Genomic DNA, 56,787 nt, shown 5'->3' with positions numbered 1-56,787 from the left:
GGGCGTCCGCTGCGGCTCGGCGACGGCCCGTATCCGGGCGGACTCTATTTCGGCGCGGCGGCACGCTACAACGGTTTCTACACCTGCAATACGTGGACCGCTGACGCGCTGCGCGCCGCAGGGATCCCGCTATCGCGCCCGATTCTGTTTGCCGATGGCGTGATGCGTCAGGTGCGCCAAGTGCACGTCCGCGGCACTTCGTCCACGGGCGCCGCGCCCTAGCACGGACCCGGGCTGCAGATGGTGGTGGCGGTGCCTGGTGGCGGCGTTACCACGGTGGTGCGCTGCGGCGGATTCGGGTCGCTGCTGCTGAACGACACGCACCCCGCAAGGACCATCGGCAGCATCCACAGTAGAACAATTCTGGACATGGCTGGCTCCCCGTAGCGCGCATTTGCGCCACGTTCGCAGTATAGGCAGGCGCACTCGTGCCACGCCGTCGGCCGCCCTCCCATTGCATTGCCGGATAACGCCTACCCCCATGCTGCACTGCACGCGGCAGTCTTCAGTCACCCGTTTGAGAGTTGGAGTGCGCTTTGAACCCCGATACAGTGACGCGGCGTTGTCACCGCGGGGGAAGAGATCGACAAGATGCAGGCCACCTGGTTGTAGAGGACGCGCGTGCCGACGCACTCCGATATCCACATAACGAAGACAGGAGACATCATGCATCGCGCATTCCACAGCGCCGCCATCGCGCTGGCTGCCAGCACGCTTCTATACGGCTGCGGCGGCGGCGACGATCCACCGCCCGCCGCGTCCACCCCGCCCACCGTTCAGCCCGAGGATCTGCGGCCGCAAGACAGCCGCACCTTCACGGTCGATGCAACTGCGCTGGCCGCCAAACTCACGCCGCTGGCGGGCGCTCCGGCAGCAGACCGCTGGACCGGCGTGCTGGGCAAGGCCGGCTACATGATCGAGGTGCCAGCCGCCTGGAACGGCAAGCTCGTGATGTACGCGCACGGCTACGCCGGCACCGGATCGCAACTCGACGTCACGATTCCCGCCCTGCGCCGCCATCTGCTGGAAGCCGGCTATGCCTGGGCGGCATCGAGCTATTCGACCAACTATTACGACGTGCGCGCCGGCGTGGAAGACACCAATGCGCTGGCGCAGGCGTTCACCGACATCGCCAAGCAGAAAGGCCGCACACTGGCCGCGCCGACGCGCACCTACATCGTCGGCCACTCGATGGGCGGACATATCGCCGCAGCCGCCGTGGACGCCGAGAACATCCAGACCGCCGTGCACAAGGTGACGTACAACGGATCGGTGCCGATGTGCGGCGTGCTGGGCGACACCGAACTGTTCAACTATTTCGGCGGCTACCAGACGGCGGCGCAGCAACTGGCCGGCATGCCCGCAACATCGTGGCCAGTGAGCAACTGGGCACAGATTGCCGCGCCGCTGGTCGCCGCGCTGTTCACGACGTATCCCTCGGCCACCACGCCCGCGGGCGACAAGCTCAAGGCCGTGGTCAAGAACCTGACCGGTGGAGAACGGCCGCTGTTCGAGCTGGGCTTCGGCCAGAGCCCGGCCTCCAAGGGACTGCAGGATGCGGTGTGGAGCACATTCGGGCAGGACGGCACGGTCAACGGCGTGCTGACGCAGAACGTCGTCGACACCACGGGCTTCACCTACCAGTTCGACAACGACCCGGCGCAGTCCCCCGATGAGCAGGCCTTCAACGCGGCGATCTTCCGCGTGCGCGCCACACCAGACGCCAACCGCCTGCGCCGCGACGGCTTGCGCTGGATTCCGCAGAACGCCGCCAAGATCAGCGTTCCGGTGCTGACGCTGCACACGCTGGGCGACATGTACGTGCCGTTCAGCATGGAGCAGATCTACAAGCGCCGCGCCGATGCCAACGGCACGTCGAAGTGGCTGGTGCAACGCGCGATCCGCGGCATCAGCCATTGCGACTTCACGGTGGCCGAACAGGCAAAGGCGTTCGACGACATGGTGAGCTGGGAACAGGGCGGCCCCACACCCGCCGGCGATGACGTGCTGACCGCATCGGTGGTGGCCGCGCCCAACTACGGCTGCAAGTTCACCAACAACACCGTCGGCGCGGACGACGATGCAACCACCAAGGGCCTGCGTCAGGTCGTCATCCTGTCCGGAGCAGCCGCAGCCTGCGGGCCGTGATTGTGGAGAGGGGAGCGTGTTGATGGCGGCGCGCTGAAGGGGCGCGCTGATCGACATGCGGACGCGCGCTAAGTCCTTCATCGACCTTCACGCGCGGCCCCAGATGCGCGGCGATCGACACCTGGAAACTGCTTTTCGCGTCGCCCGGAGCGCACACCGGCCGTTCCAGATCGCTGCTAGCGCACTATCTTTGCTGGCGACATCGGATTTAGCGATTACAGTGCTACAGTGGTCGGGACCCTCTTACGGAGTTGCCATGAAACGCCCTTCCCTCGACACCACCGAGACCACGCCAGAGGGCCTCACGGCCCTGATGTACCACATCGCACACGGCGCCGCCCAGGGTCAGCTCGACCCGGAATTCGTTCGCAAGCTCAGCAAGCGCATCGACAAGGAACTCGATCTGCTTGATGCCGCGGAGCGCATCAGCGCGCCTGACAAGGAACGCCTGCACCATGCCGCGCAGATGCTGCACACCACCACCGATGCCGAAGAAGGCGCGCTGCTGACGCGCGCGCTGGAACGCCTGCGCAGCGGCGACGCCAGCAACGCCCAGCCCAACGCCTGAAGCCACCGCGCGCCCCGGCGCGCCATCCGGTTTTCCAATGCAGAACGCCCCTCGTCCCGCCAAGCCGGGTGAGGGGCGTTTTATTATCCGGCAGGTGCGGGGGGAAAGGCCCCGTCTGCCAGTGTCTCCTGCTTTAGAAGCGGTGACGGATGCCGACGATCGCGCCGGTCTGGTTGGCGCCGGCCACGGCCGTGCCCGAACCGTTCAGGCCCAGTGCCGACGTGCCCTTGTTACGCACGTAGCCCAGGTTCAGATAGGCGTCGGTACGCTTCGAGAACGAGTAGTCGGCCGACAGCACGAACATCCACGGATCGTTGTTGCTGTTGTGCGTATCGGTGTAGTAAGCCGCGCCGGTCAGCGACAGCGCAGGCGTCACGCGATACAGGCCACCCAGCCAATACACGTTGTTGCGCGTCGATGCGGTGGCTGCCGTGGCAACGCCGTCGTCGCGCATCCAGCGGTAGCCGGCAAACACCTTGGCCACGCCGAAGTCGTACGAACCGCCGAAGGCCAGACGCTTGACGGCGCGGTCGTCGGTGGCGGCGATATTGCCCTGGTACTGGTCGTACGCGGTGCCGATCGAGAAGGCGCCCGCGTTGTAGGCCAGGCCCGCGCCGAAGTTGCGGCCGATCTTGTAGTTGCCCGGCACTTCGGTGCTGCCGGCGACGGTCGAATCGCGGCCCGTGCTGTAGAACGTCGTGGCGGTCAGGCCACCGAACTTGCCGGTGTACTTGATGGCGTTGTCGGCACGGCCGTTGAAGCCCGAATCGACACTGTTCAGCGAGTACTTCGGACCGACGCCCATCGGGTCATAGGCGCCGAACAGGTCATACAGCGAGTTCTGCTGACGGCCCAGCGTCACTGCGCCGAACGTGCCCTGCAGACCGACGAAGGCCTGGCGGCCAAACAGGCGATTGCCCTGGCCCGAGTTGCCGGTATCGATGTCGAAGCCCGATTCCAGCGTGAAGATCGCCTTCAGGCCGGCGCCGAGGTCTTCGGTGCCGCGCAGGCCCCAGCGCGAGGTGGACATGTTGCCCGAACTTACACGGGCTACCGTGCCGCCGTTGCCGCCAGGCGTATGGGTGGCGAATTCGACGCCAGCATCGGCGATGCCGTACAGCGTCACGGTGGAGGCGGTTTGTGCCGACGCCACGCCGGAAATGGCGCAGGTACCCGCTGCCGCCAGGGCAAATAGAGCTTTCTTCACTGTAATTTCTCGTTTTGTTAAGACATTGAGATGCTTCCCCCGCCCCAATTCCGGAACTCGACGCTGCATGGCGTACTGTCATTTTCCGAAACGGTGACCGTTGAGCGCAGGCGAATTGTTTCAGTGAAATATGAAATCCATGTGTCGGCACGTCCGCAATGCCGGGCAGGCAGGCCCCACCTTGGTAGGGTCGTTGTAAAAATGCGGAATCGAATGCGGGTTTTCCCGATCCCGGTTTTGGTAGGATGCACACTTTTCTGTGAACGGCATTTGACAGGTCCGTGACGGCGCTGCACCGGACCTGCCCTGCCCGCATCAATGCGCCTGGATTACAAGACCGACCTCGCCCCACGGCTAGCCCTGCTGCGCCAGCATCTGCGCCGCCTGCCCCGCCCCAAGCGCCCAACCCGCCGCACGGCGCTGCTGGCGCTTGCCGCCGTGCCGGCGCTGTTCGCACTCTATGTGTTGCTGCTGATTCCGTTCACGCCTGGCATCAGCGACATCCGCAAAGCCAAGTCCGAACAGCCCGCGCAGGTGTTGTCGGCCGACGGCAAGGAACTGGCGGTCTACCGTTGGGCCAATCGCGACTGGGTGAAGCTGGCCGATATCTCGCCCAACGTGGTCAACGCACTGATCGCCACCGAGGATCACCGCTTTTACCAGCACTACGGGCTCGACTGGCGACGCACCGCCTCAGCGGCGCTCCATACGTTTTCGGGCGACCGCCAGGGCGGCTCCACCATCACCCAGCAACTGGCGCGCAACCGCTATCCGGACGAGATCGGCCGTGCGCCCACCATGACGCGCAAGCTCAAGGAGGCGATTACCGCGCTGAAGATCGAGGCGCTGTACTCGAAGGACGAAATCCTCGAAACATATCTCAATACGGTGCCGTTCCTGTACAACGCGTTCGGCATCGAGATGGCCGCGCGCACGTACTTCGACAAGTCCGCCGACAAGCTCGACGTGCTGGAAGCCGCCACGCTTATCGGCATGCTCAAGGGCAACAGCTACTACAACCCGGTGCTGAACCCGCAGCGCGCACTGGACCGCCGCAATATCGTGCTGGCGCAGATGGTCAAGTACGGCAAGCTCGATGCGGCGAAATTCGAGACGCTCAAAAAGCGCCCGCTGCGCATCGATTTCGAACGGCAGGTCGAGGCGCCGGGCCCCGCGCCGCATTTCGCGCAGCAACTGCGCAAGTGGCTGATCGCCTGGGCCGACCGCAACGACTACAACCTCTACACCGACGGCTTGGTGGTGCACACCACGATCGACTCGCGCCTGCAGGCGATGGCCACCCAGGCGCTGGCACGGCAGGGCAACCAGCTGCAGTCGATCGCCAACGCGGCATGGGCGCCGCGCGCGGGCTGGGCCGAAAGCCGCGCACTGGTGCAGGCTTTCGTGCGCGAGAGCGGCGAATTCCGCGCAGCCGTAGCCGCCGGACAGACTGAGGACGACGCGCTGTCGAAGCTGATGCGCGACAACACGTTCATGCAGAACCTGCGCCAGCAGAAGACCCGCGTGCAGGCCGGATTCATGGCGATGGATCCCACTTCGGGCGAGATCCGCGCGTGGGTGGGTAGCCGCGACTTCACCGTGGATGCCTTCGATCACGTGGCGCAGGCGCGCCGCCAACCGGGCTCCACGTTCAAGCCGTTTGTCTACGGCGCGGCGTTTGCGCAAGGCACGAGCCCGGACGAGACGTATATCGACCAGCCCGTGGAAATGAAGCTGCCAGGCGGCGAGATCTGGCGTCCCACGGACGAATCCCCGGCGACGGGGCGCGCACTGAGCCTGCGCGACGGCCTCGTGTATTCGAAGAACACCATCACCGCGCAACTGGTGCAGAACGTCGGCGTGGCCCGCGTGGCGCGGCTGGCACGCGCGATGGGCGTGCGCGACAGCAAGCTCGACGAAGTGCCGTCGCTGGCGCTGGGCACCAGCCCGGTCACGCTCAAGGAAATGGTCAGCGCCTACGGCACGATCGCCAACGGCGGCCAGTACATCGCGCCGTCCATGATCACGCGCATCGAGGATCGCGACGGCCGGGTGCTCGTGCAGTTCCGCCCCCCAACGCCGGAGCGCGCGCTGTCGGCCACCGCCAACGACACGCTGCTGGTCGTGATGCGCGATGTGATCGACCGCGGCACCGGCACGGCCATCCGCACGCGCTTCGGCATCCGCGCCGACGTCGCCGGCAAGACCGGCACCACGCAGGACAACGCGGATGGCTGGTTCATCCTGATGCATCCGCAACTGGTGGCCGGCGCATGGGTGGGCTTCAACGATGCGCGCGTGACGCTACGCAGCGACTACTGGGGACAAGGCGCGCACAGCGCGCTGCCCATCGTCGGCGATTTCTACCAGCGCGCAATCCGCGCCCGCATTGTCGATGGACGCGCGCGCTTTGCGGAGGTCGACGAAAAGAGCTGGTACTCGGGCATCACCGACACCGTGCGCGGCTGGTATCAGCGACTGGTGGCATCGGGCAAGCAGGAAGACGCCGCGCCTGCGCCGCGCCCGGCGCCCCGCCGTCCGGCACTGCCATCGACTGATACCGAAGCCCTGCCCCCCGCATCGTCGCCCGCACCCGCGCCCGACAACGGTATGGCCCTGGATCCCGGCGAAGTCGTGGAGGCGGCGCCGCCGGCAGCGGAGGCGGGATCGGGCGGCGCGTCGGCACCGGCACTTGCCGAACCGTCGTCCGCACCCACGCCCGCGTTCAGTGCCCCATCCGCGCCGACATCGGCATCCACCACCGGTGGCGCGGCGTCGGGCGTCGACGCTTCGCCGGTGCGCTGACTGCTCGGCAGCATGACACGCACGGACGCGACGCAAGCCGTCACGTCGCGGGCGTTGGCATCTGCCGCGGCTGCGCAGCGGCAAAAAAATCCAGCTAGTTGGCCAGCCGCAGCCGGCCGCGGTGCAGTGCGCGCAGCGATGCTTCGGAGAGAACGAGCGGTGGTTGCGAAGACGGGCGGGCCAGCAGGTAGCCTTGGGCAAAGTCGATACCGAGGTCGCGGCAGACGATCAGGTCGTCCTCGCGCTCGATACCTTCTGCGATCAGGCGCGTGCCTGCGCTCTGTGCGAGCTTGCAAACCGCCTGCAGCGCTTCGCGCTGGAAATCCGACGACGCCACGCCGTCGATGATCACGCGTGCAATCTTCACGTAGTCGGGCTGCAGTGCGATCCACTGCCCCAGGCTGGCGTGGCCGGTGCCGTAGTCGTCGAGTGCGAACTGCGAGCCGCGGCTGCGGATCGAAAACACCGCCTTGGCCAGCGATTCCAGCGCGCCCAGCGGCGCCTGTTCGGTCAGCTCCAGCACGATGCGGTCCGATGGCAGGCCCTGCTCCTGCAGGAATTGCCGCACGTCATCGCGACTATCCTCGATGGCGCGCAACGAATCGGCGCTGTAGTTCAGGAACAGCTTGCCGGGCAGGCCGGACTGCATGAACACCCGGATCGAGATACGCGCGGCCAGCCGTTCCAATGGCACCATCAGCCCGACGCGCATCGCTTCCGCAAACAACGCGATAGGGCTTTCCAGCGGCGTTCCCGCGGGGCCTCGGATCAGGGCCTCATAGCCGAACACCTCGCCCGTGCAGAGCGAGCCGATCGGCTGGAACACCGGCCGCAGCAGTTGTTGTTCGAGGCAATCGGCAATGGATGGCGTCAAGGGTCGCGACAAGGCTTGCACTCAAACTGGCTATGAATCGTGTACGGATCACGCTGTGGGCAAATGCCACTCCCACAGTGGATAACGACACCAACACCGCGTGACTTGAGCACCGCTGCGTACTGCTTTGGTAGGGCATCGCCCGTTGTCGCGTCCTCCCCTTACGGCGCCGGGGCCCGCCCTCACACCAGCCCGATGTCGCGCGGCTGGCTGCCGGGAAATACCTGCGCCACCTGGCTGCCGTCCAGCCCGTAGAGCCTGCGGAACACGCCGCCAAGCACCGCGCGGTAATCGTTCAGCACCGGGTAATCGCGGTTCTGATTGAGCGTGGACTGCGACACCGCCACCTGCTCGCCCACCATGCGGCCGCCGCGAACGTTGCCGCCCGCCACCCAGTACACCGTGCCATGTCCATGATCGGTGCCGCGCGTGCCGTTCTCGCGGAACGTGCGGCCGAATTCGGAAATCGCCACGACCGTCGTGTTGCGCCACGCCGGCCCCATCTGCTCGGCGAAGGCTGCGATGCCGCGTCCAAGATTGTCCAGAAGGTTGGCCAATTGACCCTGGGCGCCGCCCTGGTTGACGTGCGTGTCCCAGCCGCCGACGTCGATAAAGCCGATATTGAACCTGTCGCGCATCAGCCCGGCCATGCGCCGCGCCTCCTGCTCGAACCCGCGCGCGCTGAGCGCGCGACGGTTGGCCGCCTGCATCTCCTGCATACGCCCGGCCATGGAATCGCCGCCCGCGGACTGCATTGCGGCCTCATGCTGGCGCATCGCGTCGGCCTGCTCGGCAACCGTCTGGCGCAGATCGAAGCCTTCCGCGATCAGCGATTCAAAGCGCGTGCCCTTGTACATCTGCGCCAGCGCCTGCGTCTGGCGCGCGTCGAACGGCGTGCGACCGGTGCCCTTGAGCGACACGTTGGGCACGTTGGCTGCGCCTGACAGCACCATCGGCAGGCCATCGGTAAACGCCACCGGGGCCGCCTCGCCGCCCATCGCCTGCGTCAGCCGGTTCAGAAATCCTCCGCCGTGCGGCGCCCCGGCATGGCCATCGCCCGCCAGGCCTGCTTCGATGCCGTCCTGCGTCTCGAAATGGCTGCGCGACATGTCGCTGGTGCCGGCAAACGGGATGAACGCGAGCTGCTTCTGCTGCCACATCGGCAGCATGGTCGCGCCCAGCGCCGGATGCAGCGCCCAGCCATCGGCGCCCAGCGCAAGCGCGGCCGCCGGGTCCGGCGTGGCACCGTCCGCCACGGGGCGGCGAATGGCGATGTTGGGCCGCGCCGCGTAATAGAAATCGCTGGCCGACGGCACCAGCACATTGGCGGCATCATAGCCACCGCGCAGAAATACCAGCAGAAAGCGCGCGTCCGCCTGCGCGGGCAGCGCGAATACGCGCGACGTCACCGTCGGCAGCGTCATCGCCAGCCCCGCGCCAGTCATCGTCCTGAGCCAGTTACGTCGATTCATGTCTTGCTCCTTGGCAGGCATATCCGCCAATCTCGGTGATTGCGGCGATTGCGCCGATTGCGGCAGCGGCGGTAAAGACGGCAATGCCGTCGGTCAGCGCTGCATCCATTCGGGCGAACTCAGCAATACCGCGTTCCATTCCTGTTGCGATGCGGTCTGTGCCAGCGCTTGACGCGTGGCGGGACCAAGCGTGCCTTCCATGGTGTCGTAGAACATGCGGTTATTCGGCATCGGAAAGCCGCGTTGCTGCGTTGGCTGCCCATCGTCGCCCGCGAACAATCCTGCCGGCCCGTTGCCGATGGCCCGTGCAATCTCGAAGCGCTTGACCAGTTGGCCAGAACTGGCCCACGCGCTTTCCATCGACGGATACCCGTCCGGCGCAACATGGCCGTAAAGCGGCTCACCGAGCTGATTGAGCCAATTGATCACCGGACGCAGGTTGGACACCGTCCGTCCGTCATAGGCCAGCCGCATCGACGACACGACGAACACCATCGGATCCTTGAACTTGCGCGCCTCGCTGCCGGCTGCCGCATCGAACGTGCGGGACAGGAACAGCGTGGTCAGCACCGCCCCGATGTCGCCGTCGGTACGGGTGTACGTCGCGGCCATGCGGTCGATCAGGGACGCGGGCGGGTTGTCGGAAACGAAGTACGTGGCCAGTTTGGTCGACAGAAAGCGCGCCGTGGCGGGATCGCGCGCGAGGATGTCGACGGCCTGCTCCACTTCGGCAAAGCCGCGGGGCTGGATAACGTGGCCGAGGAGTGTCTTGGGCGCGAAGTCGTGGCGATTCGGATTGAATTCGAACAGACCGTTGCTGCGATACAGCGCCGCGCGCGGGCCGGCCAGCCTGGGCGGCTCGCCGCGCAGGTTCACGCCCACGCCGGTCAGCACCCGGGCCAGTTCCTGCACGTCCTGTTGCGTGTAGCGCGATCCGCTGGCGCCGCCCGAAACGCCCAGCGTGTGCAGCTCCATCAATTCGCGCGCGTAGTTTTCATTGACGCGATTGACCGCGCTTTGCGCGTTGTCCAGATACTCGAGCATGGCTGGCGACGTCACCGTGGCCATCAGCAGATCGCGGAATTTGCCCAGCGCATGCGGTCGTATCGCCTGTTCCTCGTAATCGGCCAAGCTGTAGCGCACCTGTCCTTTCGCCGCATAAACGTTGAAGTGGTTCATCCAGAACCATGTCATCTGCGCGCGCAGCTGGGCCGGGGAATACAGCGCGCGCAACAGGTGTCGGCGCGAGATATCGACAACCAGTTCGCGGCCCTGGCGGTTCAGCGCTTCGCGCGCCTGCTGCTTTGCAGCATCGTCGGGAAGAGCGTTGATACGCTGGCGTTCCTCGCGCAGTGCCTGCATGCGCTGTACCGCGTCGCCCTGACTGGCCGGCAGTGCGGCGATCATTGCGGCCAGCGGCGGCGGATCTGCCAGCGGCATCGCCAATTGCTCCTCCAGGTAGCGCTGCCGGCCGATTGCCTGCAACCGCTGTACGCTGGCCTGGTCCGCACCAAAGCTCACGGTATTGAGCCAGCGAAGATCGGCCGTGGACAGCCGGCCCGGCGCCGTCGTTTGCGGCGCTTGCGCGCAGGCGGACAGCAGCGCGGCGATAGTCAGCAGCCCGGCCAACGCCGGGCGCAGGAAAACGGCTTGCCGCCATCGCGCGTAAAACGGTCGTTCGTCCATGACATCCTTTGGCGTTGCATGCGGATGCCGGTTTGACGCACCACGCCACGGATGGTTGACCGTGTGCACGCCCACTCTGTTACCAAAACTTTCTGCGACGAGTGCACCGCCGGCGATCGCGCCGTGCAACGGAGTCGGCCAGCCGTGACATCCCTTCTTTTTTGCATACAAATTACGGATACAATAATCAGCCGCGGGATGCCGGTCCGGTCCCGTCTCAGCCAATTCACAGGAGACACCATGAGCAACCACACCGCGCCAGAGCAGACGCCATCCGCGCTGAATTCGCAGCAGATTCCCGCACTGGAGCCGATAGAGAACTATCTGGCCGGTCACCGCACCGGCAAGGCCGAATACATTCGGCAGGCCTTTCATGCCGATGCGCGGATCATTTCGTTCCGCGATGGCGCGCTGCATTCGTTGACCGTCGACGAATTCGCCAAGCGCTTTCAGGGCCAGCCGCAGCCCGACGAAGCGCAACGCAAGCGCCATATCGCCAGCTTCGATGTCGTGGGCAATGCCGCCACGGCAAAGGTCGTGCTCGATTACCCCGAGGTGGTCTTCACCGACTACATGAACCTGCTGCAGATCGACGGCGTCTGGAAGATCGCCAACAAGACCTTCAGCGCCGCGCCCAGGGCGGAAGCCAAGTAATGCGACATCGGGCCGCCTGCCGCGGCCCTCACCCCCTGTCATCGTCCGGTCACAAGCGCGCGTGAGAATGCGCCAACGATGACCGGCGCCGGAACATGCGCTGTATACGCCGTCAAATGCGGCGATGCAGCAAAAGAAATTCCTTGACGCCGGCTTTTTCGGCACTTCAATGAAAACGTTTTCATCTGAAATGCCCCGTCAGAGAGGAATGCATGCCCCCACACCGCCGCGCCGCATTGTCGCCCCGCCTGGCATCTGCCGAACCCGGGCACGGCGTGACGCTCGCCGATGTGGCGCTGGCGGCCAAGGTGTCGCTGGCGACGGCGTCACGCGTGTTCAGTCATCCGCAACTGGTGCGCGAAGCCACGGCACAACGCGTGCATGAAGCCGCGCGGCGGCTGTCGTTCCGTCCCAACCTGCTGGGCGCCAAGCTGCGCGCACAACAGACCCGCATCATCGGCGTGATGCTGCCCACGCTGGACAACGCCGTATTTGCCGAATGCTGGCGCGGCATCGAGGAAGCGTCGTTGGCGGCCGGTTATTCGCTGATGCTGGTGACCAGCAACTACGACCCCGCGCGCGAACGGGAGCGTGTCGAGTACCTGCTGCGCCATCGCGTCGACGGCCTGCTGCTGACCGTGGCCAATGCGGCGGACAGCATCGTGCTGGACCAGCTCGATCGCGAATCGGTGCCCTACGTGCTGGCGTACAACCAGATCAATGCAGAAGGTGCCGGCAACCACCGCCATTCGGTGTCGGTCGACAATCGCGCCAGCGCATGCGAAGGCGTGAACGCGCTGATTGCCGCGGGTCATCGCCGCATCGCGGTGGTGTCCGGCGCGTTCATGGCATCGGATCGCGCACGCCAGCGTTTTGCCGGCTACGAAGACGCCATGCGCGCGCACGGACTGCCCGTGCTCGACGCCGTCAACCTGCCATCGCACACGGCCAGCAACACCGCACAGATCCGTGCGCTGGTTGCGCAGGACAACGCGCCGACCGCATTTTTCTGCACCAACGACCTGCTGGCGATCGGCGTGATATCCGATCTCAAGCGGCTTGGCCTGCGCGTGCCGCAGGACGTATCGGTCCTCGGTTACGACGGCATTGCGCTGGGCACGCTGGTGGAGCCGCCTTTGGCCACCGTGGCGCAGCCCAATGCCGAGATCGGCACGCAAGCGATTGCACAGCTGCTTGCACGGCTTGCCGGCGCACCGTCGCCACAGGGCCACGCCACGCTGCTGCCGCACGCCTTGCGCATCGAAGGCACCGTGAGGCCGCCGCCGTGAAGCGCCGCCAGGATCATCACCAGCGCTCAACGCGCGTTCCTTTCGATGTTGCCGCAACCGTTCGTTAAGCCGTTCACCTTTTAGCCATTCACACCGTTCACACCGGTTCGATTCTTTCGACCTCAACCAGGGAGCCTTACATGTCGACGCAATCCTTCTGGCGCCGTCCGCTGCGCTGGCTGACCATCGCCGCTGCCGCGGGCGCGTTTTCGGCCGCTTTCAGCCAGGGCGTGGCCGCGCAAACCGCCATCTGCTACAACTGCCCGCCCGAATGGGCCGACTGGGCCGCGCAAATCCGCGCCATCAAGGAAAAGACCGGCGTCACCGTGCCGCTGGACAACAAGAATTCAGGCCAATCGCTGGCGCAACTGGTGGCCGAGAAAGCCGCACCGGTGGCCGACGTCACCTACCTTGGCGTGACCTTCGGCATCCAGGCAAAAGCCGACGGCGTGACGCAGCCCTACAAGCCGGCCAACTGGAACGACATCCCGGACGGTCTCAAGGACCCGCAGGGCAACTGGTTTGCAATCCATTCCGGCACGCTGGGCTTCATGGTCAATGTCGATGCGCTGCGCGGCAAGCCCGTGCCGCAGTCGTGGGCCGATCTGCTCAAGCCCGAATACAAGGGCCTGATCGGCTATCTCGATCCGGCCAGCGCGTTCGTCGGCTATGTCGGCGCGGTGGCGGTAAACCAGGCCATGGGCGGCACGCTCGACAACTTTGCACCGGCCTTCAAGTACTTCCGCGAGCTGCAGAAGAACCAGCCGATCGTGCCCAAGCAGACCGCCTATGCGCGAGTGCTGTCCGGTGAAATTCCGATCCTGCTCGACTACGACTTCAACGCCTATCGCGCCAAATACAAGGACCACGCGAACGTGGCCTTCGTGATTCCGAAGGAAGGCACGCTGGTGGTGCCCTACGTGATGAGCCTCGTCAACAATGCACCCCACGCCAACGAGGGCCGCAAGGTGCTCGATTTCGTACTGTCCGATCAGGGCCAAGCGCTGTGGGCCAACGCCTATCTGCGCCCGGTGCGTAACGTGCCGATGTCCAAGGAAGTGCAGTCGCGCTTTCTGCCGGCCACGGAATACACGCGCGCCAAACCGGTCGATTTCGGCAAGATGGCGCAGGTGCAGAAGAGCTTCAGCGATCAGTATCTGAAAGAAGTCCGCTAGCCGCGTTGCAGATCCGTCGCGCGCGCAAACACGCACGGCGCGGCGGATCGCCGGCAACGATGGCCACGCACGCCTTCATCGCCGGCTGTCATTTATCCCATTTTTATCGACCCACGCATCCGTCACTGCCATGGCCAAGCGAGCCCCACCGCTGTTCCTGTTTGCCCTGCCCGCGCTGCTTGTGTTCCTGGCGTTCTTTTGCCTGCCGATGGCGCGGCTGATCGAAGTAAGCCTGACCGGCAAGGACGGCGCGGGCGTGTACTGGACGGTGTTGACCAGCGCGCGCTATCTGCACAGCCTGGCGGTGACCGTGCTGCTGTCGGCCGCGGTCACGCTCGCCACGCTGGTGATTGCCGGGATCGCGGGCACCTTCCTGCAGCGCCATGCGGTGCCCGGCAAGCCGGTGCTGGTGGCGATGCTGACCTTTCCGCTGGCATTTCCGGGGGTGGTGATCGGCTTCATGGTGATCATGCTGGGCGGACGCAACGGGCTGCTGGCAAACATCGGCGACGCGCTGGCGGGCGAGCGGTGGACCTTTGCCTATGGCCTGACCGGATTGTTCGTCGGCTATCTCTATTTCTCGATTCCGCGCGTGATCCTGACCGTGATGGCCGCGGTGGAAAAACTCGACGCCTCGCTGGAAGAAGCGGCGCGCTCGCTCGGCGCAAGCCCCTGGCGCGTGGTGCGCGACGTGATGCTGCCCGCGCTGATGCCGGCCGTGCTGTCGAGCGGGGCGATCTGCTTTGCCACCAGCATGGGCGCGTTTGGCACCGCGTTCACGCTGGCCACGCAGCTCGATGTACTGCCGCTGACCATCTACAACGAATTCACCAACTACGCCAACTTCGGCATGGCCGCCGCGTTGTCGATCCTGCTTGGCGTGGTGACATGGGCATTGCTGGCGCTGGCGCGCTGGTATTCCGGCGACGCCGTCGCCGCCACGGCCTGAGGACTTTCGCATGAACGGATCCCAACCTCGCGCAGCGCTGCCCCGACGGACTGGCGGGTACTGGCTGCAACTGACGTTGACCCTGGCGGTATGCGTCTTCATGACCGTGCCTGTAGTGCTCTCCGTGCTGGCGGGACTGACCAACAACATCTTCGTCGGACTTTCGAGCGGCCTGACCACGCGCTGGCTTGTCGAAGTCTGGTCGCTCTATCGCAACACCATCTTCCTGTCGCTGGGCATCGCGCTGGCGTGCCTGGCCTGCACGCTGGTGCTGGGCGTGCCCGCCGCGTACTACATGGCCGTGCGTCGCAACCGGCTGACGCGCGTCATCGAGGAATTGCTGATGCTGCCCGTGGCGTTGCCGGGCCTGGCCACGGCGCTCGGTCTGATCCTGCTGTACGGCGGCTGGCAAGGCCTGCGCACGAGCTGGGTGTTCATCCTGATCGGGCACGTGCTGTTCACGCTGCCATTCATGGTGCGCGCGGTGCTGGCGATCCTGTCCGCCATCGACATCCACACGCTGGAAGACGCGGCGGCCAGCCTGGGCGCCACGCGCATGCAGCGCTTTTTCACCGTGGTGCTGCCCAACTGCCGCCAGGGCATCCTGGCCGGTGCGCTGATGGTGGTCACGCTGTCGGTGGGCGAATTCAACCTGACGTGGATGCTGCATACGCCCACCACGCAGACCTTGCCGGTAGGCCTGGCCGACAGTTATGCCTCAATGCGGCTCGAGATCGGCTCGGCCTACACCATCGTGTTCTTCGTGATGATCATCCCGCTGCTGGTATTCATGCAGGTGCTCAGCGCCCTCGGTGCGCGCACCCGGCGCCACGCGCCGCGCGCGCAAGCCACGCATGACGACGCAACCGCAGCCCTGCCCCACTCCGCCGAAACCCGCCATGCATGAACCGACCCCGATCCGCCTGCGCCAGTGCGGCAAGACCTTTGCCGACGGCACCACAGCGCTGCAACCGCTCGACCTCGATATCGGCGCCGCCGAAACGGTAGTGCTGCTGGGCCCATCGGGCTGCGGCAAGACCACCACGCTGCGCATCATCGCCGGCCTGGAGCAACCGGACGACGGCGGCGAAGTATGGTTTGGCGACACGCGCGTGACCGCGCAGCCGATCGAGCAGCGCGGCGTTGGCATGGTGTTTCAGAACTACGCGCTGTTCCCCAATATGAGCGTGGCCGAAAACATCGCCTACGGGCTGCGCGTGCGCCGCATCGATAGCGCCACGCGCAAGCGGCGCGTCGACGAGATGCTGGAGATGATGCATCTGCAGCCATTCGCCGACCGCCGTATCGATCAGCTCTCCGGCGGCCAGCGGCAACGCGTGGCCCTGGCGCGCGCCATCGCGGTGCAGCCGCGTGTGCTTCTGCTCGATGAACCGCTGACCGCGCTCGATGCAAAGCTGCGCGACGCACTGCGCGCCGACATCAACCAGTTGCTGCGCAGCCTGCATATCACCGCGGTGTACGTCACGCACGACCAGGCCGAAGCGATGGCGCTGGGCGACCGCATCATCGTGATGGACAAGGGCCGCATTGCGCAGGCCGGCACGCCGCAGGACATCTATCGCGCGCCCGCCAACGCCTTCGTGGCGGACTTCATCGGCACCATGAATCATCTGCCGGGCACCGCCGAAGCGGGACGCTGGCGCGTGCCGGGCGGCACGGTGCCGATGGGGCCGCCCGCCGACGCGCCGGTCTCGCCGTCGGTGCGCCTGATGTTCCGGCCGGAGGACGTGGCGCTGGTGCATGCCGATCACGCCCACGTGGAAGGCACGATCGTCACCGCGCTGTTCCTGGGCAACCACACGCGCCTGCTGGTGGAAGTTGGCGCGGCGAGGCCGCTGATCGTCGACACCGCGCGACGCGATGCATGGCAGCCCGGCGAGCGCGTGGGCCTGCGCATCGATACCGATAACCTGATCACTCTGGTGGAAGCCGCATGAACGCCGCAACCTCCGCGCCCTATCTGGTGGCGCAACTGACCGACCTGCATATCAAGGCGGGCGGCAAGATGTCGTATCGCATGGTCGATACCGCAGGCGCATTGCACACCGTCATCGACACGCTGCTGGCCGCGCCGCAGTTGCCGGACATCGTGGTCGTGACCGGCGATCTGGTCGACTTTGGCGACGAGCACGAGTATCGCTTCTTGCGCGATATCCTCCAGCGCCTGCCGATGCCGATCCGGCTGCTGCCCGGAAACCACGACCATCGCGCGTCACTGCGCCGCGTGTTTGCCGATCATGACTATCTGTTCGCCTATGGCGACGGCGATGAGGACGCGCCCACCCACTACGCGATGGACGCGGGCCCGCTGCGGCTGGTGGGATTCGACTGTACGATGCCGGGCCGGCCTGGCGGACGCGCGGAGCCCGACGGGCTTGCATGGCTCGACGCCGCGCTTGCCGCCGCACCGGCACAGCCGACGCTGGTGATGCTGCATCATCCGCCGTTCCACACCGGCATTGGCCATATGGATGCGCAAGGGCTGGAAAACGCCGCCGCGCTGGAAGCCGTCATTGCGCGGCACCCACAAGTGGAACGCGTGATCTGCGGACACCTGCACCGCCATATCACGCGACGCTTTGGCGGCACCATCGCCATGACCGCTCCGGGCCCCGCGCACCAGGTGGCGCTGGACCTGAGCCCGCAGGCCGAGTCGCGCTTTCGCCTGGAACCGCCTGGCTACCTGCTGCACTGGTGGCATTCCGTGCACGGGCTGGTCACGCATCTGGCGGCAAGCGGCGACTACGGTGCCCTGCATCCGTTCTTCGATGCCCACGGCAAGCTGATCGACTGAATCGTCCCGCACATCTTCGGCATTCGCATTGTCTGCCGTGTCATGCCAAAAGAAATTTTGAAATCCCGCAGCGAATATCCGCGGGATTTTTTTTATCTGCTTTCTCGATGCGAATCTATGCTTCATGGAATCCCATTACATGCCCGCCATCCATGAACGCCATCACCCTGCAAGGCCATCACACCTCGTCTCCCGAACTGGAACAATGGCTCGCCAGCCATATCGCCCTTGGCTTCCAGCCCGAATCGCTGGTGCAGACGATGCTGAAATCGGGGTACAACGAGATGTTTGCGCGCGGCATCGTCGCGGCGGCATTCCAGCACGCGGCAAGCGGCAACCATCCACCCGCAGTGCAGCGCGCCGTGGAAACCCACGCCGATTCGTCGGAGGCCGTGCAACTGTCGGACAACAACGTGTTCACGCATGAGGGACACGACATCTCTGTGCTGTTTTCACTTAAGGCGCCGCGCGTGGTGCTGCTGAAGAATCTGCTTGCGCCGCGCGAGTGCGATGCGCTGATCGCGCTGTCGCGCGACCGCCTGCGTCGCTCGCCCGTAGTGGACCCTGCCTCCGGATCGGAAAGCCTGGTGGACGCGCGCACCAGCATGGGCGCCATGTTCCAGTTGGGCGAACATGCGCTGCTCCAGCGCATCGAGGCGCGCATCGCCGCACTCACAGGCGTGCCGGCCGACCATGGCGAAGGGCTGCAGATTCTGCACTATCAGCCTGGCGGCGAGTACAAGCCGCACTTCGATTTTTTCTCCGCCACACAGGCAGGCGAAGCGCTGCAGTTGCGCACCGGCGGACAGCGCATCGCCACGCTGGTGATCTACCTGAACAATCCCGTGGCCGGCGGCGGCACCGGCTTTCCGCGCATCGGCCTGGAAATCGCACCGGTCAAGGGCAATGCGGTGCTGTTCAGTTACCTGCTTCCCGACGGCACGCTGGACGAGCGTACGCTGCATGCCGGGCTACCGGTGATCGAGGGAGAAAAGTGGATCGCCACCAAGTGGCTGCGCGAGCGCCCCTATTGCCCGTAACGGGGCGGGACGGGGAGCGCTTCACAATGCGCCGACGGCGCATTCTTTTAACTCGGGGATTTGCGATAACAACACCGCATGGCGGTTTCTACTCTGTGATGCAGACAAATAAGCTTGCCACGACGTGCCAGCCCTGTGGGGCGCCACCCGTCGTCGTCACCGAGTATGAAAATGAAGCCCCGTACCCTGTTCGGGACCCTGCGATTTGGCCTGCTGCTGGGCGCAATCGCAGTGGCCCTGCCCGCCGCCAGCCATACCAGACCGCTTACGCGGCAGCTCAGTGATTTCCGCGTGGAGAAACCGTCATGGTTTGGGACGGTGAATCGTCCGCGCGTCGCCCTGCCAACCAATGAGGTCGTATCGAACGCCATGGTGCTGATCGGCATTCCCTATCGCTGGGGCGGCAACACCCCCGAAAGCGGACTCGACTGCAGCGGCTTTGTGCGCTACGTCTACAACAGTACCCACGGCATCGAACTGCCGCGACGCGCCATCGACATGGTGCGCGCCGGCGAACTGGTCGCCGTAAATGATCTGCAGCCTGGCGATTTGGTGTTCTTCAAGACCAAGCCGCGCACCATTTCCCATGTCGGCATCTATATCGGCAACGACAGATTCGTGCACGCGCCTTCCACCGGACAATCCATCCGCGTGGACAGCATTCACGACACGTACTGGGGCCGCAAGTATGCGGGCGCCCGGCGCATCGACACCGCAACGGCCTGACGCGCGGACGGCCGCACCATGTTTCGCAACGCTGCGCGCACACCTCGGGCCGATGCGCCGCGACGGCCTCGGCCGATGAGCGCGCGCATCGCACTCGGGGTCGCTTGCGCAAGCCTGTTGGCCGCATCGCCGGCCGCCTGGGCAATGTTCAAATGTCACTGGCCGGACCAGACCAGCAACTACGCCACACAGCGGCAGCCAGGCGCGCGCTGCGAGCGCGCGGGCCTGGTCGATGCGCCGGCCCCTGTCGCAGCGCCCACGCCGGCCAAGGCTGCCGCGCCGCAAACGTCGGCGGCACCCGCTGGCCTGTCCACCACCGCAGTCGATGCATCGTCCCCACTCACTGGCGCCCAGCCGTCGATCGACACCGGGTCCGCCCCGGCCACCGCAACGCAGGCGCCGCCGCGTAGCTATACGCGCACGCGGGAAGTGCGCGTGTACGCCTATGTCGTCGATGGCGTGCGGCACTTCAGCAATCGCAAGCCGGTGGGCGTGTCGGAGCGCGTGCAGACGCTGAAGCTCACATACGTCGAGACCTGCTTTCTGTGCGGTCCGCGCGCCGTGCCCGGCGGCGGCATCGGCGCGCTGCGGCTCGATACGCAGGCATATCGAGCGGAGATCGATCTGGCATCGCGCGATTTCGGCGTGGAAGCGGCGCTGGTCCGCGCAGTCGTGCATGCCGAATCGGGCTATCGGTCAAACGTGATCTCGCGCGCCGGGGCACAGGGATTGATGCAGCTGATGCCGGCGACAGCCGAGCGCTTCAGCGTGAAGGATCCATTCGATGCGGCGCAGAACATTCGCGGCGGCGTGGCGTATCTGGCGTGGCTGCTCAAACGCTTCGACGGGAATGTGGATCTGGCGCTGGCGGGCTTCAATGCGGGCGAAGGCGCCGTGGCCCGGTACAGCGGCATTCCGCCTTACGCGGAAACGCAAACCTATGTGGCGCGCGTCAAGGCATTGGCGCAGCGGTACCGGGGCGTCCCCAGTACCGCTGCGCAGGAATAAAAAAGGCCGGCAAGCCCGGAGGAGACAGGCACGCCGGCCAAGCCGCCCCCTACTTGGTGTTATCGATTACCGTTTGACCGTTGAGCTCGACCTTGCCCCGGAAGAAGTAGTCGGTGCAACGCTTGAAATCGCCCGGCGTGACGAGCGAGAACGGCATCTGGTAATCGACGAGTTTGCACGCCACGGCCGGCTTGCCGTTGCGCCATCCCCAGTCCTTGTCGAGATACGCCTTGATGGCGCCCGCCGAACCCGGGGCAAAGCCGCGCATCGCTGCGCAGCCAAGCGGCTCGTCGTCCGGAATCGGCACATTGAGCTCGCGCGCCATTTCGCGATACGCTGCGATGCGGTTCACCACCTGCTGCCTTTCGGATCCCCCGCCGCCGCACTCGATGCCACCGTTAATGATGTACACGGTGGCGCCAAATCCGGGCTTCATGTTGTTGGCGATGTCGACCGAGTTGGGCTTGAACGTCCCGTCAACCACCCAGGTCATCGGCGGCTTCGGCGTTTGCGGCGTGACGGCGAACCACACCGCCGAGGCAAAGTTCAGCCAGGTGTCGGCGACACGGCCTGGGTTATCCAGCAGTACGTTCACGTCGCCATAGAGCGCCTCGGAGAACGGGCCGAAGTTGTAGTTCCATGAGAGCTGCTTGGAACCACGCCCGAAATAGTCGAGATAGCGTCCCGAAGAATTCTTGCCGCATGGATAGAAGATCCAGTTGGTGGCGTGCGATCCGGGCTGACATTGCTGATACGCACCGACCGCCGACCCTTCCTGATAACCCGATTCACGCAGATACCACAGCGCCTGCTTGTAAGACGGAATCGCGGTGTTCTGCGGCATCGACGCCAGTACCGGGTTGTTGTGCTCCGGATAGGCCTTCGCTTGTGCCGGCGTGAGCGACGGCCAGTTTGCGCCGGTCTCCTGCACGAAATGCGCGAACGAGGTGGCCAGCAGCTTGCGGCAGATCGCCTCCGCATTGCGGCCGTCGTTGTAGTCGCCGCAATAGGCTGGGAACTTGGCAATGCCGCGCAGCAGGTTGGTATAGGAATAGCTGGTGTGGCGGATCGGGAATAGCGCGTCGAACTTTGCTTCCGGCAGGATTGCCTCGACACGCCGCACGTTCGACGGATTGGCGGCGCGGCCAGGCACCACAGCTTCCACCTCCTGATCCGGCAGCACACGCAACGCCTCCCGGATCAACTCGATCTGGCCGCGCGACTGCGCCACCAGCGAGGCCTCTTCCTGGCTAAGCGCCGCCGCACTCGGATAATCGGCGGGCTCCGGAATGTAGATCAGCTTCGGCTTGTACGCCGCAGGGGCCGGAGCGGGCGCGGGCGCAGGCGATGGCGCAGGCGCAGGTGCCGGTGCCGGTGCTGGTGCTGGTGCCGGTGCTGGTGCTGGTGCTGGCGCTGGTGCTGGTGCTGGTGCTGGTGCTGGTGCTGGTGCCGGTGCTGGTGCCGGTGCCGGTGCTGGTGCGGGCGCTGGTGCAGGTGCCGGCGCTGGCGCTGGCGCAGGCGCTGGCGCGGGCGCAGGAGACGGCGCCGGTGTGGCGCCACTGCCATCGCATGGGCCGATGTCTTCCCAGACGCCCCATTGGCCTGTGGTAGTGGGATCTTCGCCGCGCGTCCACCATTTGTTCCGATACATGCGATCGCCACGGGTTACCTGCATGCCAGCCTTGTCATAGGCCTGACTGGACGACCACGCCGGCGCGCATGCAGCTGCCGAGGGCGAAGGCGCCGGCACTGGTGCTGGTGCTGGCGTCGGTACTGGCACTGGTACAGGGGCCGGTGCTGGCGTGGGTGCTGGTGCTGGCGTGGGTGCTGGTGCCGGAGCGGGAGCGGGTGCAGGTGCAGGTGCCGGCTTTGGTGCCGGTGCCGGTGCCGGTGCGGGCGCGCCGCCATCGCACGCACCCTTGTCATCCCACGGGCCCCACTGTTCGGCGCCCGGCGTATTGTTCCGGGTCCACCATTTGTTCTGGTAGGTCCGGCCGTTGTAGCTGACCGCCTGTCCCGGCTGCGGATAGGTGGCGCCACTGTCCCATGCGGGCGGGCATGGCGCCGCAAGCGCGGCTTGCGACGCGAGCGATGCGGCGCATGCGGCGGCGGCCACCGCAATGCTATTCAATGAAAACAACGGACGCATATTCACACTCCAATTGATCGATCGGCAGGCGTTGCGCACAACGCCACCACACAAGGCTTCGCGGCGACGCTCGAAAAGCGTTCGCGCGACGGCCTCCGTCATTGCTTGATCGGACAGAGATGGAGCGCCGACATGCGCGCCGGCATATCGGCGCTCCATCCAGGGTCGCGACGGACTACTGCCGCATTTCACCCATCACCTTGAGCAGTTCCGCGTCGGGGCTGTCGCCGTCCAGTGCCCACGAGAACACGCCGCGCAGATTGTTTTGCTTGGCGTAGTTCACTTTCACGCGCACCACAGCGGGCGTGTCGTAGGACCAGAAAGTGCTGCCGTCATATTTCCAGGACTGCCTGGTGATCGGATGCTCGCGCACGGTGCCCGGCCGGCTCTTGAGCACCTTGTAGTCCTCGATGCCCAGCTCGTAGGTGCCGGGCGCCGGCTTGGTCGCGGTCTGATAGAGCCCGTCGCCTTTCGGTCCCGCTTGCACGCCGGTCCAGCCGCGTCCGTAGAACGGAATGCCCACCACGATCTTCGAAGCCGGCACACCCTTGGCCAGCAGCGTCTTCACCGCGGTGTCGACGTTGTAGCTCCGGCCGACATCCGTTTTCGCATTGGGGCTGTCCGGGTCCGGGTAGAGGTGGGACTGGAAGTCCGTCGGGCCGGTCGGCTCCCAGCCGCCGTGGAAGTCGTAGGTCATGACGTTGATCCAGTCGAGCGACTTGCTGTACTCGGCCGGATCCGTGTTGGCGATCTTGTCGCCGCCCGATCCGATGGCCGCTGTCAGCGCGTAGCGCTTGCCGGTTTGCGCGCCGTAGGCATCGAGCTGCCTGCGGAATTCCTGCAGCAGCAGCGTGTAGTTGGCCTCGTCATTGGCATCCACGTTGTTGTACGGCTGGCCGCCGCCACCGGGGAATTCCCAGTCGATGTCGATGCCATCGAACACGCCTGCGCCCGAGCCTTCGCCGCCCGCGTTGCCGGCGGAATCAAACGGCAGATTGCCCTTGATGTAGAGGTTGATACAGGACGCCACCAACTGCTTGCGCAGTGCATCTGTCGCCGCGGCTTTGCTGAACCACTTGGACCACGTCCAGCCCCCCAGCGAGATGTACGCCTTCAGGTTCGGATGCTTGGCCTTGAGCTTCTTGAGCTGGTTGAAGTTGCCCTTGAGCGGCCCAACCTTGCCGTTGCGCGGATCGTTCCAGGCCATCGATCCGGACCAGGTGTCGCCCACGCCATCGACCGAATCGGAGCTCTCGAAGCCCTTGGCGAAGTCAGCCCAGGCATCGCCGCCGTCTCCGGCGCCCGGGGCGTTTGGATCCGTCGCGCCGACTTCGAGCTGGTTGATGATGTCGCATTCATAGCCGCCGTTCCGCTGGTAGATGTTGCCGAAGGCGTAGTTGATGAACGTGAGCCGCTGCGCGCTGCCCGACCTGTCGACATCCTTGACCTTGTAGTTGCGCCCGTAGATGCCCCACGCCGCGAAATATGCGCCGACTTCCTTGCCGCCCGCCGACGGGCTCGGCGCCGGTGAAGGCGCGGGAGCGGGAGCCGGCGTCGGAGCCGGTGTCGGTGCTGGTGTCGGTGCTGGTGCCGGTGTCGGTGCTGGTGCTGGTGCTGGTGCCGGTGCCGGTGCCGGTGTCGGTGCTGGTGCCGGTGTCGGAGCCGGTGCAGGAGCAGGAGCAGGAGCGGGTGCAGGTGCAGGTGCAGGTGCAGGTGCAGGTGCAGGTGCCGGAGCGGGAGCCGGAGAGGGAGCGGGCGTCGGCGCGGCACTGCTATCGCATGCGCCGATATCCTCCCACACGCCCCATTGGCCGGAGGATGTGGGATCGTCGCCGGAGGTCCACCACTTGTTGCGGTAGATGTGCCCGTTGCGCGCCACCTGCGTGCCGGTCTTGGCATAGACCGTGCCGGACGACCATTCGGCCGGGCATGCGCCAGCCGCCGGGCTTGGCGCCGGAGATGGCGATGGCGATGGCGATGGCGTCGGAACTGGTGACGGTGACGGTGACGGCGATGGTGATGGCGCGGGCGAAGGCGTCCCTCCGCTCTCGCAAGCGCCCTTGTCCTCCCACGGTCCCCATTGCTCCGCGCCTGGCGTATTGTTCCGGGTCCACCATTTGTTCTGGTACACCCGTCCGTTGTAGCTGACGGAGCTACCAGTTTGTGCATATACAGCGTTGCTGTCCCATGGCACGGGACACGGCGCGGCCATCGCGGATTGCGTCGCCATCGAAGCGACGCAGGCTGCGGCGGCCACCGCAAGGGTGTTCAAGGAAACTAACGGACGCATACGACACTCCCTTCTTGATCAGATCAAAGGCGCCAAGCAAAACGCCTTCGCACGAAAAATGCGCCAATGCCCTTTCCGGGCGTTACGCGCCTCTATCTCCTCGTCATGCCGCTTTCTGGGAAGAACACGAATTTCCACTCTTCATAGGTGGTTGCCAACGCAAAACTGCTGTACCGATCCGGGAATTCATCCTTCTTCAAGGGCGTGCCCGGTGCATTGCTGTAGACGCCAAACAGCTCCCGCGCCGGCCCGTTGATGACCTGCCATGGACCACCCGTCATCGGGTCGGAATACGCATCTCGCAGATGCCGCCGCACAAACGACGCGCGTGGATCGCGCACCAGATCGCGTATTTCCATGGGATACGCGCCGCTCGTGTCGGCCCGCACATAGCTCTCGATGCCGCGCCGGATCGCATTGCCCTTGCGCAGCAGATCGATCTCCTTGTTCCGCTGCGTAATCGTCGTCCACATCTGTCCCACACTTGCCAGATAGATCCCGAGCAGCGCCACGCACACCAGCACGCCGATGATGCCGACGCCGTGCGCCCGCCTGCCACGCATTGCGTGGCGCCGTTGCGCGCTACCACGATGCATAGTCGCTCCCGTCCGCGCCCTTGCCTGGCGCACCGCTTCTGACGTCGTACACGCCCGGCTTGCCGTCCGGCGAGGGCGAGGTCTTCCACGTCGAGCGGCTTCGCGTCACGGGGTCCAGCGGCACCTCGCGCAGGTATTTCTTTTCCACCAGTTCCTCCAGCGTCTGCGGATACTTGCCCTGGTCCGCGCGAAAACGGTCGATCGAATCGCGCATCGAGCTCAGGTTTTCCCGCAACACGGTCTCCCTGGCCTTGTCCGTCTGACCGAAGAACTGCGGCACCACAAGCGTCAGCAGCGTGGCGATGATGGCCAGCACCACGAGCAGTTCGATCAGCGTGAATCCACGTAGCATCCGTTTCGGCATGGCCTTCACCACCTGCGATAGGGAATGCCGTTCAGCCCTTCTTCCTCGGACAGCGAATACACGTCGTACACGTCGTCTCCTTCGCTGGGCGATTCGGCAGAGCTTGCATAGCTGCGTTTTCCCCACGTCTGCCCGTCGCTCTTGCTCGGGCAATTGCACATCGGGTCCCGCAGAATGCGCCGCAGAAAATAAAGGTTGGCCTTGCTCGGGCTGGTTTTGTCCAGCACGCCTTCGACCAGCACATCGAGGTTGGGCGGATAGCCGCTGTCGCCCACGGCGCGATCGATCTTTCCGTCCTCGGCCGCCTTCTTGTAGGCATCGAGCGCATCGCGGATCTGCCACAGCGCGCGCGTCAGCTGCTCTTCGCGATCGCGTTGCACCACCATGTGCTGCAACGGCAGCGCCACGCTGGCCAACGCCGCCAGGATGGCCAGCGTCACCAGCATCTCGATGAGGGTGAAGCCGCGCGTCTTCATTTCGAACGCGCCTTGTCGGTCTTGGTCGCGCCGGGCAGTTGCAGCGGCGGCGGCGGAATCTGCACACCCTTGGGTGGCACGACCACGTCCTCGTTGGTGGGGAACAGATCGCGCTCGGTGGTGACGCGCGCTTCCGTACCGGAATCGAAGGACACCACGTTGCCCGCCGGCATAGCCTGGTTGCGCACCACGCGCGGCGTCAGCATCAGAATCAGTTCGGTCTGCCGGCCGTCATTGGTCTTGGTGCCGAAAATGCGATCGAACCCCGGTATGCGGCTCAGGCCCGGCAGTCCGGATCCGGCATCGCGCTGGTTGCGCTGCAGCAGCCCCGCCAGCACCTGCGTCTCGTTGTTGCGCACGCTCATCACCGTTTCCGCCGTGCGTGTGCCGATCTGGTAGGCCACCAGCCCGGTGCTGGTCTCGATCGTGTCGGTGACGTTGGAAACTTCCATGCGCAGCTTTACCTGCACCTCGTTGTCGCCGACGATCACGGGCGCCACCTCGAGCGTCAGGCCCACGTCCTGATAGTTCACGCTCTCCGAGCTGAAGTTGCTGGACAGCGTGGTGGTCACCACCGGCAGGCGGTCGCCGATCAGCACCTTGGCCTTTTCGCGGTTGCGCACGCGAATGCGCGGCGTGGCCAGCGTCTTGGTCTTGCCCTGGCTCTGCAGGAAGTCGACGCCAAGCGGCCCGATCTGCACCAGCACGTTGCCGCCGTTGATGCGGCGCAGCTCGTCCATCGTGATGTAGCCGGGCACGCGCTGCTGACCGTCGTCACCGGAGGACTGCAGCGAGAACTGGGCACTGGTTGGATACTTGATGCCGAGCTGCAGCAGATCCGACGTCGACACCTCGAGCACCTGCGCCTCGATCACCACCTCGGCCGGCGCAACGTCGAGCGCCGCGATCAAACGCTCGGCCACGCGGATGGTCTCCGGCGCGTCGCGCATGATGATTGCGTTGGTGCGCTCGTCGAGCACCACGTCGCGCGTCTTGACCATCTGCTTGAGCATGGCCAGCACCTGCTGCGCCTGCGCGTTCTGCAGATAGAACGTGCGCACGGTCAGGTCGCGGTATTCGGCTTCCTTGTCCTGGCGCTTCGGATAGATCAGCACCGAATTGCCGCTGACGATCTTGCTGGCCAGTTGGTTGGCCTGCAGCACCATCGACAGCACCTGCCGCACGGGCGTGTTGTTGGCGAAGATGGTGGTCGGCGCGCTGGCCGGCACATCTTTGTCGAATGTGAAGTTGAGCCCGGTGATGTTGGAAACCAGCTCGAAGATGCTGATCAGCGGTTGATCGCGAAACTGCACCGAGATCGGCTTGTTGAGATCGCGGCCGAGCGTGGCGGTCAACTCCGGCGTGCGCGCCGCCAGGATCTCGTCGCGCAGCTTGCTGGCGCGGGTATTGCCCGGCTGCTTCTCCAGCACATCGTGCAACGCGGTCAGCGCTTCGTCGGCGCGCGTAATGCGGATCGACGCCGCATAGTTGATCGCGGCATCGATCGGTCCTTGCCGCTCGATCCACTCGATCATGGCGCGCGGACCGTCGTCGCCCGGCGCCGCCTGTTGCGCCTTGCGCGCCCATTCCAGCGCCTGCTCGGAGTCGCCGCCTTCGTAGGCCACCGACGCCTTGCCGATATACGCGTCGACGATCTGCCGGCGCATTTGCAGATACCGGCTGCGCAGGTCGAGATCATCGGGCTGGTCCTGGGACTTCTGTGCGAGCAATTCCAGCGCGGCGTCCGGCGAGAGCGTGTTCAGTTGCTCGTCGAGCTCGCGCTGACGCAGCTCGCTGGCGCATCCGCCCAGAAGCGGTACCAGCAACCAGACGGCCAGAACGCGGCGTTTGCCCTGCTTGCCCCTGAGTCGGCTCATTTGGCTCCTCCCAATGACAACTTCTGTTGGCGCTTCAACGGCAGAAACTGCAGGCGAAGTTCGCGGCGATTGATTTCTTCGATCCGGTACGTTTCCATCAGGACATCGCCCTTGCGCAGGAAACCGCGCCGCTTGCATCCCACGCATACCGGAAATTCGCGACCCGATGCGTTGAGCACCACGTAGAACGTGCCGTCCGCGTCGAGCCACAGCGAGCGCACCGTGAAAGGCAAAGCCGGCGGCTGCGGCGGCGCCGCGGGCGCAGCGATCGCGGCGGGATCGGGTGGCGGCGGTGGCGGCGGGTCCCATCGCTGGCTCGGGAAGATGTCCACCGGCGCGCTTGGCGTCGCCGCAAGCGTGGCAGTGGGCCGCTGCGAAGCCTGCGGCTCAGCGCCGTGCGCCGCAGTGGAACCTGCTGCTGCAGAATCGGAAGCGGCAACGGCGCCGGGCGCGATGGAGGCGGGATCGTGTGGCGCGCCATCGCCCTTGCCGGGCGCCGCTGTCGGGGCAGCCGCGCTTTTCGCGGCGGCCGCATTCTTTGCGCCGGTCGACTTGGGGGGCGCCGGTTGCGCATCCGGGGCGGGCTTATCCGCATCATGCAGATAAGCCAGTGCTACCAGCCCGATTGCCAACAGCAGCGCGGCCAGTAACGGGCGCGACACGTCGGGCCTGCGAGGCGCGTGCCGGGTCACGATTGCACCTCCACGACGTACTGGCATTGCAGTTTCACTTCGAGCTGCGTTGCCGCGATGGCTTGTCTTGAAATGGTCACGCGTTCGCAGCGCACGCCGGGTACGCGCCGCAATTCCCCCAGGAAGCTGCGCATCTGCAAGTACGTGCATACGAAAGTGGTTTCCAGTAAATAGCGTTTGATGGTCTTGACGTCCTTCGTCTCAACCGCCTGGTACGAGATCTGCGGGATCGACAGCGCAGCGTTTTCCGCCGCCGAATGGAATCCGTGCAGGAATTCGAAGAAGCGGCGGTCGGCGCTGACCTCCGTCGGCGCCTCGTCGGCCGATGGCGCGGGAGGGTCCTGCAGCTTCGCGATGCGTGCGTCGAGCGCTGTGCGGCGCGCGGCAATGTCACGGCTCAACGGCCAGATCTCCAGCAGCGTCAGCAGCAGCACGGCCAGCACCAGCACCGCGGCCAGCGTGCCGAACATGCCCAGGCGCCACCGCGCGCGCTGCAGTTCCCACATCCACCGTGTCATTTTTTGCCTCCGGATGCGTTGTCGGAATGCAGCGGCCGATTGGCGGCAACGCCGCCGAACGGGCGCCACGTAATCTGCAACGTGGTTTCGACCGCTTTCACCGCGCCGTCGGGCTTTTCCAACTGCCGTCTCACCGCGACGCTTTCCGTGCCGGGCTCACGTTCCAGCCAGTCCGCAAAGGACAGCGCCTCTTGCGCGGTTCGCGTTTCCATCACCAGGTCGATCTGGCGCGACGCGGTGATGATGTCGAGCGACAGAAACGCCATGCCGGGATTCCAGCCGCACTCGACCAGATCACGCGCGGGCTCCGCCGCAAAGCGCTGCATCGCCATCAGCGCCGACGCCGTATCGCTGGCGCCCTTGCGATGCGCGTTGCTGATCGCCGCGAATCTGGCTTCGTTGCGCGCGACGTCGGATTCGCGCGCGTCGAGCTCCGCGCCCTGCTCCTTCATGTCGCCCATGCTCTGCACGGCAACGATCAGCAGTGCCACGGCGAGCAGCACCGCGAGCAGTCCTGCCGAGCGCTTCGGCTGGTTGGGGCGATTGGCGTCCAGTCGCTCGATTTTCATGCCGCGATATCCCAGGGCGCCTGCAGCCATTCGGTGCCGTGCGTGCCCGAAACCATGTTCCAGCCGGCCTGCGACGCGATCACATACACGCGCTCGGGATGCGATGTCGCGCACAGCACGCTGGCGTCGCGCATCACGTCGGCGAACGGTCCCAGCACCGGCAGCGCGGTAAAGCCGGTCCAGCGGCCCTCCTGACGAAAGCCGATATGCGCGACCGCCACGTCGGCGGCCACCGGCTCGAGTTCCACCACGGCGATCGCGCCATCGCGCACACGGCTGGCCTGCGTGGAAAGGCCGAGCATGAATGCCGGTTCGATCGCGGTCAGTTGCATGCCGCGCGATTTGCACAGGCGCGCCACGCCGCCGCACAAGGCTTCCGGCACGGCTGCAGCGAGGCGGCTTTGCCCCCACGAGCCGTCCGGCACCACGAAGCGCCACGCTTCCACACCGCTCAGGCCCGCCTGCATGAACTGACGCCGCGCCAGCGTGACCCAGTCGCCGGGACGCGGCAGCGCCTGCCAGGGCAATACCAGGTAGCGTGCGAACGGTGCGCCAAGCACTACGCGCAAGCCATGCATTCCCCGCATGCGGGGCCGGGCGACCACGGCTTCCATCGCCGTGAGCGCGGCCGGCACGTCGGCCACGTTCGGCAGTTCGAGGCGATGCAGCACCTTGCCAGACGGCCCCAACAGCGCGGCGTGATGGCCGTCGACCCAGAGCGTCGACTGGCTCCAGAACGGCACGCCCGAGCGCGGCGCGCTGGCAACGGTGCGATGTGCCGCGCCCGCGCGCGGCACACGCGACGGCCCTGCCAGACGCTGCCGTACCTGATCCCACCACTTCACCAATGCATGCGCCATGATTACTCCACGATGGTGACGCGGTTGACTTCGGCAAGCGTGGTGCGGCCGTCGGCAACGGCCCGCAGCGCGACATGCCGCAGCGGAATGAAGCCGCTCTCGCGGGCCACCTGCTTGAGTTCGACGATCGGGCGACGCTCGAGGAAACACTGCTTGATGCGGTCGTTCAGACGCAGCACCTCGGCAATCGGCTGGCGTCCCAGATAGCCGGTGTGGCGGCACGCGTCGCACCCGGCGCCGCGGCGGAAGTGCCAGCCGGCAACCGCATCGCGTGTCAGCGCCGAGATCCGCAGCATGGAATCGTCGGGCGCCACGTCGTCACAGATGCAATGCGGACAGTTCTTGCGCATCAGTCGCTGCGCGACCGCGCCAAGCAGTGCGTCGACAAAGCTGTGCATGTCGACGCCCATGTGCAGGAACCGGTCCAGCACCGAGAAGACGTTGTTGGCATGCACCGAGGTGAGCACGAGGTGACCGGTCAGCGCAGCTTGCACTGCAATGCCAGCGGTTTCGCCGTCGCGGATCTCGCCGACCAGGATCTTGTCCGGGTCGTGCCGCAGGATCGAACGCAACCCGCGCGCGAAGGTAAGGCCTTTCTTGTCGTTGATCGGAATCTGCAGCACGCCGTTCAGCTCGTACTCCACCGGGTCTTCGATGGTGATGATCTTTTCCTCGCCGGTATTGATTTCGGTAAGCGTGGCGTACAGCGTGGTGGATTTGCCCGAGCCGGTCGGGCCGGTCACCAGGATCAGGCCATAGGGTTCATGCGCGACGGCGCGGATCGCCTCGACGATGTCGGGCTCGTGACCGATCGAATCGAGCCGCAATTCTCCGGCACCCTGTTCGCCGCGCTGCTTGTCAAGGACGCGCAGCACGGCGTCCTCTCCATGGATCGACGGCATGATCGACACGCGAAAATCGATCTCGCGCCGATTGATGAACGCCTTGAAACGGCCGTCCTGCGGCACGCGCCTCTCGCCGATATCGAGCTCGGCCATCACCTTCATGCGCGACAGCACCTGCTCGGCCATATCCAGCCCGGACGCCGTGGCGGTGGTCTGCAGCACCCCGTCGATGCGGTACTTGATGATCAGGCCAGTGGCAGTGCTTTCGATATGGATGTCCGAGGCGCGCGCCTTGAGCGCGTCATAGAGCGACGAATTGACCAGCCGGATCACCGGATTGACGTCGCTCGCCAGCGTCGCCAGCGTGATCTCGATGCCGGTGTCGGCCACCGCAGCCTGCCCCTCGCCGACATTGACGGGATTGAGCGCCTGCTGGCTGCCTTCATGGACGGCCATGTACGCGAAAAGATCTGACGGCACGCAGCATGCGAAGGCGAACACACGCTTGATGCGCTGCATCGCCCAGACGCGCACGTTGCCGTCGAACGGATCGGCCAGCACCAGCAGCAGGCGCGCGTTTTCGTCGCGCATCAGCACGCAGTGGCGTGACACCGCCTCCGCATACGGCAACAGGTCGAACTGGGGCGCAAGCTGCGCCAGTGTGTGCGCGTCGATGCCGCGCAGGCCGATCATCGCGGTCACGCGCCGCAGATACTCGCGGGCGTCCTCGCCCGCTTCGTCCCATATCCTGGCCTGCATCGGCCGGGTGTCGGCCGGCTCGGCGGCTTCGGCGTGCACTGCGTCTTCCGTATTCACGATGGTCACCCCACACTGCCAGCCAGTTGAAAGATCGGCATGTAGAGCAGGAAAATCACCGTGCCGACAATGCCGCCAACCACCAACATCAACACCGGTTCCACTACGCGCATCAACGTATCGATCGCGCGATCCAGTTCTTCGTCGCAAAATTCGGCGGAGCGCGTGATCATGGCCGCCACCTCGCCGCTCTGCTCGCCCACGCGAATCAGTCGTTCGGCGACCGGCGTGGTCAGATCGGCGGCCCGTAGCGAATTCGACAGCGCCTTGCCGCCGCGGATGTCCGTCAATGCGCGCAACAGCGCGTCCTGCATGGCGCGCGGCAGCAATTGCGCCGATATCTCGATGGACGCCACCACCGACATGCCGCCGGCCAGCAGCAGGCCGAGCGTGCGATAAAAGCGCGTCAGCGCAAACAGACGCTGGTAAGTGGCCAGCGCGGGAAAGCGCATCAGCCCGCCGATCAACCATGCACGCACCCGCGCGTTCTTCAATGCCATGACGATCGCCGCAATGCTTGCCACCATGCCGGCCAGCAGCATCGTGCCGTGCCGTTCCACGAGTTCTCCCCACCAGAGCATCACCTGGGCGGAGAACGGAATGTTCTTCATCGATGCAAACACCTGGCTGAACTTCGGGATCACGTAGAACGCCAGGAACAGAATGATCAATGCCCCCGTGGCAATGACGATCGACGGGTACACCATCGACGACACCACCTTCTTTCTCACCGTCGCCATGCGGGCGTCGTAGTGGTGGTAGCGCTTGAGCGCTTCGGCAAGATGCCCGGTCTTCTCGGCCGACGCCACGGTCGCCACGTAAAGCGGCGGAAATTCGTCGGGCAGCCGCTCCAGCGCCTTCGACAGCGGCTGTCCTTCATATAGCGCGCTCACGATGCGCTGGAACACCGTGCGGTTGATGCCCTCCTTGCTTTTGTCGCGCAGCGTCTCGATCGTTTCCACCAGGCTTAGCCCGGCTTCCAGCAGCGCGATCAGTTCCTGCGTGAACAGCGAGCGTTCGAATACCTGCTTGCGCAGGCGGATGCGCAGCGCATGCTTGACCGGCGTGGCCTCGACGATCTGCAGGCCCATCTCGGCGACGATGGTGCGCAAGTGGTCCTCGTCGTCCGCGACAACTTCCACCTGCTGCTCTCCCCCTTCGCCATCGACCCTCACGCGATATCGCACCACCATGGCTCCCGAGGTCATTGCGCAACGACATCCTGGTCTTCGCCCGTGCCGCCGGGCTTGCCGTCGGCGCCCAGGGTCCGCAGGTCATAGTCCTTGCCGTTTTCGCCCGGCACGCGGTACACGTACGGCCTGCCCCACGGGTCCGGCGGGATTTCGTTGGTCATGTAGGGACCATCCCATCCCGGCGCGTTCCCTTCGTTGACCATCAACGCCTTGAGACCGGCCTCGGCGCTCGGGTACTTGCCCGTGTCGAGCCGATACCGGTCCAGTGCGCTCGAAATGCTCTTCATCTGCGAGGCCGCCGTCTTGGTACGGGCCTTGCCCACTTCACCGAACAGCTTGGGGCCCACATAGCCCGCCAGCAGCGCGATGATCAACAGCACCACCAGCAGCTCCAGCAACGTGAAGCCGCCCCGATGCAGCGGGTAAGACATGAACCTGCCTGACATGCCGTGACGCCCTGGCGCCCTGGTGTTGCGTGCTGACATAGCGGCCTCGCATGAAGAGTCGTGACGGACTACTTGCGCATTTCACCCATGACGTTGATCAGCTCACCATCGGCGGTGTCGCCGTCCAGTTCCCAGCCGAATACGCCCCGCAGGTTGTTCTGCCGTGCGTAGTCCACCTTGGCGCGCACCGTGGTGGGCGTGTCGTAGGACCAGAAGTTGGTGCCGTCATATTTCCAGGACTGCTTGGTGACCGGATGCTCGCGTACCGTGCCCGGCCGGCTCTTGAGCACCTTGTAGTCCTCGATGCCCGCCTCGTAGGTGCCCAGCGCCGGTTTTGCCGCGCTCTGGTAGAGCCCGTCGCCGTTCGGTCCCGGTGGCACGCCGGTCCAGCCGCGTCCATAGAACGGAATGCCCACCACGATCTTCGAAGGCGGCACGCCCCTGGCCAGCAGCGTCTTCACGGCAGCGTCCACGTTGTAGGTGCGGCTGTTTTCCGTCTTCGCGTTGGGGCTGTCCGGGTTCAGGTACAGGTTGGACTGGAAGTCCGTCGGACCGGACGGCTCCCAGCCGCCGTGGAAGTCGTAGGACATGATGTTGATCCAGTCGAGCGGCTTGCTGTACTCGGCCGGATCCGTGTTGGCGATCTTGTCGCCGCCCGATCCGATGGCCACCGTCAGTCCGTAGTGCTTGCCGGTCTGCGCACCGTAGGCATCGAGCTGCCTGCGGAATTCCTGCAGCAGCAGCGTGTAGTTGGCCTTGTCGTTCGGCTCTACGACGTTGTACGGCTGGCCACCGCCACCGGGGAATTCCCAGTCGATGTCGATACCGTCGAACACACCGGCCGCCGTGCCTTCACCGCCTGCATTGGCACTCGAGTCGAACGGCAGATTGCCCTTGATGTAGAGGTCGATGCAGGACGCTACCAGCTGCCTGCGCAGTGCGTCGGTCGAGGCGGCCTTGCCGAACCACTTGGACCACGTCCAGCCGCCCAGCGAGATGTACGCCTTCAGGTGCGGATGCTTGGCCTTGAGCTTCTTGAGCTGGTTGAAGTTGCCCTTGAGCGGCCCGACCTTGCCGGTGCGCGGATCATCCCAGGACATGGAGCCCGACCAGCTGTCGCCAACACCGTCCACCGATTCTGCGGCCGTGAAGCCCTTGCCGTAATCCGCGAAGGAGTCCCCGCCCTCGCCTGCATCAGGCGCGTTGGGATCCGCAGCACCGGGTTCCAGCTTGTTGACCATGCCGCATTCATAGCCGCCGTTCTTCTGGTAGATGTTGCCGAACGCATAGTTGATGAACGTGAGCTGCTGCGCGCTGCCCGACCTGTCGACATCCTTGAGCTTGTAGTTGCGCCCGTAGATGCCCCACTGCGCAAAATACGCGCCGACTTCCTTGCCGCCCGCCGACGGGCTCGGCGCCGGTGAAGGTGCGGGAGCGGGAGCGGGGGCCGGAGCCGGTGCTGGTGCCGGTGCTGGTGCCGGTGCAGGGGCCGGTGCGGGGGCCGGTGCGGGGGCCGGAGCGGGCGCCGGTGCAGGGGCCGGTGCGGGGGCCGGAGCGGGCGCTGGTGCAGCACCACCGTCGCACGCGCCAATATCCTCCCACACGCCCCATTGGCCGGTGGACGAGGGATCGTCACCCGAGGTCCACCACTTGTTACGGTAGACGCGCCCACTGCGCGCCACCTGCGTGCCGCTCGTGGCATAGACGGTGGCGGACGACCATTCGGGAGGGCATGTGCCAGCCGATGGGCCTGGCGCCGGAGATGGCGATGGCGTCGGAATTGGTGCCGGTGCCGGTGCCGGTGCCGGTGCTGGTGCAGGTGCAGGTGCAGGTGCAGGTGCAGGTGCCGGAGCCGGTGCCGGTGCCGGTGCCGGGGCCGGTGCGGGCGAAGGCGACGCTCCGCCTTCGCAAGCCCCCTTGTCCTCCCACGGTCCCCATTGTTCAGCGCCCGGTGTATTGCCCTTGGTCCACCAATTGTTGCGGTAGTTGTGGCCGTTGTAGCTGACCACGGCGCCCGGCGCTTGATAGGCCATCTCGCTAGACCATTCGACGGCGCAATCGGGCGCAGGGGCGGCAGCCCGCGTGGCGACGTCTCCAGGCAGCCTGACGGTGGAAACCATCGCAGCGGCCGGGCCGGTATCGCGCCACAGTGTTGGCGACGCTGCCGGATTCCATCCGGCTCCCGCTGCCGCTGTATGGCTCTGGATCGCCTGGTAGTTGCGCCCCTGGTAGGTCACCGTCGTGCCTGCCGTGTAGGACGCGCCGTCCTGCCAGTCAGCCGCCGATGCGCAGACTGCGTATGCCGCCAGTACGATGGCTGTCGCCGCGAAAAGTCGGCCTCTTCGATAATATCGCATGAATTCACCTCGTGTTTTCTATTACGCGAAAGCCTGATTCCTTGATAATTACAGGAACAAACTTTTCAATTTGGCGCCAACACATTTGAGCCGGCGCTATACAAGTAGGCCAGATAACAAAGTGAGGCAAGCTAATTATTTCCGCCGCACGGGGCATTTGAAGCTGTCAGAAACGGATGCCTCAATCCGCCGGAAACCAAGCATCATGGCCGTTTTCCAACGAAATTAAATATTTAACCGCGCAGTCACGCACGACCCACACGGTGATTTATTTATTAAAAATCTGACCGCGATATTGACGGCGCTTTTCAAATAGTTGAAGGCGCATCGTAAAAACATGCATGATCGCCAGATCGAATATCCGGGCCAATCCATATTAAATTCATACCCGTAATGACCGCGTCGATCAGCGAACAAATACTGCAAGGAGGAAACAGCGTGCGACCACCGATTTCCCTGAATGCCATTGCCGGCGTCACTGCCGGCTGCGTGCTGTCGGTGCTGGCCTCGCCTGCAGCGGCCGCACCATGCCCGACAGCGTGGAGCGCGTCGGCCACCTACCCCACGCCAGGGAACCTGGTGGGCTACAACGGGCGCGTCTATCAGAACAAGTGGTGGACGAAGAACAACGTGCCGGGCACCGAACAATGGGGTCCGTGGGAGGACAAGGGCGAGTGCGCCAGCGTCCCAACGCCGGCGCCTACGCCATCGCCTACGCCTACGCCTACGCCATCGCCATCGCCATCGCCATCGCCAGCACCGACGCCAGCACCGACGCCAGCGCCTTCGCCTTCGCCCACGCCAGCACCGGCGCCTACACCGGCCCCCGCACCCGCACCCGCACCCGCACCCGCACCATCGCCAGCACCAGCGCCAGCGCCTTCACCGGCCGCCGGCAAGCCGGGCTGCTATCCGTCCTGGAACCGGACCACGATCTACACGGAGAACAACGTCGCCTCGTACCAGGCGAAGAACTACCGCGCCAAGTGGTGGACGCAAGGCAGTTCGAACAACACGACGCCGCTCGATGGCGGCCCGTGGGAGGCTAGCGGCGACTGCGATCCGCAGAAGGCGCCCGAGCCGATGCCGACGCCCGCACCGACACCCACGCCTACCCCGCCGCCGCCGACTGTGCCGGCGCCCACGCGCGCCGAGGCGGAAGCGGTGGAAAAGACGCTGACCAATACGCCGCAGCTCGAAGCCATCAAGGAATCGATCCGCACCGCCAGCAACGCCGTGGTGGAAGCCACGAGCGCAGGCGCGTCGTCGAATCCGCCCAACGTCAAGCGCGTGGAAAAGATCGTCACCGAGGAGAAATGGAATTTCCTGTTCCCGCGTCGCGATCCGGCCTACACCTATCGCGCCTTCCTGCAGGCCATCGCCAAGTTCCCGGCGGTGTGCGCCGACTACACTGACGGCCGCAACGCCGATGCGATCTGCCGCAAGACACTGGCCACGATGTTCGCCCACTTCGCGCAGGAAACTGGCGAACACGACATCCATTCCGACATCCCGGAATTCCGGCAGGCGTTGCACTGGGTGCGCGAGATGGGCTGCAGCGAGACCGGTGCCGGATGCGGCTATAACGCCGAATGCAAACCCGACATCTGGCAGGGACAGCTTTACGCCTGCGGCAAGAACGCCGACGGATCGTTCAAGAAGTATTACGGGCGCGGCGCCAAGCAGCTTTCGTACAACTACAACTACGGCAGCTTCTCGCAGGTGATGTACGGCGACACCTCAGTGCTGCTCAACGATCCGGACCGCGTGGCCACCAGTTGGCTGAACCTGGCCTCGGCCGTGTTCTTCTTCATGTATCCGCAGCCGCCCAAGCCGTCGATGCAGAGCGTGCTCGATGGCAGCTGGCAACCGAATTCGGTCGACAAGCAAAGCAAGCTGGTGCCCGGGTTCGGCGTGACAACCATGATCATCAACGGCGGCGTGGAATGCGGCGGCTCATCGGAAATCGCGCAATCGCAGAATCGGATCAAGTACTACAAGGCGTTCGCCCAGGAGCTTGGCGTGACGGTGCCGCCGGACGAAGTACTGGGGTGCGCGGGCATGAAGCAGTTCTCCGATCGCGGCAGCGCGGCGGTGGACACCACCTGGGTGAAGGACTGGCACGAGGGCAAGGAATATCGCTGCATGCTGGTCAACTATCAGGAGAAGTTCAGCGCGCTGATCCCCGGCGATTACGTCAAGTGCGTGGAGACCGAATGGAACGTGAAACTGAAATAGCGCCGCAAGGCGGACTGGTTTGATGGGGTGGGTAGCATGGCGCCGGCCCGGGGCGGAATCACTGGACATGGCCTGCCCCGGGCCACCAGCGCCACCGGCTTGCCGCCGGCGAAAAAAAAATACCCGCAGCCGGGAGGGAGCGGGTAGATAAAGTGGTATGGACAAGTCGCGGAAATTGCCCACGGATCGATGCTGGCATCCGGGTGCTACGCCGCCAATAATCTTTCCGGACTACTCGCGATACCGTAGGGCGGGCAGGCATGGACAAGCGGGCGGGAATCCAGTCCAATCCTGACCTATGCCGCCCCCCGCACATTGCCCGCCTCCCATGTCCGCCCGCGCCAGATTGCTGCTGATCGACGACCACACCCTGTTCCGCACCGGACTCAAGCTGCTGCTGGCCGACAGCCCCAGCGTCGGATCGATCCTCGAGGCCGGGTCGGTGATGCAGGCCACGCAGGAGCACGGCCAGCAAACGGTCGATATCGTGCTGCTCGATATCCAGATGCCCGGGCTCAATGGCATCGAAGGCATCAAGGTATTGCGCCGCCACTTTCCCACCGCGCGCATTGTGATCGTGTCGGGCACTTCGGGCATCGACGGCATTGCGCCCGACGCGCGGCGCGAGATCGCCGGTTTTCTTTCCAAATCCGCCGATGCGCGCGAGATCGAGCAGGCGATAGCCAGTTGTCTGGCCGGCGGCACGCACTTTGCCGTGGAGCCGGCCGCCCCATTGCGCGCGGATGCCTATCAGCCCAGCCACCTCACGCCGCGCCAGCTCGAAGTGCTGGGCCAGCTCAACCTGGGACGCTCCAACAAGGTGATCGCTTATCACCTTGGCCTGTCCGAGAACACCGTGCGCGTGCATGTGGCGGCGATTCTCGACCACCTTGGCGTGGTCAGCCGCGTCGAGGCCATTCTCGAAGCGCAGCGCCGCGGGTTGGTGCAGGCGCAGCGCTGAGTGCGGCCGATCATGGCGCTGCCACCGCTCGCTGGCCGCTTCCTGCACGGGCTGGCTGCGCTGCTGCCGCGCTACGACGAACCGCGCCTGCTGTCCGCGCAGATGGAGCTGATCGACCAAAGTTTCGGCATGGCGATGCTCGGCTGTTCGCTCGCGGCGATCATCCTCGGCGCGGGGCTGGCGTTGACCGGCGGTCATCCTGGCGCGCTGCCGTGGGCCGCGGCGATGGCCGTGCTGTGCGCGCTGGCGCATATCGGCAGACTCGCGGTGTTCGATCGCCTGACCGAGGCGCGCTGCGGCGCCTATGCGCGCGCCATGACCGCCGTGCTGGTGCTGATCGGCAGCCTGTGGGGACTGGCAGGCTGGCTGTATCTGGACATCCGCTCGCCCGCGGAGGTGATCTGCGTGCTGTCGCTGATCGCCGGGATGAGCGCCGCCGCGCTGGCGGTGTTCTCGGCCTGCCTGCCTGTCGCGGTGGGCTTCTTCCTTCCGGCCATCCTGCCGGTGTGGGCCGTGTTCCTGCTCACGCGCGACGTCGCCTATTTGCCGATGTTCCTGGGCACCCCGCTTTATCTGTTCGTGCTGATCGTGTTTGCGCGCAACTATGCGCGCGTGGCGCGGCATTCGATCGCGTTGCGATTCGAAAACGTCGAGCTGATCTCGCAGTTGCGCGATCAAACCGCGCGCGCGGGCCGCGCCCAGCGCGAGGCCGAGGAAGCCAACCGTGCGAAATCGGTCTTCCTGGCGTCGGCCAGCCATGACCTGCGCCAGCCGCTGCACGCGCTGGGGCTGTTTCTGGTGTCGCTGGGCCGCACGCCGCTGGATGCGCACCAGCGCCAGTTGCTGGACCACATCGAAGCGTCGTCCGATGCGGCGCGTGAAATGCTTAACACGCTGCTCGATTTTTCCAAGCTCGAAGCCGGCGTGGTGACATCGCGCCCGCGGCCGTTCCGGCTGCAGCCGTTGCTGCACAAGCTGGAAAACGAATTCGCGCCGCAGGCCAACGCGCGTGGACTGGTCTATCGCACGCGCGACACCACGGCCACGCTGTATGCCGATCCGACGCTGGTCGAGCTGATTCTGCGCAACCTGATTGCCAACGCGATCCGCTACACCACCTCGGGCGGCGTGCTGGTGGCATGCCGGCGCTGGCGGATGCAGGCGCGCGTGGAAGTCTGGGATACCGGCATCGGCATCCCCGCCGCACAGCACCAGGCGATCTTTCGCGAATTCCACCAGCTCGGCAATCCCGAACGCGACCAGCGCAAGGGCCTGGGCCTGGGGCTGGCCATCGTCGATGGGCTGGCGCGCACGATGCAGACGCAGGTGACGCTGGGTTCCGTGCCCGAGCGCGGCTCGGTGTTCCGGCTGCGCCTGCCGCTGGCGTGGCAGCAGCCTGAAGAGATCGCGCAGGCTGGCACGCCGATCCGCATGGACGGCTGGCGCGTCCTGGTGATCGACGACGATGCGGCGATCCGCGAAGCGATGGCCGAGCTTTTGGCGGTGTGGAATTGCGTATGCCGCGTGGCCGAGTCCGAGGATGACGCGCTGGCAATGCTGGACCACGGCTTCACGCCAGACCTGATCCTGGCCGACTATCGGCTGCGCGGGCACCGCACCGGCCATGCGGCGATCGAGGCGATCCGCCGGCGCCTGGGGCAGCCGGTGCCCGCCATCGTCATCACCGGCGACACCGCCGCAGACCGCCTGCGTCACGCCCATGCCGCTGGCACCGCGCTGCTGCACAAGCCGGTCGTCCCGGCCGACCTGCGCGCCGCGATCAGCCATCTGATGCGCAACAGCGAATGGCACGCCGCCGAACAATAAGGCCAACCGCTATTCATGCAGAAATTGTATGAATGGATCATTCCTATTAATTGGACTTAGGTAGACACCGCCACCACACTGCAAGACAAAGCGAGCCAATCCTGCACGGCCAACACGCACGTCTTTCAGACCCAGGCGAGGAGCCTTCCCATGTCCGCATCCCCATCAGACTTGCCGAAGCACGATTTGCTGATCGACGGCCAGCGCGTGCCGCCCGGCACCGGCGCCTATACCACCGACATCAATCCGGCGACCGAAGCGCCGCTCGCGCTGGTGGCGCAGGGCAGCGAGGCCGACGTGGATACCGCGGTGCGCGCGGCGCGCGCCGCGCTCAAGGGCTGGGCCGGAATGCGCGCGGCCGATCGCGCGCGCATCCTGAACCGCTTTGCGGATCTGCTGGAGGATCACGCGGAAGAGCTGGTGACGCTGGAAAGCCAGGATGCCGGCAAGCCGCTGGCCGCCGTGCGCCGGCAGGACTTGCCAGCCGTGATCGACACGGTGCGCTACTACGCCGGCTGGTGCGACAAGATCCACGGCAGCGTGATTCCCGCCCGTCCCGATGCGCTGACCTATACGGTGCGCGAGCCGGTGGGCGTGGTCGGCGCCATCGTGCCGTGGAATTTCCCGTTGATGATCGGCATGTGGAAGATCGCGCCGGCGCTGGCCTGCGGCTGCACGCTGATCGTCAAGCCTGCCGAGATCACGCCGCTGTCGGCGCTGCGCGTGGCGGAACTGGCATTGCAGGCTGGCGTTCCGCCCGGCGTATTCAATGTGGTGACCGGCAAGGGCAGCGTGGTGGGCAACGCCATCGTCGCGCATCCGGGCATCGACAAGGTCACCTTCACCGGATCGCCCGGCGTGGGGCGCGGCATCATGCAAGGCGCCGCGGCTAATTTCAAACGGGTGACGCTGGAGCTGGGCGGCAAATCGGCCAACGTGATCTTTGCCGATGCAAATATCGACGCCGCCACGCGCGCGGCGGCGTCAGGCATCTTCTTCAATGCGGGGCAGGTGTGCTCGGCCGGATCGCGCATCCTCGCGCAACGGCAGGTGTACGACGAAGTCGTGGAGCGCCTGGCGGCGCGCGCCCGCGCGATTCGCGTGGGCGACCCGGCGGCCCCGGACACCACCATGGGTCCGCTCGTATCGGCCGCGCAAATGAAGACCGTGCTCGACTATGTCGATATCGGCAACAAGGAAGGCGCCAGCGCCGTGACGGGCGGCAAGCGCATCGGCGAGCGCGGCTTCTTCGTGGAGCCCACGGTGTTCGCCAACGTCGAACACGAAATGCGGATTTCGCAGGAAGAGATCTTCGGACCGGTGGCCAGCGTGATTCCGTTCGACGACGAGGCCGATGCGGTGCGCATTGCCAACGGCACCGCATTCAGCCTGGCGGCCGGTGTGTGGAGCGCGGACATCGCGCGCGTGCACAAGGTGGCCGGTGAATTGCGCGCCGGCACCGTGTGGATCAACACCTATGGCTATACCGATGTGCGCCTGCCGTGGGGCGGCGCGGGAGATTCGGGCCTGGGCCGCGAGCACGGCGACGCCGCGATCGAGAACTTCACAGAGCCGAAGGCGATCTGGCTGTCGCTGCGCTGACGCGGCGCGCGACAGCGCACGCAACCGCTCGCGTATCGCGCGCGAGCGGATTTTTTTTGCGCGCCGCGCGGGTGGCGCGCGCGGCTCAGCCGATCATGCGCATCGGTAGCAGCGCATAGATCAGCGCCAGCGCCCCGACCACGGCGGGCGACACGTATTTCAGCGCAAGGCTTTGCGACTGCACGCCCAGGTATGCGTACATGCACACCAATATCATTGCGCAACCGAAAACGAGGCCGTCATAGACTTGCATGGATGTCTCCCAGAGTGCGTTCTTCGACTACTTCTGTGATGACGGGCGGACTGGTTTGGGGCGCCCGAGGTACTGCCCACTGCAATCTATTGCGGCGATGGTCGCGCCATCAACGGGACGCGACAATCATGGTAATCCCTTCGTTTTCAGCGGCTGCTTCAATGTTGCGTTGCGATATCGCCGTCGCGGCGGCACCGCCGCGCGCGAACGGTCGTGTCAAGGAGAGTTTTGCCCGATGCGATCAGCGCTGCCCGAAATGCGCATCGCGAAACAGGTGTTCGAGCCCGCGCGGCTGCGAGCGCCAGTACTGCTTCGGCGCATCGACCTGTGCGCCGAGCTTGGCGGCGGCGTGCCAGGGCCAGCGCGGGTCGTACAGCATCGCACGCGCAATCGAGATCACGTCGGCCTCGTTGTTGCTGATGATGGCCTCGGCCTGCTCGGCTTCGGTGATCAGCCCGACCGCCAGCGTCGGCAGCCCCACTTCGGCCTTGACGCGCTGCGCGTAAGGCACCTGGTAACCGGGACCGATCTTGATGGCCTGCTGCGGCGAGACGCCACCCGTGCTGACATGCACGGCGGCGCAACCGCGCGCCTTCAATGCATGCGACAACGCGAGCGTGCCGTCGATGTCCCAGCCGTTCGGCACCCAGTCGGTGGCCGACACGCGCATCCACACCGGCCGCTCCGCGGGAAACGCCTCGCGCACCGCATCGAACACTTCGAGCGGAAAACGCATGCGGTTTTCCAGGCTGCCGCCGTATTCATCGGTGCGATGATTGGCAATCGGCGAAAGAAATTGATGAAGCAGATAGCCGTGCGCGCCATGCACTTCGATGCCTTCGATACCGAGACGCGCCGCACGCCTGGCCGCCGCGGCAAAATCATCGCGAATCTTCTTCATACCCGCCTTGTCCAGCGCGATGGGCGGTGCTTCGCCAGGTGCGTGGGGCACGTCGGACGGCGCCACGGTTTGCCAACCGGACGGCTGGTCGGGACGAATCTGCGCGCCGCCTTCCCACGGCGCCTGGCTCGATGCCTTGCGTCCCGCATGCCCGAGCTGCATCGCCACGGCGATCGGCGAATACCTGCGCACCGCATCGAGCACGCGCCCCAGCGCGGCTTCGTTGGCGTCGTTGTACAGCCCGAGGTCGGCGGCCGTGATGCGTCCTTCCGGCGATACGGCCGTCGCTTCGATGATCAGCAGGCCAGCGCCGGATAGCGTCATATGGCCCAGATGGATCATGTGCCAATCGGTAGCCGAGCCCTCTTGCGCCGAGTACTGGCACATCGGCGCGATGGCGATGCGATTGGCTAGCTCGAGGTTGCCGATCCGGTATGGATCGAAGAGATGAGGCATGGGGATATTCCTTCTGTCGCTTGTGGGGTTTCAATGACCCGCACCGCCCGCTGGGCGCCGCGGCGGCCGGCCGAATATGGGTCAGTCGATTGTAGTCGCGGCTGGCAAACCGCGCTGACCCTGCCCCTGGTGTGGAATATCCCGCCGATGGCGCGCGGCGATGCGCGCCAGGCGCTCAGAATTTCGGAATCCGCAGCGTCTTTGAAATCATCAGCGAGCCGCTCAGCACGAACAGCAGCGCCAGCGGATGCAATATCGCGGGGCCAATCTCGAGTACACCGCCGGGCAGTGCATCGCCAATGCGCCCATGCGACGCGCACCATGCCAGCACGCCGGTCAGCACGACACTGGTGGGAATCGGCGTGCCCTCGAAATACTTGACCTTGCCGGACGCGGAATCGCCAGCCAGGCTTTCTGCCGTGACGTTGAAGCGCGCCAGGCGGCTCACGCCGCAGCAGACGAAATAGATCAGCGCGGCCAGATCCCAGCCGCCGCGCATGCCGGCCGCGAAGGCCAGCGTGGCCGGTCCGACGCCGAACGAGATGATGTCAGACAGCGAATCGAGTTCGCGTCCCAGTGCGGAATGCTGGTGACGCCAGCGCGCGATACGCCCGTCCAGCACATCGAAGATGAATGCGGCGGGCGCCAGTGCCGCGGCAATGTAGAAAAGCTTGAGCGAAGGGTCCGCCACGAAGTACATCGCGTAGAACACCGAACCCATGCCGCACGCCGCATTGGCCAGCGTGAAGAAATCCGCCAGTTGCAGATCGCGCAGCATCGAGAAATGGCGGGGGCGCGGGTGGGGCGTGGACATGCCTCAGGCTCCTTGTGCCTGGGCGCCCGCAGCGGGGCGCCCGCGTTAATCAAAGCACCGTGTTGACGTGATGCACGGCCGGCGCGGCAGCAAAGCAGTCGCTGACCAGCTTGCGCCATTCCTGGAATTCATCCGATTCACGGAAGTGAACCATATGGTCTTCCACGGTTTCCCAGGCCACCACCAGCGTGTACTGCGACGGCTGTTCGATCGAGCGCTGCAGGTTCACCCCGTGACAGCCGCGCGAACGCAGGAACAGCGGCTTGGCCTGGGTCACGCCAGCCTCGAACTGCGCCTCCATGCCGGGCTTGATCGTGATCTGTGCAATTTCGTGAATCATGATGGGTCTCTATGGCGGTTGATATCGGTGCCTGTCTGACAAAGCGGCGCACCACCGTGCGCGCCGCGACGCGTTCTACCTTAGCAGATTTGACCAGCTCGGAAATGCGGGGACTAGTTCACCTTGTGCCGCGCCAGGCTTTGCACGAGGTACAGCACCACCAGCGCGTTGGCGATCGCCAATCCGATATGGATGGCGGTGGGATGCCGCACGGCTTCGTACAGTTCCACCGGAATATAGATGCCACCCGACCACACGCCGAGCCAGTTGCCCCACGCGCGGCCCCGCCATAGGCCGTACGCTTCGGAAAAGCGCATCAGCGCATAGACCGCGGCCGACCCGCCGATCGCCCACAGGCGGCCGTCGGAAGGATGCGCAAACAGCGCCAGGAAGACTTTTGGATAGTGGCTGGCCGGATTCAGGTGAAAGCGCCCGACGATGGCTTCGGCAAACGCCTGCGCATCGCTGTGCAGCAGTGCCATCAAACCGAGCCCGGCAAGAATCACGAGCACGCCCTTGGCGGCTTCGAACAGGGCAATACTCTTGAGGCCCAGTGGCGAACTGGCATGAGCCATGGCGGAATCGAAGAACTCGAGGTAGTCGACGAAGCCGCCATTGTGCTACATCAGCGTGCCTGGCGCTCCACCATCGGGCCGCTTGCGTCGATACCGCCCGCCGCTTCGAGCGGGCCGTTGACAGTCAATGGCCCCTCGACATGCAGATCGCCGTGCACCACCATCGATCCTTGCACGGTCAGCGGGCCGTGAAACACCTTGAGCAGCGAGCGTTCGGGCGGCGGCGGATAACCGCGCCCCGGCGTACCAAACCATGCCGCGGTAATCGGGCCATTGGCATAGACGTGGCCACCGACGCTCAGCGCGCCATTCACGGTCAACGGTCCGTTCACGCGTGTGGAGCCGCCCACGGCGATCGAGCCGACGGTACTTGGCTGCGCCACCGAAGTTGGGGGCAACGCGGCGCCGAGGACGGCGAGCAAGGTTGCCGCGACGCCCATCGCGGAATTCGTGCGCATGTCAGCCCCCCAAAATGAAACTGGCGCGATGCATCCAGTGTAGGTCTCTGGAAGCAACGCGCCAGTGAAGTTTGGCGGCTCGCCGTGCAGGCGCGTGTTCAACGCGCCTGCGTGAGGGGGACGTCAGTTCTTTGCCACGTTCTCCGGCAACGGACCCCAGCCGCCGCCCAGACTGCGCACCAGCGAGACAGTAGCCGCCGCACGCAGCCCCGCTACGGCATTGGCGTCGCGCTGCGATTGCAGCACCGTGCGGTCGGCGTCGATCACGGTCAGGTAATCGACCGCGCCGGCGTCGTAGCGACTGCGCGAGATGCGCTGGGCGCGTCGGGCGCCGGCCAGCGCACTGTCGAGCGCCGCGCCCTGCTGGCTGAGCCAGCGCACATCGGCCAGGCTGTCCTCGACTTCGCGGAACGCCACCAGCACGGTCTGCTGGTAGCGCGCCACGGTTTCCTCGTGCGCGGCGCGCGCGCCTGCCAGGTTCGAGCTGTTGCGCCCACCGTCGAACACGGTCTGCGCAATCGTGGTGCCAACCAGCGGCCCCAGCATCCACGTGCGCGAAGACCACTTGAACAGGTTCGACAGGTCCGCCGATTCAAAGCCGAACAGCGCCGTCAGCGAAATGCGCGGGAAGAACGCCGCCTTGGCCACGCCAATGCGCGCATTGGCAGCGGCCATCTGGCGCTCGGCCGCGGCGATATCGGGGCGACGCTCCAGCAGTTCGGACGGCAGCCCGGCCGGCACCGCCACCGGCGCGGTGTCGAACGGCCTGGCCGCCAGCGTGAACTGCGACGGCGCCACGCCGGTGAGTACCGCCAGCGCATGTTCCTGATTGGCGCGACGCCGCTCGATGCCCGCCAGATCGGCGCGCGCGGTGCCGAGCTCCGCTTCGGCACGGGCCGGATCGAGATCGGTGGTCTCGCCCGCGTCGTAGCGCTTGCGCTGCAGCGACAGCGCGTCCTCGCGCAGCTTGATCGTGGCGTTGAGCAGTTCGCGGTCGCTATCGAGCGTGCGCAGCGCGAAATACGCCTGTGCGGTGTCCGCCTGCAGCGCAAGCTGCACCGAGCGATACAGGTCCTCGGCGCCCTTCTCTTCGGCGCGCGCCGCGTTGACGTTGCTGGCCACGCGCCCGAACAGGTCGAGCTCGTAGCTGGCAAACGCGCGCGCCTTCAGCACGGTCTGCGCCGGCACGCGCGAGCCGTCGGGCAGGCCCTGCGATGCGGCCGAAGGCTGGGTGCGCGTCGGGTCCAGGCCCACGCTCAGTTGCGGATAGAGGTCGGCCTCGGTGGCGCCGGTGAACGCGCGCGCCTGCTTCAGCCGCGCCGCGGCGGCGGCGAGGTCCTGGTTATGCGCGTTGGCCGCTTCGATCAGGCGGTCCAGATCGGCATCGCCGAACACCTTCCACCAGTCGCCGCGATGCTGGCCCTCGGCCGGCGTGGCGGTCTTCCATTGCGCGCCCTCGGCAGCGGCGGCGTCGGCTTCCTTGAAGGTCGATGCGGTGGGCGTGTCGGGCACCTTGTAGGTCGGCGCCAGCGAGCAGCCCGCCAGCACCAGCGCGGCAGCCAACGTTGCAAGCCTGGGCAGATATTGCTTCATCACGTTGTTATTCATGTCTTTCACCATCATTCTGCGGACGGCACGGCGTGCGTGGTCGATGCGTCGCCGGACAACGCCTCGCGGCGCTGCTTGCGCGTGGCCAGCAGGCGCAGCGCGACGTAGAACACCGGCGTCAGGAACAGGCCGAAGAACGTCACGCCCAGCATCCCGGCAAACACCGCCACGCCCATCGCATGACGCATCTCGGCGCCGGCGCCCGTGGACACCACCAGCGGCACCACACCCATGATGAACGCGAACGACGTCATCAGGATCGGGCGCAAACGCAGGCGGCTGGCTTCGATCGCGGCCTGCACCACGGTGCGCCCGTGATGTTCCAGCTCGCGCGCAAATTCCACGATCAGGATCGCGTTCTTCGCGGACAACCCCACCAGCACGATGAAGCCGATCTGCGTGAAGATGTTGTTGTCGCCGCGCGTCAGCCACACGCCGGTCATCGCGGCCAGCAGGCTCATCGGCACGATCAGGATCACGGCCAGCGGCAGCGTCAGGCTCTCGTACTGGGCGGCCAGCACCAGGAACACCAGCAGCACGCACAGCGGGAAGATCCACACACCCGCATTACCGGCCAGGATGTCCTGATAGGTCAGCTCGGTCCATTCGAAGCCGATGCCCTTGGGCAGCGTTTCGGCAGCGATCCGTTCGGCAGCGGCCTGCGCCTGTCCCGACGAGAAGCCGGGCGCCGGGCCGCCGTTCATGTCCGCGGCGGTAAAGCCGTTGTAGCGGATCACGCTGTCCGGACCGAAGCTTTGCTTGACCCGCACCAGCGACGACAGCGGCACCATTTCGCCACTGGCGCTGCGCGCCTTCAGCTGCAGGATGTCTTCCGCGTGCTGACGGAACTGCGCATCGGCCTGCACCTTCACCTGATACGTACGGCCGAACTTGTTGAAGTCGTTCACATAGGCCGAGCCGAGGTACGTCTGCAGCGTCTCGAACACGTCGGTCACCGGCACGCCAAGCTGCTTGGCCTTGGTGCGATCGAGCTGCACGTCAAGCTGCGGCACGTTGACCTGGTAGTTGCTGAAGATGCCAGCCAGTTCGGGCGTGGCGCGCGCCTTGGTCATGAATGCGTTGGTCGCATCGAACAGCGCGTCGTAGCCCAGTGCGGCACGGTCCTCGATCATCATCTTGAACCCGCCGATGGTGCCCAGGCCCTGTACCGGCGGCGGCGGGAACACGGCGATGAACGCGTCCTGGATCGACGCATACTGCTTGTTCAGGTCCGCGGCGATCGCATTGCCCGACAGCTCCTTGCTCTTGCGCTCGTCGAACGGCTTGAGCGTGGCGAACACGATGCCGGCGCTCGGGCTGTTGGTGAAACCGTTGATCGACAGGCCCGGGAACGCCACGACCGATTCCACGCCCGGATGCTTGAGGGCGATCTCGGACATGCGGCGGATCACGTCCTCGGTGCGGTCCAGCGTGGCACCGTCAGGCAGTTTGGCAAAGCTCACCAGGTACTGCTTGTCCTGCGCCGGCACAAAGCCCTTGGGCACCATCTGGAACACGCCCCAGGTGGCCACCAGCATCACAGCGTAGACGCCGAACACCGAGCCCTTGCGACGGATCACCCCCGTCACGCCACGGCCATAGCTTTCGGAGCTGCGGCCGAAGAAACGGTTGAAACGCGCGAAGAACTTGCTGAACACGCGATCCATGCCGCGCGTGAGCCAGTCCTTCGGTGCATCGTGGCCCTTGAGCAGCAGCGCGGACAGTGCCGGCGACAGCGTCAGCGAGTTGAACGCCGAGATGATCGTCGAGATCGAGATGGTCAGCGCAAACTGCTTGTAGAACTGGCCGGTCAGGCCGGTCATGAACGCCAGCGGCACGAACACGGCGATCAGCGTCAGCGCGATAGCGATGATCGGACCGCTCACTTCGCGCATCGCCTTGTAGGTGGCTTCCTTCGGCGAGAGCCCTTCCTCGATGTTGCGCTCGACGTTTTCCACCACCACGATCGCGTCGTCCACCACGATACCGATTGCTAGCACCAGCCCGAACAGGCTCAGCGCATTGATCGAGAAGCCGAACGCATGCATCAGGCCGAACGTGCCGACGATCGACACCGGCACGGCCAGCAGCGGGATAATCGACGCGCGCCAGGTCTGCAGGAACAGGATTACCACCAGCACCACCAGCGCGATGGCCTCGAACAGCGTATGCGTCACCGCCTCGATGCTGTGGCGCACGAACTGCGTCGGGTCATAGACGATGCTGTAGTCCACGCCTTCGGGCATGTTCTGCTTGAGCTCGGCCATGGTCTTGCGCACGTCGTCCGAGATCTGGATCGCGTTGGAACCCGGCGCCTGGAAAATCGGCAGCGCCACGGCGGACTTGTTGTCCAGCAGCGAGCGCAGTGCGTATTCCGATGCGCCCAGCTCGATGCGCGCGATGTCCTTCAGGTACGTCACCACGCCATCGGGCGAAGTCTTGACGATGATGTCGCCAAACTCCTCGACGCTCTGCAGGCGGCCCTGCGCATTGACCGACAATTGCAGGTCGGTGCCCGGCAGCGACGGCGACTGGCCGATCACGCCGGCCGCCACCTGAACGTTCTGCTCGCGGATTGCCCGCACCACGTCGGAGGCCGCCAGCTGGCGTTCGGCGATCTTGTCCGGATTGAGCCACACGCGCATCGAGTAATCGCCCGAGCCGAACATCTGCACCTGGCCCACGCCCTGGATACGCGCGAGGCGATCCTTCACGTTGATCAGCGCATAGTTGCGCAGATACGTCATGTCATAGCGATTGTTCGGTGAGACCAGGTGGACCACCATGGTCAGGTCCGGCGAGCTCTTGACTGTGGTGATGCCCAGGCGGCGCACGTCTTCGGGCAGGCGCGGCTCGGCCTGCGAGACGCGGTTCTGCACCAGCTGCTGCGCCTTGTCAGGGTCCGTGCCCAGCTTGAAGGTCACCGTCAGCGTCAGCGTGCCGTCGCTGTTGGCCTGCGAGTTCATGTACAGCATGTCCTCGACGCCGTTGATCTGCTCCTCCAGCGGCGTGGCCACGGTCTCGGCGATCACCTTCGGGTTGGCGCCCGGAAACTGCGCGCGCACCACCACCGACGGCGGCACCACTTCCGGGTACTCCGAGATCGGTAACTTGAACATCGAGATGGCGCCGATCAGGAAGATCAGCACCGACAGCACGCCCGCGAAAATGGGGCGATCGATAAAGAATTTCGAGAGATTCATCTTGGTCTCGGCGAAAGCGCTCCCCCTGGCGGTCCGCCGAAGCGGACGCCATAGGCAAATGCAGGGGGAAGGATGGCTGTTCTGTCTGTGAGGGCGCGGCGCTTAGCTGACCTTGGCCTTGTCGGCTTTCACGTCGTCCGCGGCCTGCTTGCGGTCCGGCGTGTTGCCGCGTGGCTCAAGTTCGCTGCGATATGCCATCGACACGGGCTTCGGTGCAACGGTATCGCCGGGGCGTACGCGCATCAGGCCATTCACGACGATGTTCTCGCCCGGCTGCAGACCCTTGCGGATCACGCGCAGGCCATCGTACGTCGGCCCGAGTTCGACTTCGCGATAGCCGAGCTTGTTGGCCTTGTCCACCACCAGCACGTACTTCTTGCCCTGGTCGGTGCCGATGGCGCGATCGTTGATCAGCACCGCCGGGTGCGGCGATCCGCCGCCGAGCTTGACCTTGGCGTACAACCCTGGCAGCAGGCGCCCGTCCTCGTTGTCGAACACCGCGCGCACGCGGATCGTGCCGCTGCGCGTATCGAGCCGGTTGTCGATCGAATGGATCTTGCCCTTGTGCGGATTGCCGTCCTCGTTGGCCAGTCCCAGGAACACCGGCAAGTCGTTCTTGCCGCCGCCCGCGCCCGGCGCCGTGTAGCGCAGATAGCTTTGTTCGTCGACGTCGAAGCTGGCGTACACCGGCGAGACCGATACCACGGTGGTCAGCGGCGGCGACGCCGCGCCCGCTGCCACCAGGTTGCCCACGGTGATTTCGGCGCGCGACACCTTGCCCGAGACCGGCGCGACGATGCGCGTGTAGCCCAGGTTCAGCTTGGCCACTTCCAGCGCGGCCTGCGCGCCGCGCACGTCGGCCACGGTCTCGCTGGCGGTGTTGATCCGCTCGTCGAATTCGCGACGCGAAATCGCGTTGTCGTCGAGCAGCCGCTGCGCCCGCGCCTTTTCGGACTGGGCGTGCGATGCGCGCACCTGCGCGGCCGCCAGCGCCGCCTCGGCGCGCGCCACTTCGGCCGCGTACGGACGCGGATCGATGGTGAACAGCGGATCGCCCTTCTTCACGATCGATCCTTCGCGGAAATGCACGGTTTCGATCGTGCCGGAAACGCGCGGCCGGATTTCCACGCGATCCACCGCTTCGATGCGGCCCGAGAATTCATCCCATTCGGTGATGGTCTGGCCCACTGCCGATGCCACTTCCACGGCCGCGGCCGGCGGCGGCGTGGTGGCCTGCGCTTCCCCGCCGTGCCAGGGGCGCAATACCGAGGTTGCCACGCCCGCCCCAAGGATTGCCACGATGGCAAAGGCGATCAGCGTGCGTCGAGACTTGTCGTTCATCTTTCTTCACTCCGTGTTTTCGTCGGGTTTCTTCAACTGGAAAAGCAAAATTCCGGGCCGAACGCTTCCCGCCGGCGCAAAAGGCCGGAAAACGGGGAAATGCAAGGGTTCGTCCCGTCCGGGATGGACGGGGCTATGCCACTACAGCGGCCAGCCTCAAAGGGCGCTGGCTGGAGAATCCGTTACCGTCAATGCATGCCCGGTAGCGGCCGGCGTTCGGACCGGATTACGAGGCGTCGTCGGTGTTCGCGAAACTTTCGCGCAGGAACCGCGCGCCCTCTTTGACCCATGCCTGACACATCTCATGGGACTGTTCCACCCCGTCGCCGCAGGCGCCGGGCATGATCAGGGTCTTCGACGGGATGCCCGCCTTGACCAGTTTTGCAGCAAAGGCTTCGCCCTCGGCGCGCAGCGCGTCGCGTTCGGCCACCTGCACCAGCGTGGGCGGCAGGCCCGCCAGCCGCGAGGCCAAAGCCGGCGCCGCATACGGATGCACGCTCGCTGCCGGCGTCGGCAGATAGTCGCGATAGTTGCACGCCAGGCGTTGCAACATTTCCATCGGCACCTGGCCCGTAGTGGACGCATGCTGCAGGCACGGATCGGTCACCGGCCGAATCAGCCACTGCCCCGCGGGCTGCGGCAAACCGCGGTCGCGCAACATCTGCGCGGTGGCGATCGCCAGATTGCCGCCGGCTTCTTCGCCGACCAGCGCAAAGCGCAGTTTCTCGATCTTCAGCTTCTTGGCCTGCTTCAACGCCCACACCACGGTATTGACCGCATCTTCGGGCGCCGCCGGGAACGGGTTTTCCGGGGCCAGCGAGTAGCCCGGGGTCACCACCACGGCCGGGACCGACTCCGCCAGATCCCGCGCCAGTTCCTTGGCCGCTTCCACGCCGCCATCGAAAAAACCGCCCGCATGCAGATAGACCAGCCACGGCAACAATGGCGTACCAGCGGCAACCGGCCAATAACCTGCGGGGTAACACACGCACACCTTGATTTCGCGCTCGCCGCTTTGCACCACGTGCTGCACCACGTACGCTTCGCCCTGTTCTGCGGCCGACGGTGCGGCGGAACTACGGGGATTCGTGGTCTTTGTCATGGTCTCGGGGCGACCGTCAAGGCCGTCTATGATGTATTGCGATGCAGCGAATTATGGTGATTGACAACGGTGGGATAAAGCGAGCTATTGCCAACGCACTGTTTCTGGGTTGGAATAATCGGCGAAGTGAAACCACACCGCTTGAAATGGATAGCGGAAATGTGATTCACTCCGGTCCTTCGGCATCTGCGCACTTGGGGAAACAGCGCAAACGCCGGCGCCCCCACACTCCACCCGTCCCCGCTCCGGCCGCCACTGGCGGACCGCCGGCAGCAAAGCCAGGCCGCGCACTTGACATGCAGCGGACCCAGTCCCGCCAGACAATCCTTCGGAACGTAGCCCCGGTCTTACTCCTTTCGAAAGCAACATCATGGATCGTCTTGTCTCAATGCAGGCATTCACTCGGGTGGTGGATGTCGGCAGTTTTGCGCGCGCCGCGGAGTCCCTGGACCTGCCCAAGGCCACGCTCACCCGTTTGATCCAGAATCTGGAAACGCACCTGGGCGTCAAGCTGCTGCACCGGACCACGCGGCGCATCAGCGTGACCACGGACGGCGCCGCCTATTACGAGCGCTGCGTGCGCATTCTTGCGGACGTGGAGGAGGCGGAGCAATCGCTCACGCGCCACAACAACTCGCCGCGCGGCACGCTGGCGGTCGACACCACGAGCGGGCTGGCGCAGCTTGTGTTGTTGCCGCAGCTGCATGACTTCGTCAACGCCTATCCCGAACTGAAACTCGAGCTGACCATCAACGGCAAGCCGATCGATCTGCTCAAGGAAGGTGTCGATGTGGTGCTGCGCGTGGGCGCGCTCGATGAATCGATGGTGGCGCGGCGCATCGGCCAGGTGCGCCTGGCGTTCTATGCATCGCCGATCTACCTGCGGCGCTTCGGCACGCCCAACGACCTGACGGAGCTGGCCCAGCACAAGGCCATCAACTTCCTGTCCAACCGTACCGGACGCGAAACGCCGTGGCCGCTGATCCGCGGCGGCGAGCGCACGGAAGTGCTGCTGCCATCGGTGATTTCCACCAACGACGCCGATGTCTATCTAGGTTGCGCACTGGAAGGCCATGGCATCGCCCGCATCTCGCGCGCAATGGCCGAGCCCTACATCCATAGCGGCCGGCTGGTGGAAGTCATGACCGACTGGCAAACCGAAGAACTGCCGATCTCGGCGATGTATCCGCAGAATCGGCATTTGTCGGCCAAGGTGCGCGTGTTCGTGAACTGGGCCGCGGAGATCTTTTCGCGGCATCCGCATTTCGGCACCGCGCCGCAGCAACTGGCGGCCTGACTGTCAGCACGCGCAAGGACCGCGGAACCAGAGCCGAAAGCGCTGCGAAAAAAATTGCGGAAAACGCCGGACCGGAGGCCGCCTGCCGTTGCAGCAGACGGCCTCCGCGCCCGCTCACTGCTTGCCGATGTCCTGCAGCAGGCGCGTCATCAAGTACAGGCGCGGCACGATCGAATCGAGTTCGACATATTCGTCGCGCGCGTGATAGCCGAAGCCGGACAGGCCAAAGCTTTCCAGCACCACCGCCTTGCCCGATTGCCCCGCATAGCCCGCATCGGTGCCGCCGCCGGTGCCCGGAATCAGGATCAGCGAACGATTGTCGAGTTCCGCGTAGATCTGCTGCGCACGCGCCGCCAGTTGCTTGGAGCGCGCGTCGGCCACATAGGCCGGACGCCCTTCTTCCATCGCCACCGAGGTCTGCGTATCGGGAATCAGATGGCCGGAGGCGACCTTTTCCTGCAGCGCGGCCTGCAGCTTCTGCGCGGCACCTGGCGCGGTCACGCGGACATCGCCGACGGCGCTCGCGCTTTCCGGGATCTGATTCAACGGACCGGTGGTCTTAGCCTGCGTCCAGTTCATCTGCGCGCCCGGCACGGTGCTGGCCACGTCTCGCGTCTGCTGCATCTGGTAGGCCAGTTCCAGCAGCGCATTGCGGCCGAGTTCCGGCGCGGCGCCCGCGTGCGACGCACGGCCCTTCACCTGCATGGTCGCCGTGGCCGTGCCGGCCGCGGCCAGCAGCAGCGATTCCGACTTCGCCAGCGACTTGGCCACGTTGGGCTCGCATGACAGCACCACATCGTGCTGCGCGGCCAGCGCGGCGATGGTATCGCCCGACCCACCCGAGCCGATTTCCTCATCGGGGTTCAACAGCACCGTGATCTGCGCATAGTCCTTCCAGCCCTGCGCCTTGAGGATCTCCAGCGAGTGGAGGATCACCGCGAGCCCGCCTTTGTCGTCCGCGATGCCCGGGCCGTACAGCCGGTTGCCGTCCTCGCGCAGCGGCTGCGTAGCGAGGATGCCTGCCGGATAGACCGTGTCCATATGGCCGATCAGCATGATCTTGCGCTTGCCGGTGCCGGTCAGCGTCGCCTTGACCATCGGCGCCGCGCTGGTCTTCATCGGCAGGCGCTCCACTTTCGCGCCCAGCGCCTGCAGGCGGCGCGACGTGTAGTCGGCCATGCGCGTCAGCCCTTCGATGTTGGCGCTGCCCGATTCGATCGACACCATGTCCTTGAGCGATTGCACGACCGCCGGCTGGGCGGCGCGCGCGGCGTCCAGCAGCGCGGCATCGGGCGCGCCGGGGGCGGCGGCCAGGGCGGCATGGCCCGCCAGCGTGAGCGCGGCGGC

Annotated in this window: 53 protein-coding genes and 1 pseudogene (1 of these 54 only partly in view); 22 read left to right on the top strand and 32 right to left on the bottom strand. The window is 65.4% G+C overall.

Annotated features, from left to right (window positions below; genetic code table 11):
- A protein-coding gene (locus F7R19_RS23000) for a DUF2459 domain-containing protein (protein ID WP_150982128.1) crosses the window boundary here: on the top strand, window positions 1-222 show its 3' end. 438 nt of this gene lie to the left of the window's left edge; only the last 222 of its 660 coding nucleotides appear in the window; its start codon lies off the left edge, out of view; its stop codon occupies window positions 220-222.
- Here the strand turns inward: F7R19_RS23000 and F7R19_RS29900 are convergent.
- Window positions 219-371 carry a hypothetical protein gene (locus F7R19_RS29900; protein ID WP_157779589.1) on the bottom strand — a complete coding sequence of 51 codons (153 nt, stop codon included), beginning with the start codon at window positions 369-371 and terminating at the stop codon, window positions 219-221. The genes F7R19_RS23000 and F7R19_RS29900 overlap by 4 nt on opposite strands.
- Window positions 372-666: 295 nt before the next feature.
- On the opposite strand from F7R19_RS29900, the gene F7R19_RS22995 reads away from it, so the two are divergent.
- Together F7R19_RS22995 and F7R19_RS22990 are read left to right on the top strand one after the other, a co-directional pair.
- Window positions 667-2,148: an alpha/beta hydrolase family protein gene (locus F7R19_RS22995; RefSeq protein WP_150982127.1), complete on the top strand. Its 1,482-nt coding sequence runs from the start codon at window positions 667-669 to the stop codon at window positions 2,146-2,148.
- Between the two features lie 256 nt (window positions 2,149-2,404).
- On the top strand, window positions 2,405-2,716 hold the full coding sequence (locus F7R19_RS22990; protein WP_061959215.1) for a hypothetical protein: 312 nt from the start codon (window positions 2,405-2,407) through the stop codon (window positions 2,714-2,716).
- A gap of 133 nt (window positions 2,717-2,849) precedes the next feature.
- Here F7R19_RS22990 and F7R19_RS22985 read toward each other — a convergent pair whose 3' ends face one another.
- On the bottom strand, window positions 2,850-3,923 hold the full coding sequence (locus tag F7R19_RS22985) for a porin (protein ID WP_150982126.1): 1,074 nt from the start codon (window positions 3,921-3,923) through the stop codon (window positions 2,850-2,852).
- 318 nt (window positions 3,924-4,241) lie between these two features.
- On the opposite strand from F7R19_RS22985, the gene F7R19_RS22980 reads away from it, so the two are divergent.
- Window positions 4,242-6,728: a penicillin-binding protein 1A gene (locus F7R19_RS22980; RefSeq protein WP_150982125.1), complete on the top strand. Its 2,487-nt coding sequence runs from the start codon at window positions 4,242-4,244 to the stop codon at window positions 6,726-6,728.
- 94 nt (window positions 6,729-6,822) lie between these two features.
- Here the strand turns inward: F7R19_RS22980 and F7R19_RS22975 are convergent, their stop codons facing one another.
- The 4 genes from F7R19_RS22975 to F7R19_RS22965 form a co-directional block, all read right to left on the bottom strand.
- Entirely contained in the window at window positions 6,823-7,614 is a 792-nt protein-coding gene (locus F7R19_RS22975) for an EAL domain-containing protein (RefSeq protein WP_223506176.1), read from the bottom strand.
- Between the two features lie 170 nt (window positions 7,615-7,784).
- The gene (locus F7R19_RS22970) at window positions 7,785-9,074 is read right to left on the bottom strand and encodes a DUF1501 domain-containing protein (RefSeq protein WP_061959229.1); all 1,290 of its coding nucleotides are present in this window, start codon (window positions 9,072-9,074) and stop codon (window positions 7,785-7,787) included.
- Entirely contained in the window at window positions 9,061-9,183 is a 123-nt protein-coding gene (locus F7R19_RS30515; RefSeq protein ID WP_263289903.1) for a hypothetical protein, read from the bottom strand. The genes F7R19_RS22970 and F7R19_RS30515 overlap by 14 nt, the downstream gene beginning before the upstream one ends.
- Window positions 9,168-10,760 (bottom strand): DUF1800 domain-containing protein, encoded by a 1,593-nt coding sequence (locus F7R19_RS22965; RefSeq protein ID WP_150982124.1) that lies wholly within the window; start codon window positions 10,758-10,760, stop codon window positions 9,168-9,170. Before F7R19_RS22965 ends, F7R19_RS30515 begins: the two co-directional genes overlap by 16 nt.
- A 240-nt stretch (window positions 10,761-11,000) precedes the next feature.
- Here F7R19_RS22965 and F7R19_RS22960 point away from each other — a divergent pair, with 240 nt between their 5' ends.
- The 10 genes from F7R19_RS22960 (at window position 11,001) to F7R19_RS22915 (ending at window position 20,416) form a co-directional block, all read left to right on the top strand.
- Window positions 11,001-11,414 carry a nuclear transport factor 2 family protein gene (locus tag F7R19_RS22960; protein ID WP_150982123.1) on the top strand — a complete coding sequence of 138 codons (414 nt, stop codon included), beginning with the start codon at window positions 11,001-11,003 and terminating at the stop codon, window positions 11,412-11,414.
- Window positions 11,415-11,626: 212 nt separating this feature from the next.
- The gene (locus F7R19_RS22955; RefSeq protein ID WP_150982122.1) at window positions 11,627-12,703 is read left to right on the top strand and encodes a LacI family DNA-binding transcriptional regulator; all 1,077 of its coding nucleotides are present in this window, start codon (window positions 11,627-11,629) and stop codon (window positions 12,701-12,703) included.
- A gap of 140 nt (window positions 12,704-12,843) precedes the next feature.
- On the top strand, window positions 12,844-13,878 hold the full coding sequence (locus tag F7R19_RS22950) for an ABC transporter substrate-binding protein (RefSeq protein ID WP_150982121.1): 1,035 nt from the start codon (window positions 12,844-12,846) through the stop codon (window positions 13,876-13,878).
- A gap of 130 nt (window positions 13,879-14,008) precedes the next feature.
- Window positions 14,009-14,827: an ABC transporter permease gene (locus F7R19_RS22945; RefSeq protein WP_150982120.1), complete on the top strand. Its 819-nt coding sequence runs from the start codon at window positions 14,009-14,011 to the stop codon at window positions 14,825-14,827.
- A 10-nt stretch (window positions 14,828-14,837) separates the two neighbouring features.
- Window positions 14,838-15,734 (top strand): ABC transporter permease, encoded by an 897-nt coding sequence (locus F7R19_RS22940; RefSeq protein ID WP_061959207.1) that lies wholly within the window; start codon window positions 14,838-14,840, stop codon window positions 15,732-15,734.
- A complete protein-coding gene (locus F7R19_RS22935) occupies window positions 15,727-16,785 on the top strand; it encodes an ABC transporter ATP-binding protein (RefSeq protein WP_061959206.1) in 1,059 nt (352 codons plus the stop codon). Before F7R19_RS22940 ends, F7R19_RS22935 begins: the two co-directional genes overlap by 8 nt.
- The gene (locus tag F7R19_RS22930) at window positions 16,782-17,642 is read left to right on the top strand and encodes a phosphodiesterase (protein ID WP_150982119.1); all 861 of its coding nucleotides are present in this window, start codon (window positions 16,782-16,784) and stop codon (window positions 17,640-17,642) included. The genes F7R19_RS22935 and F7R19_RS22930 overlap by 4 nt, the downstream gene beginning before the upstream one ends.
- 152 nt (window positions 17,643-17,794) lie before the next feature.
- Window positions 17,795-18,682: a 2OG-Fe(II) oxygenase gene (locus F7R19_RS22925; protein ID WP_061959204.1), complete on the top strand. Its 888-nt coding sequence runs from the start codon at window positions 17,795-17,797 to the stop codon at window positions 18,680-18,682.
- 171 nt (window positions 18,683-18,853) lie between these two features.
- Window positions 18,854-19,408 carry a C40 family peptidase gene (locus tag F7R19_RS22920; protein ID WP_061959203.1) on the top strand — a complete coding sequence of 185 codons (555 nt, stop codon included), beginning with the start codon at window positions 18,854-18,856 and terminating at the stop codon, window positions 19,406-19,408.
- 75 nt (window positions 19,409-19,483) lie between these two features.
- Window positions 19,484-20,416, top strand: coding sequence for a lytic transglycosylase domain-containing protein (locus tag F7R19_RS22915; protein ID WP_170292641.1), 933 nt, complete (start codon window positions 19,484-19,486; stop codon window positions 20,414-20,416).
- A 49-nt stretch (window positions 20,417-20,465) separates the two neighbouring features.
- Here the strand turns inward: F7R19_RS22915 and F7R19_RS29895 are convergent, their stop codons facing one another.
- Window positions 20,466-21,647, bottom strand: a complete 1,182-nt coding sequence (locus tag F7R19_RS29895) for a chitinase (RefSeq protein ID WP_223506283.1) — start codon at window positions 21,645-21,647, stop codon at window positions 20,466-20,468.
- A gap of 116 nt (window positions 21,648-21,763) precedes the next feature.
- Here F7R19_RS29895 and F7R19_RS29890 point away from each other — a divergent pair, with 116 nt between their 5' ends.
- Both F7R19_RS29890 and F7R19_RS30510 read left to right on the top strand, forming a co-directional pair.
- On the top strand, window positions 21,764-22,027 hold the full coding sequence (locus F7R19_RS29890) for a hypothetical protein (RefSeq protein ID WP_170292639.1): 264 nt from the start codon (window positions 21,764-21,766) through the stop codon (window positions 22,025-22,027).
- 108 nt (window positions 22,028-22,135) lie between these two features.
- Window positions 22,136-22,423, top strand: a complete 288-nt coding sequence (locus F7R19_RS30510) for a hypothetical protein (RefSeq protein ID WP_157779587.1) — start codon at window positions 22,136-22,138, stop codon at window positions 22,421-22,423.
- On the opposite strand, the pseudogene F7R19_RS30670 reads toward F7R19_RS30510, so the two are convergent.
- The 15 genes and pseudogenes from F7R19_RS30670 to F7R19_RS29880 form a co-directional block, all read right to left on the bottom strand.
- Window positions 22,401-22,565: pseudogene (locus tag F7R19_RS30670) on the bottom strand (hypothetical protein); the annotation flags it as partial. The gene F7R19_RS30510 and the pseudogene F7R19_RS30670 sit on opposite strands and share 23 nt — an antisense overlap.
- Before the next feature lie 175 nt (window positions 22,566-22,740).
- On the bottom strand, window positions 22,741-24,795 hold the full coding sequence (locus F7R19_RS22905) for a glycosyl hydrolase family 18 protein (protein WP_170292640.1): 2,055 nt from the start codon (window positions 24,793-24,795) through the stop codon (window positions 22,741-22,743).
- Between the two features lie 152 nt (window positions 24,796-24,947).
- Window positions 24,948-25,418 (bottom strand): type II secretion system protein, encoded by a 471-nt coding sequence (locus F7R19_RS22900; protein ID WP_244788055.1) that lies wholly within the window; start codon window positions 25,416-25,418, stop codon window positions 24,948-24,950.
- A 19-nt stretch (window positions 25,419-25,437) separates the two neighbouring features.
- Window positions 25,438-25,815, bottom strand: coding sequence for a type II secretion system protein (locus tag F7R19_RS22895; protein WP_061959224.1), 378 nt, complete (start codon window positions 25,813-25,815; stop codon window positions 25,438-25,440).
- Window positions 25,816-25,820: 5 nt separating this feature from the next.
- Window positions 25,821-26,291: a type II secretion system protein gene (locus F7R19_RS22890; protein ID WP_150982115.1), complete on the bottom strand. Its 471-nt coding sequence runs from the start codon at window positions 26,289-26,291 to the stop codon at window positions 25,821-25,823.
- On the bottom strand, window positions 26,288-28,168 hold the full coding sequence (locus tag F7R19_RS22885; protein ID WP_061959200.1) for a secretin N-terminal domain-containing protein: 1,881 nt from the start codon (window positions 28,166-28,168) through the stop codon (window positions 26,288-26,290). The genes F7R19_RS22890 and F7R19_RS22885 overlap by 4 nt, the downstream gene beginning before the upstream one ends.
- Window positions 28,165-28,830 carry a hypothetical protein gene (locus F7R19_RS22880; RefSeq protein ID WP_150982114.1) on the bottom strand — a complete coding sequence of 222 codons (666 nt, stop codon included), beginning with the start codon at window positions 28,828-28,830 and terminating at the stop codon, window positions 28,165-28,167. Before F7R19_RS22880 ends, F7R19_RS22885 begins: the two co-directional genes overlap by 4 nt.
- A gap of 26 nt (window positions 28,831-28,856) precedes the next feature.
- Complete coding sequence (locus tag F7R19_RS22875) at window positions 28,857-29,378, bottom strand: hypothetical protein (RefSeq protein WP_061959198.1); 522 nt, start codon at window positions 29,376-29,378, stop codon at window positions 28,857-28,859.
- The gene (locus tag F7R19_RS22870) at window positions 29,375-29,947 is read right to left on the bottom strand and encodes a hypothetical protein (protein ID WP_150982113.1); all 573 of its coding nucleotides are present in this window, start codon (window positions 29,945-29,947) and stop codon (window positions 29,375-29,377) included. Before F7R19_RS22870 ends, F7R19_RS22875 begins: the two co-directional genes overlap by 4 nt.
- Entirely contained in the window at window positions 29,944-30,807 is an 864-nt protein-coding gene (locus F7R19_RS22865) for a hypothetical protein (RefSeq protein ID WP_150982112.1), read from the bottom strand. The genes F7R19_RS22870 and F7R19_RS22865 overlap by 4 nt, the downstream gene beginning before the upstream one ends.
- Window positions 30,808-30,809: 2 nt before the next feature.
- Window positions 30,810-32,468, bottom strand: a complete 1,659-nt coding sequence (locus F7R19_RS22860) for a GspE/PulE family protein (protein ID WP_223506180.1) — start codon at window positions 32,466-32,468, stop codon at window positions 30,810-30,812.
- A 5-nt stretch (window positions 32,469-32,473) separates the two neighbouring features.
- Window positions 32,474-33,676: a type II secretion system F family protein gene (locus F7R19_RS22855; RefSeq protein WP_223506182.1), complete on the bottom strand. Its 1,203-nt coding sequence runs from the start codon at window positions 33,674-33,676 to the stop codon at window positions 32,474-32,476.
- Window positions 33,673-34,092 carry a type II secretion system major pseudopilin GspG gene (gene gspG, locus F7R19_RS22850; RefSeq protein WP_157779685.1) on the bottom strand — a complete coding sequence of 140 codons (420 nt, stop codon included), beginning with the start codon at window positions 34,090-34,092 and terminating at the stop codon, window positions 33,673-33,675. Before gspG ends, F7R19_RS22855 begins: the two co-directional genes overlap by 4 nt.
- A gap of 83 nt (window positions 34,093-34,175) precedes the next feature.
- Window positions 34,176-36,464 (bottom strand): glycosyl hydrolase family 18 protein, encoded by a 2,289-nt coding sequence (locus F7R19_RS22845; RefSeq protein WP_150982111.1) that lies wholly within the window; start codon window positions 36,462-36,464, stop codon window positions 34,176-34,178.
- Between the two features lie 308 nt (window positions 36,465-36,772).
- Window positions 36,773-37,021: a hypothetical protein gene (locus F7R19_RS29880; protein WP_170292638.1), complete on the bottom strand. Its 249-nt coding sequence runs from the start codon at window positions 37,019-37,021 to the stop codon at window positions 36,773-36,775.
- Window positions 37,022-37,138: 117 nt separating this feature from the next.
- On the opposite strand from F7R19_RS29880, the gene F7R19_RS29875 reads away from it, so the two are divergent.
- The 5 genes from F7R19_RS29875 to F7R19_RS22825 all read left to right on the top strand — a co-directional run bounded on the left by F7R19_RS29875 (window position 37,139) and on the right by F7R19_RS22825 (window position 43,092).
- Window positions 37,139-37,513 carry a hypothetical protein gene (locus F7R19_RS29875; protein ID WP_170292637.1) on the top strand — a complete coding sequence of 125 codons (375 nt, stop codon included), beginning with the start codon at window positions 37,139-37,141 and terminating at the stop codon, window positions 37,511-37,513.
- 34 nt (window positions 37,514-37,547) lie between these two features.
- Complete coding sequence (locus F7R19_RS29870) at window positions 37,548-38,702, top strand: chitinase (protein WP_170292642.1); 1,155 nt, start codon at window positions 37,548-37,550, stop codon at window positions 38,700-38,702.
- Between the two features lie 328 nt (window positions 38,703-39,030).
- Window positions 39,031-39,663, top strand: a complete 633-nt coding sequence (locus tag F7R19_RS22835) for a response regulator (RefSeq protein WP_150982109.1) — start codon at window positions 39,031-39,033, stop codon at window positions 39,661-39,663.
- Between the two features lie 12 nt (window positions 39,664-39,675).
- Window positions 39,676-41,490: an ATP-binding response regulator gene (locus F7R19_RS22830; RefSeq protein WP_150982108.1), complete on the top strand. Its 1,815-nt coding sequence runs from the start codon at window positions 39,676-39,678 to the stop codon at window positions 41,488-41,490.
- Window positions 41,491-41,640: 150 nt separating this feature from the next.
- Entirely contained in the window at window positions 41,641-43,092 is a 1,452-nt protein-coding gene (locus tag F7R19_RS22825; protein ID WP_061957035.1) for an aldehyde dehydrogenase family protein, read from the top strand.
- Between the two features lie 494 nt (window positions 43,093-43,586).
- Here F7R19_RS22825 and F7R19_RS22820 read toward each other — a convergent pair whose 3' ends face one another.
- The 9 genes from F7R19_RS22820 to F7R19_RS22780 all read right to left on the bottom strand — a co-directional run bounded on the left by F7R19_RS22820 (window position 43,587) and on the right by F7R19_RS22780 (window position 54,143).
- Window positions 43,587-44,702 (bottom strand): NADH:flavin oxidoreductase/NADH oxidase, encoded by a 1,116-nt coding sequence (locus tag F7R19_RS22820; protein WP_150982107.1) that lies wholly within the window; start codon window positions 44,700-44,702, stop codon window positions 43,587-43,589.
- 175 nt (window positions 44,703-44,877) lie between these two features.
- Complete coding sequence (locus tag F7R19_RS22815; RefSeq protein WP_061957037.1) at window positions 44,878-45,516, bottom strand: CDP-alcohol phosphatidyltransferase family protein; 639 nt, start codon at window positions 45,514-45,516, stop codon at window positions 44,878-44,880.
- A 49-nt stretch (window positions 45,517-45,565) separates the two neighbouring features.
- The gene (locus F7R19_RS22810) at window positions 45,566-45,856 is read right to left on the bottom strand and encodes an antibiotic biosynthesis monooxygenase family protein (protein WP_061957038.1); all 291 of its coding nucleotides are present in this window, start codon (window positions 45,854-45,856) and stop codon (window positions 45,566-45,568) included.
- A 113-nt stretch (window positions 45,857-45,969) separates the two neighbouring features.
- Window positions 45,970-46,431 (bottom strand): DUF2127 domain-containing protein, encoded by a 462-nt coding sequence (locus tag F7R19_RS22805; protein WP_150982106.1) that lies wholly within the window; start codon window positions 46,429-46,431, stop codon window positions 45,970-45,972.
- A 50-nt stretch (window positions 46,432-46,481) separates the two neighbouring features.
- Window positions 46,482-46,889, bottom strand: a complete 408-nt coding sequence (locus F7R19_RS22800; protein WP_223506184.1) for a hypothetical protein — start codon at window positions 46,887-46,889, stop codon at window positions 46,482-46,484.
- A 123-nt stretch (window positions 46,890-47,012) separates the two neighbouring features.
- Complete coding sequence (locus F7R19_RS22795; protein ID WP_150982105.1) at window positions 47,013-48,497, bottom strand: efflux transporter outer membrane subunit; 1,485 nt, start codon at window positions 48,495-48,497, stop codon at window positions 47,013-47,015.
- Between the two features lie 11 nt (window positions 48,498-48,508).
- Window positions 48,509-51,700: an efflux RND transporter permease subunit gene (locus F7R19_RS22790; RefSeq protein WP_150982104.1), complete on the bottom strand. Its 3,192-nt coding sequence runs from the start codon at window positions 51,698-51,700 to the stop codon at window positions 48,509-48,511.
- Window positions 51,701-51,802: 102 nt separating this feature from the next.
- Window positions 51,803-53,041, bottom strand: coding sequence for an efflux RND transporter periplasmic adaptor subunit (locus F7R19_RS22785; RefSeq protein ID WP_061957042.1), 1,239 nt, complete (start codon window positions 53,039-53,041; stop codon window positions 51,803-51,805).
- Window positions 53,042-53,267: 226 nt separating this feature from the next.
- Window positions 53,268-54,143, bottom strand: a complete 876-nt coding sequence (locus F7R19_RS22780; protein WP_150982103.1) for an alpha/beta hydrolase — start codon at window positions 54,141-54,143, stop codon at window positions 53,268-53,270.
- A 370-nt stretch (window positions 54,144-54,513) separates the two neighbouring features.
- Between F7R19_RS22780 and F7R19_RS22775 the strand changes: the two genes are divergently transcribed.
- The gene (locus F7R19_RS22775) at window positions 54,514-55,440 is read left to right on the top strand and encodes a LysR family transcriptional regulator (RefSeq protein ID WP_061957044.1); all 927 of its coding nucleotides are present in this window, start codon (window positions 54,514-54,516) and stop codon (window positions 55,438-55,440) included.
- Between the two features lie 114 nt (window positions 55,441-55,554).
- On the opposite strand, the gene F7R19_RS22770 is transcribed toward F7R19_RS22775, so the two are convergent.
- A partial coding sequence (locus F7R19_RS22770) for a M20/M25/M40 family metallo-hydrolase (protein ID WP_150982102.1) occupies window positions 55,555-56,787 on the bottom strand: 1,233 nt, incomplete at its 5' end.

Origin of the sequence: Cupriavidus pauculus (genome assembly GCF_008801835.1) — a bacterium.
In the GTDB taxonomy this organism is placed as follows: Bacteria; Pseudomonadota; Gammaproteobacteria; order Burkholderiales; family Burkholderiaceae; genus Cupriavidus; species Cupriavidus pauculus.
This window is presented reverse-complemented; position numbering and strand designations above follow the sequence as displayed.

Excerpts from the sequence above, each read along its gene's own strand:
- F7R19_RS22945 (WP_150982120.1), top strand. The coding sequence starts at position 14,009 with ATGGCCAAGCGAGCCCCACCGCTGTTCCTGTTTGCCCTGCCCGCGCTG.
- F7R19_RS22885 (WP_061959200.1), bottom strand. The coding sequence starts at position 28,168 with ATGAGCCGACTCAGGGGCAAGCAGGGCAAACGCCGCGTTCTGGCCGTC.
- F7R19_RS22965 (WP_150982124.1), bottom strand. The coding sequence starts at position 10,760 with ATGGACGAACGACCGTTTTACGCGCGATGGCGGCAAGCCGTTTTCCTG.
- F7R19_RS22990 (WP_061959215.1), top strand. The coding sequence starts at position 2,405 with ATGAAACGCCCTTCCCTCGACACCACCGAGACCACGCCAGAGGGCCTC.
- F7R19_RS22920 (WP_061959203.1), top strand. The coding sequence starts at position 18,854 with ATGAAGCCCCGTACCCTGTTCGGGACCCTGCGATTTGGCCTGCTGCTG.
- F7R19_RS22825 (WP_061957035.1), top strand. The coding sequence starts at position 41,641 with ATGTCCGCATCCCCATCAGACTTGCCGAAGCACGATTTGCTGATCGAC.
- F7R19_RS22870 (WP_150982113.1), bottom strand. The coding sequence starts at position 29,947 with ATGAAAATCGAGCGACTGGACGCCAATCGCCCCAACCAGCCGAAGCGC.
- F7R19_RS22865 (WP_150982112.1), bottom strand. The coding sequence starts at position 30,807 with ATGGCGCATGCATTGGTGAAGTGGTGGGATCAGGTACGGCAGCGTCTG.
- F7R19_RS22890 (WP_150982115.1), bottom strand. The coding sequence starts at position 26,291 with ATGAAGACGCGCGGCTTCACCCTCATCGAGATGCTGGTGACGCTGGCC.
- F7R19_RS22895 (WP_061959224.1), bottom strand. The coding sequence starts at position 25,815 with ATGCCGAAACGGATGCTACGTGGATTCACGCTGATCGAACTGCTCGTG.
- F7R19_RS22915 (WP_170292641.1), top strand. The coding sequence starts at position 19,484 with ATGAGCGCGCGCATCGCACTCGGGGTCGCTTGCGCAAGCCTGTTGGCC.
- F7R19_RS22900 (WP_244788055.1), bottom strand. The coding sequence starts at position 25,418 with ATGCGTGGCAGGCGGGCGCACGGCGTCGGCATCATCGGCGTGCTGGTG.
- F7R19_RS30515 (WP_263289903.1), bottom strand. The coding sequence starts at position 9,183 with ATGGATGCAGCGCTGACCGACGGCATTGCCGTCTTTACCGCCGCTGCC.
- F7R19_RS22980 (WP_150982125.1), top strand. The coding sequence starts at position 4,242 with ATGCGCCTGGATTACAAGACCGACCTCGCCCCACGGCTAGCCCTGCTG.
- F7R19_RS22905 (WP_170292640.1), bottom strand. The coding sequence starts at position 24,795 with ATGGCGACGCAATCCGCGATGGCCGCGCCGTGTCCCGTGCCATGGGAC.
- F7R19_RS22930 (WP_150982119.1), top strand. The coding sequence starts at position 16,782 with ATGAACGCCGCAACCTCCGCGCCCTATCTGGTGGCGCAACTGACCGAC.
- F7R19_RS22955 (WP_150982122.1), top strand. The coding sequence starts at position 11,627 with ATGCCCCCACACCGCCGCGCCGCATTGTCGCCCCGCCTGGCATCTGCC.
- F7R19_RS22925 (WP_061959204.1), top strand. The coding sequence starts at position 17,795 with ATGAACGCCATCACCCTGCAAGGCCATCACACCTCGTCTCCCGAACTG.
- F7R19_RS22830 (WP_150982108.1), top strand. The coding sequence starts at position 39,676 with ATGGCGCTGCCACCGCTCGCTGGCCGCTTCCTGCACGGGCTGGCTGCG.
- F7R19_RS22875 (WP_061959198.1), bottom strand. The coding sequence starts at position 29,378 with ATGACACGGTGGATGTGGGAACTGCAGCGCGCGCGGTGGCGCCTGGGC.
- F7R19_RS29900 (WP_157779589.1), bottom strand. The coding sequence starts at position 371 with ATGTCCAGAATTGTTCTACTGTGGATGCTGCCGATGGTCCTTGCGGGG.
- F7R19_RS22805 (WP_150982106.1), bottom strand. The coding sequence starts at position 46,431 with ATGGCTCATGCCAGTTCGCCACTGGGCCTCAAGAGTATTGCCCTGTTC.
- F7R19_RS29890 (WP_170292639.1), top strand. The coding sequence starts at position 21,764 with ATGGCGCAGGCGCAGGTGCCGGTGCCGGTGCTGGTGCTGGTGCCGGTG.
- F7R19_RS22795 (WP_150982105.1), bottom strand. The coding sequence starts at position 48,497 with ATGAATAACAACGTGATGAAGCAATATCTGCCCAGGCTTGCAACGTTG.
- F7R19_RS22960 (WP_150982123.1), top strand. The coding sequence starts at position 11,001 with ATGAGCAACCACACCGCGCCAGAGCAGACGCCATCCGCGCTGAATTCG.
- F7R19_RS22790 (WP_150982104.1), bottom strand. The coding sequence starts at position 51,700 with ATGAATCTCTCGAAATTCTTTATCGATCGCCCCATTTTCGCGGGCGTG.
- F7R19_RS22940 (WP_061959207.1), top strand. The coding sequence starts at position 14,838 with ATGAACGGATCCCAACCTCGCGCAGCGCTGCCCCGACGGACTGGCGGG.
- F7R19_RS22835 (WP_150982109.1), top strand. The coding sequence starts at position 39,031 with ATGTCCGCCCGCGCCAGATTGCTGCTGATCGACGACCACACCCTGTTC.
- F7R19_RS22815 (WP_061957037.1), bottom strand. The coding sequence starts at position 45,516 with ATGTCCACGCCCCACCCGCGCCCCCGCCATTTCTCGATGCTGCGCGAT.
- F7R19_RS22820 (WP_150982107.1), bottom strand. The coding sequence starts at position 44,702 with ATGCCTCATCTCTTCGATCCATACCGGATCGGCAACCTCGAGCTAGCC.
- F7R19_RS22995 (WP_150982127.1), top strand. The coding sequence starts at position 667 with ATGCATCGCGCATTCCACAGCGCCGCCATCGCGCTGGCTGCCAGCACG.
- F7R19_RS30510 (WP_157779587.1), top strand. The coding sequence starts at position 22,136 with ATGCAGCTGCCGAGGGCGAAGGCGCCGGCACTGGTGCTGGTGCTGGCG.
- F7R19_RS29870 (WP_170292642.1), top strand. The coding sequence starts at position 37,548 with ATGCCGACGCCCGCACCGACACCCACGCCTACCCCGCCGCCGCCGACT.
- F7R19_RS22970 (WP_061959229.1), bottom strand. The coding sequence starts at position 9,074 with ATGAATCGACGTAACTGGCTCAGGACGATGACTGGCGCGGGGCTGGCG.
- gspG (WP_157779685.1), bottom strand. The coding sequence starts at position 34,092 with ATGTCTTACCCGCTGCATCGGGGCGGCTTCACGTTGCTGGAGCTGCTG.
- F7R19_RS22775 (WP_061957044.1), top strand. The coding sequence starts at position 54,514 with ATGGATCGTCTTGTCTCAATGCAGGCATTCACTCGGGTGGTGGATGTC.
- F7R19_RS22935 (WP_061959206.1), top strand. The coding sequence starts at position 15,727 with ATGCATGAACCGACCCCGATCCGCCTGCGCCAGTGCGGCAAGACCTTT.
- F7R19_RS22810 (WP_061957038.1), bottom strand. The coding sequence starts at position 45,856 with ATGATTCACGAAATTGCACAGATCACGATCAAGCCCGGCATGGAGGCG.
- F7R19_RS22845 (WP_150982111.1), bottom strand. The coding sequence starts at position 36,464 with ATGCGATATTATCGAAGAGGCCGACTTTTCGCGGCGACAGCCATCGTA.
- F7R19_RS22800 (WP_223506184.1), bottom strand. The coding sequence starts at position 46,889 with ATGCGCACGAATTCCGCGATGGGCGTCGCGGCAACCTTGCTCGCCGTC.
- F7R19_RS22785 (WP_061957042.1), bottom strand. The coding sequence starts at position 53,041 with ATGAACGACAAGTCTCGACGCACGCTGATCGCCTTTGCCATCGTGGCA.
- F7R19_RS22855 (WP_223506182.1), bottom strand. The coding sequence starts at position 33,676 with ATGACCTCGGGAGCCATGGTGGTGCGATATCGCGTGAGGGTCGATGGC.
- F7R19_RS22780 (WP_150982103.1), bottom strand. The coding sequence starts at position 54,143 with ATGACAAAGACCACGAATCCCCGTAGTTCCGCCGCACCGTCGGCCGCA.
- F7R19_RS22950 (WP_150982121.1), top strand. The coding sequence starts at position 12,844 with ATGTCGACGCAATCCTTCTGGCGCCGTCCGCTGCGCTGGCTGACCATC.